The sequence below is a fragment of the Aeromonas fluvialis genome, assembly GCF_000819885.1.
GTDB lineage: Bacteria > Pseudomonadota > Gammaproteobacteria > Enterobacterales > Aeromonadaceae > Aeromonas > Aeromonas fluvialis.
Genome location: NZ_CDBO01000027.1, coordinates 1 through 57,671 on the forward strand (window position 1 = coordinate 1; position 57,671 = coordinate 57,671).

At 59.0% G+C, this 57,671-nt stretch carries 46 protein-coding genes and 4 pseudogenes (1 of these 50 running past the window's edge); 35 read left to right on the forward strand and 15 right to left on the reverse strand.

Annotation, left to right across the window (positions count from 1 at the left end; genetic code table 11):
- Positions 1-19: 19 nt before the first annotated feature.
- Positions 20-274: pseudogene (locus BN1125_RS18460) on the forward strand (IS4 family transposase); the annotation flags it as partial.
- A gap of 57 nt (positions 275-331) precedes the next feature.
- Here BN1125_RS18460 and BN1125_RS06010 read toward each other — a convergent pair.
- Together BN1125_RS06010 and ppnP are read right to left on the reverse strand one after the other, a co-directional pair.
- Complete coding sequence (locus BN1125_RS06010; protein WP_042011234.1) at positions 332-1,717, reverse strand: L-serine ammonia-lyase; 1,386 nt, start codon at positions 1,715-1,717, stop codon at positions 332-334.
- Between the two features lie 154 nt (positions 1,718-1,871).
- Positions 1,872-2,156 (reverse strand): pyrimidine/purine nucleoside phosphorylase, encoded by a 285-nt coding sequence (gene ppnP, locus BN1125_RS06015; protein WP_042011235.1) that lies wholly within the window; start codon positions 2,154-2,156, stop codon positions 1,872-1,874.
- Positions 2,157-2,425: 269 nt separating this feature from the next.
- Here ppnP and BN1125_RS06020 point away from each other — a divergent pair, with 269 nt between their 5' ends.
- A complete protein-coding gene (locus BN1125_RS06020; RefSeq protein WP_084202266.1) occupies positions 2,426-3,667 on the forward strand; it encodes a dicarboxylate/amino acid:cation symporter in 1,242 nt (413 codons plus the stop codon).
- Between the two features lie 1,592 nt (positions 3,668-5,259).
- Here BN1125_RS06020 and pfkA read toward each other — a convergent pair.
- From pfkA to elyC, 3 genes are all read right to left on the reverse strand, one after another.
- Positions 5,260-6,231, reverse strand: coding sequence for a 6-phosphofructokinase (pfkA, locus tag BN1125_RS06025; RefSeq protein WP_042011236.1), 972 nt, complete (start codon positions 6,229-6,231; stop codon positions 5,260-5,262).
- 150 nt (positions 6,232-6,381) lie between these two features.
- Entirely contained in the window at positions 6,382-7,137 is a 756-nt protein-coding gene (tpiA, locus tag BN1125_RS06030) for a triose-phosphate isomerase (RefSeq protein ID WP_042011237.1), read from the reverse strand.
- A 135-nt stretch (positions 7,138-7,272) separates the two neighbouring features.
- Entirely contained in the window at positions 7,273-8,043 is a 771-nt protein-coding gene (elyC, locus tag BN1125_RS06035; RefSeq protein WP_042011239.1) for an envelope biogenesis factor ElyC, read from the reverse strand.
- Positions 8,044-8,144: 101 nt separating this feature from the next.
- On the opposite strand from elyC, the gene cmoM reads away from it, so the two are divergent.
- The 11 genes from cmoM to BN1125_RS06085 all read left to right on the forward strand — a co-directional run bounded on the left by cmoM (position 8,145) and on the right by BN1125_RS06085 (position 19,417).
- Entirely contained in the window at positions 8,145-8,921 is a 777-nt protein-coding gene (gene cmoM / locus BN1125_RS06040) for a tRNA uridine 5-oxyacetic acid(34) methyltransferase CmoM (RefSeq protein ID WP_042011335.1), read from the forward strand.
- A 96-nt stretch (positions 8,922-9,017) separates the two neighbouring features.
- Complete coding sequence (mukF, locus tag BN1125_RS06045; protein WP_042011240.1) at positions 9,018-10,337, forward strand: chromosome partition protein MukF; 1,320 nt, start codon at positions 9,018-9,020, stop codon at positions 10,335-10,337.
- A complete protein-coding gene (gene mukE, locus BN1125_RS06050; protein WP_005345759.1) occupies positions 10,318-11,037 on the forward strand; it encodes a chromosome partition protein MukE in 720 nt (239 codons plus the stop codon). Before mukF ends, mukE begins: the two co-directional genes overlap by 20 nt.
- A 3-nt stretch (positions 11,038-11,040) precedes the next feature.
- Positions 11,041-15,468 carry a chromosome partition protein MukB gene (gene mukB, locus BN1125_RS06055; protein ID WP_042011241.1) on the forward strand — a complete coding sequence of 1,476 codons (4,428 nt, stop codon included), beginning with the start codon at positions 11,041-11,043 and terminating at the stop codon, positions 15,466-15,468.
- Positions 15,469-15,688: 220 nt separating this feature from the next.
- The gene (locus tag BN1125_RS06060; protein ID WP_042011242.1) at positions 15,689-16,075 is read left to right on the forward strand and encodes a septal ring lytic transglycosylase RlpA family protein; all 387 of its coding nucleotides are present in this window, start codon (positions 15,689-15,691) and stop codon (positions 16,073-16,075) included.
- Between the two features lie 96 nt (positions 16,076-16,171).
- Positions 16,172-16,669, forward strand: a complete 498-nt coding sequence (locus tag BN1125_RS06065; RefSeq protein WP_042011243.1) for a GNAT family N-acetyltransferase — start codon at positions 16,172-16,174, stop codon at positions 16,667-16,669.
- A gap of 127 nt (positions 16,670-16,796) precedes the next feature.
- A complete protein-coding gene (locus BN1125_RS19660; RefSeq protein WP_208854220.1) occupies positions 16,797-17,180 on the forward strand; it encodes a DJ-1/PfpI family protein in 384 nt (127 codons plus the stop codon).
- Positions 17,174-17,413 (forward strand): DJ-1/PfpI family protein, encoded by a 240-nt coding sequence (locus BN1125_RS19860; protein ID WP_208854221.1) that lies wholly within the window; start codon positions 17,174-17,176, stop codon positions 17,411-17,413. Before BN1125_RS19660 ends, BN1125_RS19860 begins: the two co-directional genes overlap by 7 nt.
- A gap of 138 nt (positions 17,414-17,551) precedes the next feature.
- Positions 17,552-18,034, forward strand: a complete 483-nt coding sequence (locus BN1125_RS06075) for a GNAT family N-acetyltransferase (RefSeq protein ID WP_042011244.1) — start codon at positions 17,552-17,554, stop codon at positions 18,032-18,034.
- Entirely contained in the window at positions 18,034-18,537 is a 504-nt protein-coding gene (gene def / locus BN1125_RS06080; protein ID WP_042011245.1) for a peptide deformylase, read from the forward strand. Before BN1125_RS06075 ends, def begins: the two co-directional genes overlap by 1 nt.
- Before the next feature lie 49 nt (positions 18,538-18,586).
- Positions 18,587-19,417 (forward strand): hypothetical protein, encoded by an 831-nt coding sequence (locus BN1125_RS06085; RefSeq protein ID WP_084202267.1) that lies wholly within the window; start codon positions 18,587-18,589, stop codon positions 19,415-19,417.
- 79 nt (positions 19,418-19,496) lie between these two features.
- Here the strand turns inward: BN1125_RS06085 and BN1125_RS06090 are convergent, their stop codons facing one another.
- Together BN1125_RS06090 and BN1125_RS06095 are read right to left on the reverse strand one after the other, a co-directional pair.
- Positions 19,497-19,700, reverse strand: coding sequence for a hypothetical protein (locus BN1125_RS06090; protein WP_042011247.1), 204 nt, complete (start codon positions 19,698-19,700; stop codon positions 19,497-19,499).
- A gap of 480 nt (positions 19,701-20,180) precedes the next feature.
- Positions 20,181-21,422 (reverse strand): lipase family alpha/beta hydrolase, encoded by a 1,242-nt coding sequence (locus tag BN1125_RS06095; protein WP_042011248.1) that lies wholly within the window; start codon positions 21,420-21,422, stop codon positions 20,181-20,183.
- A 212-nt stretch (positions 21,423-21,634) separates the two neighbouring features.
- Here BN1125_RS06095 and BN1125_RS06100 point away from each other — a divergent pair, with 212 nt between their 5' ends.
- Positions 21,635-22,639: a Wadjet anti-phage system protein JetD domain-containing protein gene (locus tag BN1125_RS06100; RefSeq protein ID WP_042011250.1), complete on the forward strand. Its 1,005-nt coding sequence runs from the start codon at positions 21,635-21,637 to the stop codon at positions 22,637-22,639.
- Positions 22,640-22,680: 41 nt separating this feature from the next.
- Here the strand turns inward: BN1125_RS06100 and BN1125_RS06105 are convergent, their stop codons facing one another.
- Entirely contained in the window at positions 22,681-23,274 is a 594-nt protein-coding gene (locus tag BN1125_RS06105; protein WP_042011251.1) for a hypothetical protein, read from the reverse strand.
- A 605-nt stretch (positions 23,275-23,879) separates the two neighbouring features.
- Here BN1125_RS06105 and ygeW point away from each other — a divergent pair.
- The 7 genes from ygeW to BN1125_RS06140 all read left to right on the forward strand — a co-directional run bounded on the left by ygeW (position 23,880) and on the right by BN1125_RS06140 (position 32,642).
- Positions 23,880-25,067, forward strand: a complete 1,188-nt coding sequence (ygeW, locus tag BN1125_RS06110; RefSeq protein ID WP_005345731.1) for a knotted carbamoyltransferase YgeW — start codon at positions 23,880-23,882, stop codon at positions 25,065-25,067.
- Positions 25,068-25,205: 138 nt separating this feature from the next.
- On the forward strand, positions 25,206-26,405 hold the full coding sequence (gene dpaL / locus BN1125_RS06115) for a diaminopropionate ammonia-lyase (protein WP_042011252.1): 1,200 nt from the start codon (positions 25,206-25,208) through the stop codon (positions 26,403-26,405).
- A 140-nt stretch (positions 26,406-26,545) separates the two neighbouring features.
- Complete coding sequence (locus tag BN1125_RS06120; protein ID WP_042011253.1) at positions 26,546-27,763, forward strand: YgeY family selenium metabolism-linked hydrolase; 1,218 nt, start codon at positions 26,546-26,548, stop codon at positions 27,761-27,763.
- A 105-nt stretch (positions 27,764-27,868) separates the two neighbouring features.
- A complete protein-coding gene (hydA, locus tag BN1125_RS06125; protein ID WP_042011336.1) occupies positions 27,869-29,287 on the forward strand; it encodes a dihydropyrimidinase in 1,419 nt (472 codons plus the stop codon).
- A gap of 59 nt (positions 29,288-29,346) precedes the next feature.
- The gene (gene arcC, locus BN1125_RS06130; RefSeq protein WP_042011254.1) at positions 29,347-30,279 is read left to right on the forward strand and encodes a carbamate kinase; all 933 of its coding nucleotides are present in this window, start codon (positions 29,347-29,349) and stop codon (positions 30,277-30,279) included.
- 194 nt (positions 30,280-30,473) lie between these two features.
- Positions 30,474-31,397, forward strand: coding sequence for a DMT family transporter (locus BN1125_RS06135; protein ID WP_042011256.1), 924 nt, complete (start codon positions 30,474-30,476; stop codon positions 31,395-31,397).
- Positions 31,398-31,556: 159 nt separating this feature from the next.
- Entirely contained in the window at positions 31,557-32,642 is a 1,086-nt protein-coding gene (locus tag BN1125_RS06140) for a calcium/sodium antiporter (protein ID WP_042011257.1), read from the forward strand.
- Between the two features lie 108 nt (positions 32,643-32,750).
- Here the strand turns inward: BN1125_RS06140 and yqeB are convergent, their stop codons facing one another.
- Both yqeB and yqeC read right to left on the reverse strand, forming a co-directional pair.
- Entirely contained in the window at positions 32,751-34,343 is a 1,593-nt protein-coding gene (yqeB, locus tag BN1125_RS06145) for a selenium-dependent molybdenum cofactor biosynthesis protein YqeB (RefSeq protein WP_042011258.1), read from the reverse strand.
- Between the two features lie 27 nt (positions 34,344-34,370).
- Complete coding sequence (gene yqeC, locus BN1125_RS06150; RefSeq protein ID WP_042011259.1) at positions 34,371-35,219, reverse strand: selenium cofactor biosynthesis protein YqeC; 849 nt, start codon at positions 35,217-35,219, stop codon at positions 34,371-34,373.
- 1 nt (position 35,220) lies between these two features.
- Here yqeC and mocA point away from each other — a divergent pair, with 1 nt between their 5' ends.
- Complete coding sequence (gene mocA, locus BN1125_RS06155) at positions 35,221-35,856, forward strand: molybdenum cofactor cytidylyltransferase (RefSeq protein ID WP_084202268.1); 636 nt, start codon at positions 35,221-35,223, stop codon at positions 35,854-35,856.
- Positions 35,857-35,875: 19 nt separating this feature from the next.
- On the opposite strand, the gene BN1125_RS19355 is transcribed toward mocA, so the two are convergent.
- Complete coding sequence (locus tag BN1125_RS19355) at positions 35,876-36,151, reverse strand: hypothetical protein (RefSeq protein ID WP_156993151.1); 276 nt, start codon at positions 36,149-36,151, stop codon at positions 35,876-35,878.
- Positions 36,152-36,187: 36 nt separating this feature from the next.
- Here BN1125_RS19355 and ygfK point away from each other — a divergent pair, with 36 nt between their 5' ends.
- The 10 genes from ygfK (at position 36,188) to xdhC (ending at position 53,149) form a co-directional block, all read left to right on the forward strand.
- Positions 36,188-39,298 carry a putative selenate reductase subunit YgfK gene (gene ygfK / locus BN1125_RS06160; RefSeq protein WP_042011261.1) on the forward strand — a complete coding sequence of 1,037 codons (3,111 nt, stop codon included), beginning with the start codon at positions 36,188-36,190 and terminating at the stop codon, positions 39,296-39,298.
- A 30-nt stretch (positions 39,299-39,328) separates the two neighbouring features.
- Complete coding sequence (ssnA, locus tag BN1125_RS06165; protein ID WP_042011263.1) at positions 39,329-40,657, forward strand: putative aminohydrolase SsnA; 1,329 nt, start codon at positions 39,329-39,331, stop codon at positions 40,655-40,657.
- An 80-nt stretch (positions 40,658-40,737) separates the two neighbouring features.
- Complete coding sequence (ygfM, locus tag BN1125_RS06170) at positions 40,738-41,514, forward strand: molybdopterin-dependent oxidoreductase FAD-binding subunit (RefSeq protein WP_042011264.1); 777 nt, start codon at positions 40,738-40,740, stop codon at positions 41,512-41,514.
- Complete coding sequence (locus BN1125_RS06175) at positions 41,511-44,390, forward strand: molybdopterin-dependent oxidoreductase Mo/Fe-S-binding subunit (protein ID WP_208854223.1); 2,880 nt, start codon at positions 41,511-41,513, stop codon at positions 44,388-44,390. The genes ygfM and BN1125_RS06175 overlap by 4 nt, the downstream gene beginning before the upstream one ends.
- 121 nt (positions 44,391-44,511) lie before the next feature.
- The gene (locus BN1125_RS06180; protein WP_042011265.1) at positions 44,512-46,035 is read left to right on the forward strand and encodes a nucleobase:cation symporter-2 family protein; all 1,524 of its coding nucleotides are present in this window, start codon (positions 44,512-44,514) and stop codon (positions 46,033-46,035) included.
- Positions 46,036-46,086: 51 nt separating this feature from the next.
- The gene (guaD, locus tag BN1125_RS06185; protein WP_042011266.1) at positions 46,087-47,403 is read left to right on the forward strand and encodes a guanine deaminase; all 1,317 of its coding nucleotides are present in this window, start codon (positions 46,087-46,089) and stop codon (positions 47,401-47,403) included.
- A gap of 395 nt (positions 47,404-47,798) precedes the next feature.
- A complete protein-coding gene (locus BN1125_RS06190) occupies positions 47,799-49,100 on the forward strand; it encodes an NCS2 family permease (protein WP_208854224.1) in 1,302 nt (433 codons plus the stop codon).
- Between the two features lie 377 nt (positions 49,101-49,477).
- A complete protein-coding gene (gene xdhA / locus BN1125_RS06195) occupies positions 49,478-51,796 on the forward strand; it encodes a xanthine dehydrogenase molybdenum-binding subunit XdhA (protein WP_042011267.1) in 2,319 nt (772 codons plus the stop codon).
- Positions 51,789-52,667, forward strand: a complete 879-nt coding sequence (gene xdhB, locus BN1125_RS06200) for a xanthine dehydrogenase FAD-binding subunit XdhB (protein WP_042011268.1) — start codon at positions 51,789-51,791, stop codon at positions 52,665-52,667. The genes xdhA and xdhB overlap by 8 nt, the downstream gene beginning before the upstream one ends.
- A complete protein-coding gene (xdhC, locus tag BN1125_RS06205; RefSeq protein ID WP_042011269.1) occupies positions 52,664-53,149 on the forward strand; it encodes a xanthine dehydrogenase iron sulfur-binding subunit XdhC in 486 nt (161 codons plus the stop codon). Before xdhB ends, xdhC begins: the two co-directional genes overlap by 4 nt.
- 115 nt (positions 53,150-53,264) lie before the next feature.
- Here the strand turns inward: xdhC and BN1125_RS06210 are convergent, their stop codons facing one another.
- Complete coding sequence (locus tag BN1125_RS06210; RefSeq protein WP_042011271.1) at positions 53,265-53,804, reverse strand: glycine zipper 2TM domain-containing protein; 540 nt, start codon at positions 53,802-53,804, stop codon at positions 53,265-53,267.
- A 503-nt stretch (positions 53,805-54,307) separates the two neighbouring features.
- Here BN1125_RS06210 and BN1125_RS06215 point away from each other — a divergent pair.
- Both BN1125_RS06215 and BN1125_RS06220 read left to right on the forward strand, forming a co-directional pair.
- Entirely contained in the window at positions 54,308-54,496 is a 189-nt protein-coding gene (locus BN1125_RS06215; RefSeq protein WP_042011272.1) for a hypothetical protein, read from the forward strand.
- Positions 54,497-54,830: 334 nt separating this feature from the next.
- Positions 54,831-55,465 (forward strand): annotated as a pseudogene (locus tag BN1125_RS06220) (AMP-binding enzyme); the annotation flags it as partial.
- Between the two features lie 60 nt (positions 55,466-55,525).
- On the opposite strand, the gene BN1125_RS06225 reads toward BN1125_RS06220, so the two are convergent.
- Positions 55,526-56,815, reverse strand: coding sequence for a sensor domain-containing diguanylate cyclase (locus BN1125_RS06225; RefSeq protein ID WP_042011273.1), 1,290 nt, complete (start codon positions 56,813-56,815; stop codon positions 55,526-55,528).
- Positions 56,816-57,058: 243 nt separating this feature from the next.
- Between BN1125_RS06225 and BN1125_RS18465 the strand changes: the two are divergent.
- Positions 57,059-57,289, forward strand: a pseudogene (locus tag BN1125_RS18465) (IS3 family transposase); the annotation flags it as partial.
- A 35-nt stretch (positions 57,290-57,324) separates the two neighbouring features.
- On the opposite strand, the pseudogene BN1125_RS18995 reads toward BN1125_RS18465, so the two are convergent.
- Positions 57,325-57,444: pseudogene (locus BN1125_RS18995) on the reverse strand (ISAs1 family transposase); the annotation flags it as partial.
- 111 nt (positions 57,445-57,555) lie between these two features.
- A protein-coding gene (gene hisIE / locus BN1125_RS06235; RefSeq protein WP_244268473.1) for a bifunctional phosphoribosyl-AMP cyclohydrolase/phosphoribosyl-ATP diphosphatase HisIE crosses the window boundary here: on the reverse strand, positions 57,556-57,671 show its end. 451 nt of this gene lie beyond the right edge of the window; the window shows 116 of its 567 coding nt (coding positions 452-567); its start codon lies off the right edge, out of view — the gene reads right to left on this strand; its stop codon occupies positions 57,556-57,558.

The window sequence follows — 57,671 nt, forward strand, 5'->3', positions numbered from 1 at the left end:
GACATGGTGTTATTAGCCAAGCCAAGCAGCCGTTACGCATCAGAGAGCCCCCAATGAGGTTAGTTTCAAATTTGCCTGTCAGTTCCTAGCGAACCAGATGGCAGCGATGGCGGGTGCGCTATCGCCAGCGCATACGGCAAGGAGATTGGTGGAGTTGCGGGGCAGCATAGGCGTCATGTTCATAAAAAAACGCCCCAGGCCATCAAGGCCCAGGGCGGTGAAGATATCAAAGACCCGTTTTCCTGTAGATCGCAATGCAGCTCCGCTTAAGTGAACAGCATTGCGGCAATGCCGGGTATTTTTGGTGCCAAGTAGAGCTTGATTAAGTTTTTTAACATTCGGTAATGTTAACGGCGAGGCCACCACGGGCGGTTTCCTTGTACTTGGTCTTCATGTCATTGCCGGTCTCCCACATGGTCTTGATCACCTTGTCTAGTGACACCTTGTGTTCACCAGTGCCCCGCAGGGCGAGGCGGGCGGCATTGATCGCCTTGACGGCTCCCATGGCGTTGCGCTCGATGCAGGGCACCTGCACCAGTCCGCCGATAGGGTCGCAGGTAAGCCCGAGATTGTGCTCCATGCCGATCTCGGCGGCGTTCTCCACCATGGCCGGGCTGCCACCCAAGAGTTCGGTCAGTGCGCCGGCCGCCATGGAGCAGGCGACACCCACTTCCCCCTGACAGCCCACTTCGGCCCCGGAGAGGGAAGCGTTCTTCTTATATAAGATGCCGATGGCGGCGGCGGTGAGAAAGTAGCGCACCAGGGTTTCGTCATCCACCTTATGAACGAAGCGATCGTAGTAGTGGAGCACGGCGGGGATGATGCCCGCAGCGCCATTGGTGGGGGCGGTGACCACCCGGCCACCGGCGGCGTTCTCTTCGTTGACTGCCAGCGCGAAGAGATCGACCCACTCCATCACCATCAAGGGATCCTTGTTGAAGTTGGTCTCGCAGCTGAGCTGGCGGAACAGTCCCGGGGCGCGGCGCCGTACCTTGAGGCCGCCCGGCAGCACCCCTTCACTCTTGCAGCCCCGCTCGACACAGCCCTGCATCGCCTGCCAGATCTTGCGCAATCCCGCTTTTATCTGCTCATCGCTGCGAAAAACTCGCTCGTTGGCGAGGAGCAGTCCCGAGATGGAGAGGCCGCTTTCCCGGCAGTGGGCTAGCAGTTGGGCACAATTGTCAAAGGGGTAGGGAACCGGGTGTTCGGCCTCTGCGTTGGCGGCCTCTTCTTTGGCGGTGGCGAAGTGGCTCTCTTCAATGATGAAGCCGCCCCCGATGGAGTAGTAGGTCTGGCTAAACAGCAGCGCGGTGTCGGCAGCAAAGGCTCGCAGGGTCATTCCGTTGGTATGGGCCGGCAGTGTCTTGCGGCGATTGAAGATGATGGCGCCGCTGCGGGGAAAGTGGCTTGGTTGCTCGCCAGCCAGCAATAGGCTTTGCGCCTTCTCTACTTGGGCCAGTAGATCCGGAATGGCATCGATGTCGACCGACTCGGGTTCAAAACCGGCCAGTCCCAGAATGATCGCCTTGCCGGTGCCGTGTCCTTTGCCGGTCTGTCCCAGCGAACCGTAACACTCCACTTCGACCCGCGTGACCTGCGGCAGATGGCCTTGCCGCTTGAGCTGCTGGACGAAAGCATAAGAGGCACGCATGGGGCCGACGGTATGGGAAGAGGAGGGGCCAATCCCGATGGAAAACAGGTCAAACACGCTGATCATGACATCAATCCGGTGATGGTTTATGTCTGTTTATTCTAGGATTTTTGCCGAGGATGGAAAGCGGGGATATGCCGTGCTGTGACATGGACACAGATAATGTCGCAGGGGGTAGCTTAAGCAGGTTGAAGGGGCAGATCCCCTTCAACCTGCCGGATCAGTCGAGAAATTCGCACAGATAAGCGGTGGGGGTTTTCACTTCCAGCTTGAAGGAGGAGTGACCGGCCACCAGGAAGGATTCGCCCTGGCTGTAGGTGTGCCACTCATCTTCATCGGCCAGCTGGATGGTGAGGGCGCCCTTGATCACCGTCATCCGCTCGGGGGCGGCGGTGTTGAACAGGTAGTCACCGATATTCATCACTCCGACGGTTGATTTCTCGCCTTTTTGCTCAAAACCGATGGATTTTACATTTCCATCGAAATACTCGTTAACTTTCAGCATCTTTACATCCCTGTGTGTACGTTTGTGCAGCCAAACTAGCACAATCTTTTGCCAGTTGTCATGGGGGGTGAGGTAAAAATCGCCGAGACCGCTTTGAATCTTTACTTTTTCGCAAACTTATTAATAGCCAAGGTTAATGATTTGCCGATTTAAAACAGCAATTAAATGTGAGATAACACGCGCAAACAGGGGGATTGGTAGATTCTTATTCTCATGTTTGGTTAATTGCACTGGGAAAGTGTGAATTTTGCTACATAAAGGAACATATTGTGTTAACTAAAGGACTCATTAAAAACATTGGCTTCCAGGTTGTGGTCGCCATGGTACTGGGCGCAGTGGTCGGCGCGTTCATGGGTGAACAAGCCACCGTGTTTGCACCGCTCGGTACCCTGTTTATCCAGCTGATCAAGATGCTGGTGATCCCGCTGGTGGCGGTTGCCATCCTCTCTGGCGCCGCCAATCTGGGGGCCAGTCCGGCTGCGGGCAAGATCGGCGCAGCGACGCTGGCCTTCTTCCTTGGTACATCAGCCCTGGCCGTGTTGCTGGCACTGGTGATGGGGCAGATCTTCAAACCGGGTGTCGGGGTCGATTTCGCTTCCGTCGCCTCCATGTTTGGCGGTGACTACGCCGATAAAGGGGCACTGCCGGATGCGGTTGCCACCCTGCTTGGCATGATCCCCACCAACGTCTTTAACTCCCTCAACGAGGCGAACATCCTGCAGATCTTGGTGTTTTGCATGTTCCTCGGCATTGCGCTGGCCAAGCAGCCGCGCGAGCGGGCCAAGCCGCTGGTCGATGGGCTCAATACCCTGGTAGATGCCTTCGTCTGGATGATCAACAAGGTGATGATCATCGCGCCGCTCGGGGTGTTCGGTCTGATGGCTGAAGCCATCGGCACTTATGGCTTCGATGTGCTGACGCTGGTGCTCAAGCTGTTCGTGGTCTACGTGGCTGCCATCCTCATTTTCGGCTTTGTGGTTTATCCGCTGCTGGTGGCGATCTTCTCCAACACCCCGGTGGTGAAGTACCTCTCCGCCATGAAGAAGCCGCAGATCGTGGCCTTCTCCACCGCCTCTTCCATGGCGACCCTGCCGGTCACTATGGAGACCTGTGAGCATGATCTGAAAGTGACCAACGCGACCGCCTCCTTCGTGCTGCCGCTGGGTGCCACCATCAACATGAGCGGCAACGCCATCTATTACGGTCTGGTCGCCATCTTCTTCGCTCAGGTTTACAACATCGATCTGAGTGCCGGTGCCTGGGTGGCCATCATTTTGACCTCCACCCTGGGGGCGATTGGTCAGGCCGGTGTGCCGGGCCCAAGCTTCCTGGTGGTTGCCGTACTGCTGGCAGCCGGGATCCCCATCGAAGGATTACCGTTGCTGTTTGCGCTGGATCGTCTGTTCGACATGATCCGCACCTCTCTCAATATCACAGGTGATGCCGCCTGTGCCGTCATTGTTGACCGCTTCAGCCCGGAATATGACCCGCAGCGTTGGAACAAGGCATAACAGCTTTGAGCTGAATAAAACAGCGCTGAGCTAAAACTGCATAACGCGAGCCCCTGCCATGATGGTGGGGGCTTTTTTATATCTGGCGGACAAGTATCAGAGAAAAGGTGTGCACAAAAGATTGCTGATGGATTTAGCTGTGTTGAATGGAGAGCACAGGAGGGGCAAACAACAACTGTCGTGGGCATAGGCCGTAAGGCGTCAACTGGCCTGTTATAGATGCCGAGGCAGAGTGATTGTCGAATGACGGGTAACAAAAAGGGGAGCTTGGCTCCCCCCAGATATGATCTGCTGTTGGTTTTACTCCATCAGGCCAAACAGAGTGTGGGAAAACCATCCTGGTTAAACCCTTGTGGCGAAAGAAACAGCGTCAACGTGATGAAATCATATCTTGGTTGACCATCTCGACATCGTCACTGAAAAACGCCAGTTGGTGGCGATTAAACAGACAAGGCAAAGAGGGTGGGTCCGGATTGATGCCTCTCTAATCCGGCTCAGAACTGTGACACTGAGGGCAGAGAGACAGCAACCAAGGTGAAAAACACCGTGAAAACGGCAGTAACGACAAACTCTTTCATTTTTTTCTCCCCAAGTTGTTGGTTGATGCAGTCAAGATACCATAACAGGGGGTTAAAACAAGGGTTAAGTTGATAAAATGGCTGCTTTGCGTGTGTCTATGATTGAAATGGTTGTTTTTGATATATTGCGCTGATTTTATCGTCTATTGCGACGCGCTACCCATCCAAGAACCAGTTTTATTTATTATGTCGTTTAAATTCAATTGCTTATGGATTTGCTTGTTGATTTTTTGGTGGGTTTTATATGGGACTCAAATAGGGGTTTATAAGTTATCCCTCTCGTAACTGTGTCATGGAGGCCATAAAAAGTGTATCTGGTTATGATTTGACGATACCTGACGCAGATAGCTCATCCAAAAAAATTTGGTGGAGGCAATTTGGTTGCCAACCCTTGTCGCACCATGACTTTATCAGGCCGGAGTCACCGCATTTTTACAGCAATACATTGGGTTCATCGGGAGGAGAGCCGTGCATCGGGGGATACAGGGTGGCGGCAGGCTGTTTTTTCACCGCCGATTTTCCCGTCGGCCACGGAATAGACAAGGTTTCATCAATAGTGCGGTGCGCACTAAGCCAGAGGTGTACTCTCGGGCTGGGCTGGTCTCGAACTGCGATTTGCGTGGGTGGTGCATCTGAGTGAGTAATGTGATTGCAATACGAGAGCAGAGCCTGAGCATGGGTGGGGAAGATATCTGAATACCGTCAACCAGATGAAGATACACAGTGATGTGTGTTTACGGGCATGCCAAACAAGCTTGCCTGAGCGTCAGCAGTGCGCAGCGACCGTAGGCCAATTCAACCGTGATAAAACATTTACGGCAATACCGGCACTGTGTCTTGGGCGGTGCCAGGAGAAGATTGTTAACTATCAGTGAGATGGCGCAAGAGGTGGGGAAAAGGCCAGGATGCAAGACGACGACTGCACAGAGTACCTATACGCCAGCTTGCATAAGATATGAAAAAACCCTCCGATGGAGGGTTTTTGTCATCTACCGCCTGTGCAAGCCAGCTGGCTTAGAACAGGGTAGTGGAGAGATCGTAGAGTTCCTGGTTGAACGGACGCTTCAGGTTCTCGATACAGTCGATGATGTCGTGATGCACCATCTCGTTGCCCTGAATACCGACACAGCGGCCACCCTGGCCTGCCAGCAGCTGCTCGACAGCGAAGGCACCCATACGGCTGGACATGATACGGTCGCGGGCTGTCGGGGCACCACCGCGCTGGATGTGACCCAGAATGGTTGCGCGGGTTTCACGGCCGGTCAGGGCTTCGATGTCCTTGGCCAGTGCATTGACGTCAGTGACGTGCTCGCAGATGGTGATGATGGCGTGACGCTTGCCCTTGGCTTCACCTTCCTTGATTTGCTGCAGCAGCTTCTCTTTGTCAAACGCCACTTCCGGCACGATCACGTACTCGGCACCGCCAGCAACGGCTGCAGACATGGCCAGATCGCCACAGTGGCGGCCCATGATCTCGACCACAGAGATGCGGTGGTGGGAGCTGCAGGTATCGCGCAGGCGGTCGATGGCATCGACCACTACGTTCAGGGCGGTATCAAAACCGATGGTGAAGTCGGTGCCGGCGATGTCGTTGTCGATGGTGCCCGGCAGGCCGATGCAGGGGAAACCCTCTTCGGTCAGCTTCTTGGCACCCATGTAGGAGCCGTCACCACCGATCACCACCAGGGCGTCGATGCCGTGTTTTTTCAGGTTTTCGATCGCTTCGGCACGTACGGCCGGATCTTTGAAGGCAGGGAAACGGGCAGAGCCCAGGAAAGTACCACCCCGGTTCACGACGTCTGAGACGCTGTGACGCTCCAGCTTGACGATGCGATCCTGGTGCAGGCCGAGGTAGCCATCATAAATACCGTACACTTCCAAGCCATGATGCAAACCGGCGCGAACAACGGCGCGAATGGCTGCGTTCATACCGGGTGCGTCGCCACCACTGGTCAAAACACCAATACGTTTGATTTGTTTGGTCATGAGTGCCTCTGGATCTGAGTTGTCAAATGCGGATGTTGTAATAGACAAGCCACTTTTACTATATCGGCTTTCGTATGGGATGCGGGGGCCACCATAGGAAAAGCGATACAAGAGAGGGGACATGCCCCTCTCTTTGCCAGTCATTGGCGCTTACTTGGCAGCACCAGCGATGATCTGGGAGAAGTCGTCCACTTTCAGGGACGCACCACCCACCAGGCCACCGTCGATGTCCGGCTGACCGAACAGGTCGGCAGCAGTGGCGCCAGTCACGGAACCGCCGTACAGGATCTGTACTTTGGCAGCAACGGCGGCATCAAAACCGGCCAGGTACTGACGGATGTGAGCGTGCACAGACTGAGCGATTTCCGGCGTGGCAGTCTTGCCAGTACCGATGGCCCATACCGGCTCGTAAGCAACTACGGCGTTGGTGAAAGAGGCGATACCGCAACGGTCGATAACGGCTTTCAGCTGGGTCTCAACCACGTTCTTGGTTACACCGGCTTCGAACTGCTCCAGTGTTTCACCGATACACAGAACCGGCACCAGGCCGCCTTTCTGGATCGCTTCGTACTTGGCAGCAACCACGTCGTCGGTCTCTGCGTGCAGGGTGCGACGCTCGCTGTGGCCGACCAGGGAGTAGGTGCAGCCGAAGGCTTTCAGCATGGAAGGGGCGTTCTCGCCGGTGAAGGCACCAGACTCGTGAACGTCAGCGTTCTGGGCACCGTAAGCAATCTTGCTGTCAGCGGTCAGCTGCTCAACCAGACCCAAAAAGATAACCGGCGGGCAAACGGCGACTTGCACAGAAGGATGAGCGGCAGCAGCCGGGGTCAGTCCTTTTATCAGAGCTTCAACAGAAGCTTTGGTGCCGTTCAGTTTCCAGTTACCCATTACCAGGTGCTGTCTCATCTTCTATATCTCCTAGGCATTTGATTGCGCGACATTATATGAATTGAACCGAGCCCAAGATAGCTGACCCGGGGGCAAATGACGTAATTTTTTTTCGCTTTCCTGATCCAAATCAGGAATGAAACGCTTGATCGCTCATTCGTTAACCTGCCCCCGCAAGCGGGTCCACCATACCCCAATCCATTCATGGAGGGCGGCTTCGGAATACATCAGATAACGCCCCCTGGGTAAATAACTGTAGAGCGGTTGGGCCACCTGGCTCTGCTTGGCGGTGTAGTCGGTGGGGGCTGGCACGGCATTGAGCCCCTGACCCTGATAGAGGGCGATGGCACGCGGCAAATGAGTAGCCGAACTGACCAGCGCCACCTCTTTTCCCTTGAGGTGGCGACTGATACTGACCGCTTCGTCATGAGTGTCTTTGTTGTTTTCAAACAACGTCATCCGCGAGCGGGGAACGCCGAGACTCTCGGCCATCCGGGCATTGACCTCGGCGTTGGAGAGGGGATCCCCCGACACATAGCCTGAGAAGATAAGCTCGGCTTGCGGATAGGCCAGGGCCAGCCGTACCCCCTCCAGGGTGCGGGCCAGGGCAATATTGTTTTGCCAGGAGCGCATCGGCACCGCCGGATCGCTGACATGGCCATTGCCGAGCACCACGATCGCTTCAATTTTAGGGTGCTGGCTCACCTCGAACGGCGGGTAGGTCTGCTCCAGCCCACGGGCCAGTTCATAGCTCACCGGCCGCATCCCCATCAGCGCCACGATGAGCAGGGCTAGGGTCGCCAGCAACTTGCCGGTTTTCTGAAAACGGGTGAACCAGAGCAGCAGCAGGGCGACAAGCAACAAGGAGAGGGAGAAGGGGAGCGGCATCAGCAGATGCCCCAGCCACTTTTTAAGCACAAACACGACAGACACTTCCTTGAGTTTTCAGTAAATTCGGGATGTGACAGAATAGCGCTCTTTTTTGGGATGGCCACCACCCAGTGGCGCTAATGTTGAGTTTCTCCTTGAAGCACGATCAGAGTTTTGACGGGCGCGCCGACAAGTTCGCCCGCAACATTTACGACTCCACCAAGGGGCGTATTCGCACCACCATCGTCTGGAGCGATATCGAAGCCTGTCTGGCGCGCCTTGGCAACCGACCGCTGCGCATCCTCGATGCCGGGGGCGGTTTTGGCTTTTTCGCCCAGAAGCTGGCGGCCTTGGGCCATCAGGTGGAACTGTGCGATCTGTCAGCAGAAATGTTGGCACTGGCCCGTGTCCAGATCGCCGAGAAGGGGCTGGAAGATAAAATTCGTCTCATCCATTGCCCCATTCAGGATCTTAAAGCACACGTGACAGGTACCTTTGATCTGGTGCTCTGCCATGCGGTGCTGGAGTGGCTTGCCGAGCCGCGCCAGACCTTGATGGGTCTGTTCCCTTTCGTCAATGCAGGGGGCATACTGTCGCTGCTTTTTTACAACCGTCATGGCTTGCTGTTCCAGAGCCTGGTGGTGGGCAATTTTGACTATGTGCGCCTGGGCCTGCGCAAGAAGCGCCAGACAGCGCTCACGCCCACCAATCCCCAGTTGCCAGAGCAGGTCTATGACTGGCTTGGTCGCGGGGGGCTGCGCATCATCGGCAAGACCGGGGTGCGGGTCATTCACGACTATATGCGTCACAAGCAGGATCAACTGGAGAAGTTCGATGATCTGCTGGCCATGGAGCAGCAATATTGCCGTCAGGAGCCTTTTGTCGCCCTTGGTCGCTATATCCATGTGATGGCCCAGAAGCCGGCCAGTTGATCGCTGTTCACTGACAAGTGAACCATGTTTTCGATGCTACTGGATGTAGCCGCGCGCAAGCTTTTGCGCCCAATACAACAACGAGATGACAACGTCATGATGAGTACATCCCGTACCCTGCCAGAGATGGTGGGATGGGTCAGGCAGGAGGGGTTGGCGCTGAGCCTGCCCACCGACCGGCTGGCCTTTCTGATTGCAATCAAGACCCTGTCCGAAGATGAGTCGGATCTGTCTGAGGCGGCGCTGCACGATGCCTTTGGCTACGTCAGCAGCGCCTTTGGCCAGATGGACGAGACCCTCACCGGTCGCGCCAACAACGCCATCAACGACCTGATCCGCCAGCAGTTGCTGTCGCGCTTCAACACCGACATGGTGGCGGGGGAGAGCCTCTATCGCCTGTCGCGCCTTGGGATCGGCATCGTCGACTTCTTTCTCGATCAGCGTCAGGTTGACTCCATCAAGCTCTCCATTCTGCTCGAACACCTGGCTGCCGAGCTCGACACCGCCCGCAAGGCGGCGCTCGAGACCAACACCCGCGAGCAGTGGGATGCCGAGGTGCTGCCGCGCCTCACCTTCTCGCTGGAAGAGACCCTGGGGCGGATCGATCTCACCCAGCGCGCCATGGATGAGCAGCAGAATCAGGTCAAGAGCGAGATTGCGGCCCTGCTGACCCAGAACTGGGTCGATGCCATTCACAGCTGCGAAAAGCTGCTGCACGAGACCGGCCAAACCCTGCGCGAGCTGCAAGATACCCTGGATGCTGCCGGCCACCGCCTGCAGGCGGGGCTGCTCAACATTCAGGAGGCAGCGCAGGGGCGCGACGATCTGTTCCACGTCGAGGAGCTGACCCATGCCCTACAGGGGCGGCTGGATGTGATCACCAGCTGGGGGCAGCAGTGCATCGAGCTCTGGTCCCGCTACGATCGCCACGTCCATAAATTTATCCGCAACGCCATCGACATGGACAAGAACCGCGCCTTCAGCCAGCGGCTGCGCGACTCCATCCGCAATTTCGAGCAGCACAACTGGCAACTGCGGGTGGCCGAAGAGCCCCGTCTGCTGGAGCTGCGCGACGAGACCATCGCCATCCACGACGAGGAGGTGACCGGTGAGGTGCCCCTCGAGATGGAGTACATGGAGATGGTGGACATCAACCAGGAACTGGCTGAGCGCATCGAGCGCCACCTGGCCCGCTACCCCGAGCAGGGGCAGCAGCTGGATCTAGCCGACGTGCTGCGGGAATACCTGCTGGATTACCCGGCTCATGCCCACTTCGATGTGGCGCGTCTTCTGATCGACCAGGCCGTGCGCCTGGGCCATGCCAGCGGTGAGCGCGAACTGCATCGCCAACCCGCATGGAAACCCATTAACCAAGCTGGATCCAAGGTTCAGGCCTATGTCATTGATCAATACTGAGTTTCCCTTGCCGCTGCGGCTCGCAGAGGCGATTGCCAACCCCTTGTTTCCGCGCATCGACACCGCCTTGCGCTCCGGTCGCCACATCAGTGCCGACGAGTTCGAGCAGCATTCGGCGCTGGTCGAATATCACAGCGAGCTGGAGATCTTCTACGGCCGCTATCAGGTGGAGCTGATCAAGGCGCCGGAAGGCTTCTTCTACCTGCGTCCGCGCCCGAGCTCTGACATCGGCACCACTGTGCTCTCAGAGCTCGATATGCTGGTGGGCAAGGTGCTCTGCTACCTCTACCTGAGCCCGGATCGTCTGGCTTCGGAAGGGGTATTCGCCATGGCCGAGCTGCAAGAAGAGGTGCTGAGCCTCGCCGACGAGAAGCAGCTGCTGCGGATGGTCAACAGCCGCTCCGGTGGGACCGATCTCGACAAGAAGAAGTTGCTCGAAAAGATCCGTACCTCCATGCGCCGTCTGCGCCGCCTTGGCATGATCACCGCCCTTGGCAACGGGGATAAATTCCGGGTCAACGAATCTGTGTTCCGTTTCGCCGCCGATGTGCGTTCCGATGAAGATCCGCGCGCCGTTCAGCTGCGGATGATCCAGGAGGGTGAAGCCATCTTCCACGACGACGAAATGCCGAGCAGCGACTCGCTCTTTGATGACATCGAGGCGGATCTCGATGAAGAACAACTGGATCTGGAGGTATAACCGGTGCGAGGCAAGTTCAAATCCCTGACCATGGTCAACTGGAACGGCTTCTTCGCCCGGACCTTCGATCTCGACCAGTTGGTCACCACTCTTTCCGGCGGCAACGGCGCGGGCAAGTCCACCACCATGGCGGCCTTTATCGCGGCACTCATCCCCGACCAGTCCCTGCTTCACTTCCGCAATACCACGGAAGCGGGCTCCAGCAGCGCCTCCCGTGACAAGGGGCTCTACGGCAAGCTGCAGCGTGGCCACTGCTACTCCCTGCTGGAAGTGATGAACAGCCGCGAACAGCGGATCTGGGTCGGCGTCCACCTCGAGCAGGTGGCCAACCGTGACAACAAGGTCAACATCACCCCGTTTGCGCTGGTAGATGTGCCGGAGAATCTGGCACCGACCGATCTGCTGCTGGAGAAGCTCGATGGCGGCAAGGGGCGGGTACGCGCCTTTACCGACCTGAAAGGGGCGGCCGCCGAGCTGGGGGCGCTGAAAGTCGCCAAATTCAATACGGTGACCGACTATCACAACTTCATGTTCGAATTCGGCATCACCCCGAAGAAGCTGCGTGATCAAAAAGATCGCGGCAAGTTCTATCGCCTGATCGAAGCCTCTCTCTACGGCGGTATCTCCTCGTCCATCAGCCGTTCCCTGCGCGAATACCTGCTGCCGGAGAACTCCGGGGTGCGCAAGGCGTTTGCAGACATGGAGGCGGCCATCTATGAAAACCGCCGCACGCTGGAAGCCATCAAGGAGACCCAGGGTCAGCGGGATCTGTTCAAGAACCTGATCACCGAGACCACCCACTATGTGGCGGCGGACTATGTGCGCAACGCCGCCGAGAAGAGCCGCCTCTCCGAGCTGGCCCTCAAGGCGCGTCAGGAGCTGGCCGACAAGCGCCGCATTCTGGCCGAAGAGAAGCAGCGCGCCATCTATCTGGCCGACGAGGTGGAGCAGCTCACCAACCGCGAGAAACTGCTGACCGACGAGCTGGAGTCTGCCTCCGAGCATCTGGCCAAGGTGATGGCGGCGGTCAGCTTGCAGAAGAAGATCGAGATGTACCGCGCCGATCTGGCGGATCTCTCTGACAAACTCGAACAGCAGCAGGCTGTGGTGGAGGAGATCCACGGCCAGCTGCTGGAAGTGGAAGAGCGCAAGGAGCTGGCGCAGGCAGAAGTCGACAGCCTCAAGACCCAGCTGGCCGACTACCAGCAGGCGCTCGATATCCAGCAGACCCGTGCCATCCAGTATCGTCAGGCGGTGCAGGCCCTCGATGCTGCCCGCGAGCAGTGCGAGCTGCCGGGGCTCACCGCCGAACAGGCGAGCGACACCCTGCACCAGTTCCGCGCAGCCGAGCAGAGCCTCACCAGCCGGGTGCTGGGGGCCGAGCAACAGCTGGCACTGGCCAAGGCGGCAGTGGCCGAGCACGAAGCGGCGCTAGCGCTGCTGCTCAGCATCGCTCCGGAAACAGTGCGCGAGGCCGCCTGGCCTACCGCGCAGGCGCTGCTCAAGCGTCATATCGAAGACAAGGCTCGCATTGCCCAGGGGCAGGGGCTGCGCGCCGCGCTGGCTCGCCTCGAGAAAGAGAGCGAGAGCCAGAAGAGTCTCTTCAAGCTGCGTGACGAGCTGCAGCAGGCCTCTGGCCAGCTGATTGCCAGCAGCGATGAGCTGGAGATTTTCCTTGAAGCCCAGCGCACCCGTCAGGAGGAGCTCTCCGAGCAGCAGGCAGAGGTGAACCAGCGCCGCGCCAGCCTCGAGCATCAGGGCACCCAGTTGGGCCGTGATATTGCGGAACTCACCAAGTTGGCTCCACGCTGGCTCAAATCCTTTGAAAAGCTCGAGCAGTTGCGCGAGCAGAGCGGTCTGCCGCTCGCCACCGCCGAAGAGCTTTCGGCCGGTATGCAGACAGTGCTCGATAAGGAGCGCGAGTTCGAGCAGGAGAGCAACCGCATCGCGGCGCAGAAACAGGCGCTGGAGCTGCAAATTCGCAACCTGCAGCTGGGGGCAGGCGAGGCGGATCCCCGTCTTGCCCGCATCGCCGAGCAGGTGGGGGGCGTGCTGCTCTCCGATGTCTATGACGACATCTCCATCGATGATGCCCCTTACTACTCGGCACTCTATGGCCCGGCTCGCAGCGCTTTGGTGGTGCTTGACCTTGAGGGCGCCATCGAGCGGCTGAAAAAGCTGGAAGATTGCCCGGAAGATATCTACCTAATTCAGGGCAACCCCGACTCCTTTGACGAGGATCTGGTGGAAGCGGACGAGCTGGGGGACGCCGTGCTGGTGCGCACCAGCAAGCGTCAGGTGCGCTTCTCCCGCTATCCCGAGCTGCCGCTGTTTGGTCGCGCCGCCCGTGAAAAGCGGATCGAGCAACTCGACCTTGAACGCGAAGGGCTCATCGAGAGTTACGCCAAGGCCGCTTTCGAGCAGCAGAAGTACCACCGCCTCTACGGTCACTTCCGCGACTTTATCGGTCAGCATCTGGATATCGCCTTCCGCCCCGACCCGGAAGCCGAAGTGCAGGCCAAGCAGGCCGAACTGCGCGCGCTGCAAGGAGCCATCGGCGAGTGCGACAAGCAGCTGAGTGATGCCAAAGCGGCGGCCGCCCAGCTGACCCGTCATATCCAGCTGGTGCAGGGAATGCTGCCCTTTGCCCACCTGTTTGCCGAGACAGAGCTGGCGGCTCGCCTCGAGGCGGCTCACGCCGATGTGGAAGCCCTGAAACAGGCCGAAGCCTTTATCGCCAAGCACGGCAAGTCGCTGGAAAAACTGGAAACCATGGTGCAGGTGTTGCGTCAGGATCCGCAGGATCTTGCGGCGCTGCAGGCTGCCTATGATGAGGTGAGCGACCTGCTGGCCGAGCAGAAACGCCGTTGCTACGCCCTCGATCAGCTGGTGGCGCGTCTACCGCACTTTGCCTATCAGGATGCACAAGATCTGCTGGGCAAAGCCTCCGAGATGAGCGAGCGGCTCAAAGAGAAGCTCAAGGCGGCCGAGCTGGCAGCCCGCACCGCTGGCGAGCAGCACAAGCAGATTGCCCTGCGTCACACCGAGGCGTTGCAGCTGCGTACCGCCCTCAACTCCAGCGTCGAGGCCAAGCGCCAGACCCTGACCGAGTTCGAGCAGGAGCTGGCGGCCATGGGGCTGACCCTCTCTGACGATATGGAAGAGAAGGCGCGCGCCCACAAGAAAGAGATTGAAGAGCTGCTGATCCGCACCCGTTCCCGTCGCACCAGCGCCGAGGCCCAGTTGCAGGTCACCAAGCGCGAGATCGAATCCCTTGGCGGCCGTCTCAAGCTGGAAGGCAAGGATTACTACAGCGCCCGTAAATCACTGGTGGGTCACAAGGCGAGCTGGTCACGGGTGGTGCGACTGGCGCGGGAGACCGATGTCGAGAAGCGCCTCAACAAGCGTGAGCTGGCGTATCTTGACAGCGACGAGCTGCGCTCTATGTCAGACAAGGCCCTTGGCGCCCTGCGGGTAGCGGTGGCCCACGACGAAGCTCTGCGCGATGCGCTGCGTCTTTCCGAGGGCAACCGCAGCACCGAGCAGAAGGTCGCCTTCTACGTGCAGGTTTACCGTTACCTCAAGGATCGCATCCGCAACGACATCATCCGCTCCGATGATCCGGTGGAAGCGATCGAGGAGATGGAGATCGAGCTGGCGCGTCTGGCTGACGAGCTCAAGCAGCGGGAAACCCATCTGTCGCTCTCCTCCCACGAGGTGGCGGCCAAGATCACCAACATCATCCGTCGCGAGCAGAACCGCATCCGGGTGCTCAACCAGGGTTTGCAGAACATCGCCTTCGGTCTGGTGCGCGGGGTGCGCCTCAACGTCAATATCCGCGAGGCCCATACCCGTCTGCTGACGGCGCTGGCCGACCAAACTGCCATGCACAACGATCTGTTCGCCGACAAGGAGCTCAGCTTCTCCGAGGCGATGGCCAAGCTGTTCCAGCGCCTGAATCCGCAGATCGAGCAGGGGGATCGCAGCTATCAGGTGATGGGCGACGTGCTGCTCGACTATCGCAACTACCTGGAGCTGGAGATCGAGGTGCAGCGCGGGGCTGACGGCTGGCTGCGGGCCGAGAGCGGCGCGCTCTCCACCGGCGAGGCGATCGGTACCGGTCAGGCCATCCTCTTGATGGTGCTGATCAGCTGGGAGGAGGAGTCCCGCCGGCTGCGCGGCAAGGACATCGCACCCTGCCGTCTGTTGTTCCTCGACGAAGCGGCCCGTCTGGATGGCAAATCCATCGCCACCCTGTTCGAGCTGTGCGAGCGGCAGGATATGCAGCTGCTTATCGCGGCGCCCGAGAACATCAGCCCGGAGAAGGGCACCACCTACAAGCTCATCCGCAAGGTGCAGGGCAAGCACGAGCACGTGCATGTGGTGGGCCTGCGTGGCTTCGGCTTTGCCGACGACAAGCTGATTGCCTGAGAAGTCTCTGGCCCATCCGACACGGGATGACCGGTAACTAGTTGAAAGGGAGGCATTTGCCTCCCTTTTTACATGGAAGATATGGCAAAGTAGCCGCACCATCGCTGCGGCCTGACAATAAGGCGAGAAGTTGCTTGCGAACATGCCGCCAGTGTCACCGGCCGCATCGAAGATGCAAAAATAGCGCAGAGTGGAAAGAAGAAGAGAGGAGAGGGGAAAGGTGCAACATATCCAGAAAGGGCTGCTGTTATCTCTTTGCCTGCTGCTGGCGGCCTGTAGCAGCCGTTATGACGAGAGCCACGGCGGCAGCTGGCGCGGCTATAGCGAAACCGGCTATGCCAGCTATTATGCCGACCGCTATCACGGCAAAAAGACCGCCAGCGGCGAGTTATATCGTAACAACCTCAATAGCGCCGCCCATATGGAATTGCCCTTTGGCGCCATGGTGCGGGTCACCAACCTCGCCAACGGCAAGAGTGTAGTGGTCAAGGTCAATGACCGCGGCGCCTTTAAAAGCGGGCGTATTATCGATCTCTCCAAATCCGCCTTCGGCTCCATCGCCAATATTCGTGATGGCATTATCAAGGTAAAGGTTGAGGTTCTTTAGTTTGATGACCAGAGCGTGAGATCGCCAGATGGTAGAAGCACTGCATTATATGCATGATTAGAATTGACAATTAATTATTGAATTTGAGGCCATCATATGGAAGTGAGAGAAGTCTGTGTATCTGATGCGCATAATATATTGGCGTTAATGAACCGACTCGACAGTGAAACAACCTTTATGCTCTATGAACCGGGAGAGCGAACTACGACAGAGGTTGAGCAAGCTCAAATATTGGCTTCGTTTGTCGATGCAAACAACAAAGTCATGCTGGTACTGGCAGAGCACGATGAGATTGCAGGCTTTATTGTCGGCATTGGTCAACCAGCAAATCGCAATAAACATGTCTTGTATTGTGTTATCGGTATTCAACAATCTACAACCGGACAGGGATTTGGTAAAAAGTTGTTTTCTGCGCTGGAAGAGTGGGCAACAGCGCGGGCTTTTACCCGTATGGAGTTAAATGTCATGTGTCATAATGTCCGAGCTTGTGCTCTTTATCACGCTTGTGGTTTTGAGGTCGAGGGAATAAAGCGAAACTCGATGAAAGTTGATGGTGAATATGTTGATGAATACTTAATGGCTAAGCTGATTTAAGTTATGTCACAATTTAGAGTTTTGATTACCTTTCTTCGTGAAAAATTAGCATGGTATATTACCATGCAATGGTTATTAAAGTGTTTTGTGGCAAATGTTAGTTCATGCTGATTACAGGATGGATAGAGTGAACTCAGAAAGGAAGCGAAATTCAAAAGTAATTCTATTTTTGTGTAATGGGGTTGAAGAGTATGAGGCATCAGTATTTACAGATGCCTTTGGTTGGACGACAACTTATGGCCTTGAGCCCATACAGTTAACTACAGTTGGTTTTCACCAACGAATTAAATGTGCATGGAATTTTACGATCGAACCGGAATGTCTGCTTGATGAAATAGATATCGAAGAGTTTGATGCCCTAGTAATACCGGGAGGTATGAGCCGTGCAGGCTTTTATGATGATGCGTATGACCCAAGGCTATTGGCATGGATTAAAGATTTTGATGCCAAGGGAAAAGTTGTTGCTTCGGTGTGCGTGGGGGCATTGCCTATTGCCAAAGTGGTGTGCTAAGTGGTCGCAATGGTACGACTTATCATCTGAGTCAGAAACGGCAACAACAGATGCAAGAGTATGGTGTACAGGTACTGAATCAACCTATCGTTATCGATGGAAATATTATCACTTCACGTAGCCCGTCCACTGCAATGAACGTTGCGTTTCTTGTCGTGGAGATGCTTACCTCAAAAGCCAATCTGGAGAGAATTAAAGAGGGGATGGGGTTTCTCGACGGTGGTATCTGCTAAATGTACGAGTTCTTGTTGAAGTAAAAATAGCTTGGTGCTTTATATTGAGTGCTCAGGGTAGATCTTTGTGGCTATCAGTATGTCTTAATAATTTATCAGTTTGTTTATTTTTTCAATATGGCTTGAGCAGGGAATGAGATGGATATTGAGCTGATTAATGTGCCGCAAAGTGAATTTGAGCTGGTCTTTACTGCCGTGAAACAGGGGATTTTTCCCTATGTTGAGTCGCTCTTTGGCTGGGATGACCAATTTCAACGCGAGCGACTAACCAGCTCATATCGGCCGCAATGGTTTTCGTGGATCCTGCATGGGGGAGAACGCATTGGTCTGTTATGTAGCAAGCCATATGAGGATGCCCAGCATGTTCATCTGCTGATTATTTTCCCTCAGTATCAAGGGCGGCAGCTTGGCGCTGCCGTGATGGAACGGCTTCATCAGGAGGCTGAGTGTGAGGGCAAATGCCGAGTCACCTTGTCCAGCTTCACAGAGAATCATAGGGCGATACGGTTTTATGAGCGCCTTGGTTACAACGTGGTCCAAGAGGATCAGGCGTTTGTCTCCATGTCCCGGCCGTTGGGCTGTGACCTCGGATTGAAAAAAGTGGTTAATGAAGAGTTGTGATGGCGATTTTGAATATTTTGACGGCTCCCGACCCAAGGTTGAGGCTCAAGGCCGAGCGAGTTGAGGATATCGCTGTCGTACAGGGGCTGATTGATGACATGCTGGAGACCCTGTATGCGACGGAGAACGGGATTGGTTTGGCCGCTACTCAAGTCGGGCGTAAAGAGGCCGTCGTTATTATCGACTTGTCCGAGAGCAGGGATCAGCCGCTGGTTTTGATTAATCCACAACTGATAAGCGGTACTGACAAGGTGCTTGGACAAGAGGGATGTCTCTCCGTGCCGGATTATTACGCGGATGTCGAGCGTTACAGCTCGGTGGTGGTATCTGCACTGGATCGAAAAGGCAATCCGATCACCATCGAGAGCAGCGATTTTTTGGCCATTGTCATGCAGCATGAAATTGATCATCTGGATGGCAACCTGTTCATTGATTACCTGTCACCGCTCAAGCGGCAGATGGCACTCAAACGAGTTAAAAAATCTCTGAAGTCCGCCAGCTAATGTCTGCGGATAGTGGCTGGCCGTTTTAGTTATGTGGGGAGCAGGCAGAATGAAAGTGGCAAGATGGAATGTCAGGGCACTGTTTGGCCGCAATAGCAAAGGAGCTCAGGGGCGTTATGGCTTATGTGCTGCGTTGCTGCTGGGAGCATTGTGGGTTGCACTTCCCGTATCAGCTGATGAGGAGCAGTTGCCGGCCGAATATCGCCCCTTTGTGCAGCAGTTGGTCGATGCGGCAGAAGCCCGGGATCATCAGGCCCTTGCCAATCAAATGAAATACCCCTTCAAGCAGGAGTATCCTATTCCCGCCATCAAAAACGCGTCGGAGATGCTGACCCGTTTCGACGAGGTATTTGATGACGCCATATTAAAAAGCATCGCTACCTCCCGGGTCGGGCAGGATTGGCAGGCCATGGGCTGGCGCGGCATCATGCTCGGCAGTGGAGAGGTCTGGATGGATTTCGATGGCAAGGTGATCGGTATCAATCATCAGACGGCGCAGGCCGCCAAATTGAAAGCCGAGCTTATCGCCAGGCAGAAGAGCGGTCTGCATCCCAGCGTGCGGGAGTACAAGAACCCCGCTCTGATGTGGCAGACCGAGAAATTTACCATCCGCATCGATGAGTTGGACGATGGCCACTATCGCTACGCCTCCTGGGCCAAGGGCAAGACGCTCGCCGACAAGCCGGATCTGGTGCTGAAAAATGGCACCGTCAGGGTGGAGGGGTCGGGGGGCAATCATACCTACCTCTTCACGAGCGGCCCCTATCGCTACGAGTGCGTCGTCACCGTGCTGGGTGAGCGAGGCGTGCCACCGGGTGAGCTGGTGGTCTATAAAAATGACGTCGAGATAGTGCACCAACCGGTGATCAAGGTGCTGTGACAGCAAATCCACATAAAGAGAGATCAAAGAGCGGCCGGGAGCCGCTCTTTTGCTTTCGAAAATAGAGAGATGAGCTGCGCTAGCATTGCGGCACCCTGACCCCTTTATCGAGATAGAGGCTGCTGTAGTGGGCGCGGTGGGTGACAAACATCACCTGATGGCGGCTGCCGTCGGAGAGGATAATAAAATCGCCCGCCTGGGCGGGGCTTTGCAAGGAGACCTCCTGCTCGGGGGCGGTCAGGCGATCGACATCTTCCTTGAAGGTGAGGGTGTAAGAGTACATATGGCGCTCCACTGCTGGCTCATATCAAACACTCCGTTGAAGGTAGTTGCTGGCAAGGGGGGGCGCGGCGCCCGATTGGCGCTGTTAGACCAAATAGCGGTGATGAGAACGTGCGTGGTTTCAGCTGGGTTGTTTGCTGAGGTGCGCTTGAGGCCTTTACATCAAGGCAATTGGTATCAAAAGCGATGGGAAAGGGGCGAAAAGGAGGATGAAAAAACCGCCAGTTGGCGGTTTCTCTTATGCGATGGGCCCTACTTCAGGGCCTTCTTCAGCTTCTTGATCTTGCCTTCATGCTTGGCAATTTTCTCAAGACGAGCGGCGATCTTCTTTTTGATCTCTTTCTTGCTTGCTTTGGCCATTGGTGGCGCTCCTTTGCAGTGGGGACACATGAGGTGTCAGTGTGGGTCTTCCCTTTGACGTCCCAGAGTGCCACAGGGCTCCTTTGTGAACCAGCACTCGGTTGCTTTAATAGCCAGCTCGCTATAACTGCAAGGGGTCGAGCCAACGCAGCAGTTGCTGGTCAACCTGCGGGCTGCTGAGCAGGGCCATATGACTGGTGTGATAGACAATCAGGGTATGGGCAGGAAGAAAAGCCAGCTGATGGCGCGCTTCGTTGTGCTGACCGAGGGCGCTGCGTAGCGGCACCAGTCCATCGCCAATCAGTCGGTCGGCCAGCAGGCTGCGCTTGGTGGCAGTGGTCGCGGCGATGGCATAACAGTTGACGCTGCAGGGCAAGGGGAGTGGAACGCGGGGATCGCGCAAGGGCACGGCGGGGTCGGGTTGGGCCACTTCGTCGATCACCTTGCCGTGGCGCAGATCCTTGATGCCAGCACTGCGCAGCCGCGCCAGCCTGACGAAGGGCTCGCTGTAGGCGGTGGTGGGCAGCAACTGCTCCAGCCAGTGACCGGCATGTTCGAGCGGCGCGCCGTGGTGTGGTGTGCCGAGAAATATCAGGTTGGCAAGGTGCGCAGGCCAGGTGAGCCCAGCCACGCTGGCATGTTGACAGGCGCTGCGGGCAACCAGTCCCCCCATGCTATAGCCCATTATCGTTATCTCTTTGAGTTCTCCCGGCCAGTGGGCGAGCAACTGCTCCAGCAGCAGGGCCAGCGTCTGTCCGTTTTGTGCAATGGGCAGGCCCGAGTTGTAGCGCAGATAAAGAGGCTGATAGCCAAGCGCGTTGGCAAGTTGTTCTCCGTGATTGACCGGCTTGCCTTGATGCTCGGTCTGCCACTGCAGATCGTTCATGCAGAGGCCATGGATCATCAGCAGCACCCGTCCCTCGCAGGGTAGATCCTCCGGCATCGCCTGCCAATCGAGGGGCTTGCCCTGATAGCGCAGGGTCATGGGGGTGGCGAGAGCATTGTGGTGCTCGACCAGCTTGTCCCCCAACACGCCGTTGAGCGTGGCGATCAGGGCCGCACGTTTCGGGGTTTCGGGGATCTGGTGGGGCGGCGGTGTGGCTGGCAGGCGGCTGAGCAGTTGGTTGATGCCGCTGCCCAGGGTGTTGGCGGCGCCATGTACCCCCTTGTAGACCAGCCCGGTGATCCCGGCTGTTTTTCCCTCATCCCGTCCCTTGAGCCCCATACCGCTCAGTACCGCCTGATGTACCGCTTCAGTGATCTCTACCGCGGCGGGCAGCGCCAGAGTCAGCAGGTGCGCCAGCTCGCGGATATCCGAAAGATGCCAGGAAGAGGATGGCGATGGGTCTGTGGCGTCGGTCATGGCAAGCCCTTGTGAAAGCGGGTGTCGCGTTGTCGTGCCGCGAAGAGCGCCGCGTATCTCTATATCAAACCAGCTTGCGCCCTTTGTGGCGGGTTTACCAGTAACGGGCCATGCATGGCGGGGCTGATAAGAACCGCTTGCGAAGCCGGTCACGGTAATGACAGGGAAAATCACCTCTACTTCGTCATATGAAGCCACATGGAGAGGTGAGGATGTCGCTGTTTAATGAGGTGCGGGTACAGGATTTGTGTGCACGGTTGCTCGATAGCCAGAACGAGAAGGGCTGCTCCCTTGAGAGCCGGCATGGTAGGGAGTTGAAGGATCTGTTGCAGGCGGTGGGCGGGATCAAGCCGGTTGGCCGTGGTGCTCCTTATGTGTTGACCGAGGCGGGACGGACTTATTTGCTCGGGCAGCTGGCGCAGGTCGTTCCCCCCGAACTGGACAAGCGTAAGCAGTTGCAACGAATGGGAGTGAGTTTGCCTGCACGGCTTAATCAGGCCTGCTTTTATGCCCTCTGGCATGGGGACAGCAAGCATTCGCGGTCAGCATCCCTTGCCGCGCCACAGCTTGCGGAATTGTCGCTCACGCAGGATGAGGTGATCCGCATCCGTACCCTCGAACCGCTCTCACTGGTCGATCAGCAGGGTCAGCAGCACGATATGACGGCAATGATGGCGCTGCTGGGGGAGTTGGCGTTGCCGGAGCGGACTCTGGGCACGCTGGCTGCCATCGGCTGGCAAGGGGATCGGGTCATTACGTTGGAGAACAAGGGGGCCTTTGTCGACTACCCGCTGCAATCCGGGCAACTGCTGCTTTTTGCCCCCGGTCGCAATACCACCCTGGCCAAACAGCTGATCCCGCTGCTGCCTGCGGGCGTGCAGTGGGCCCATTTTGGCGATCTCGATCAACGGGGTATCGATATTGCCATCGAGCTGGCGCGCGAGCTAAATCGACCGGCCATGCTCTGGCTTCCCTGTGAGTTGCAACCTTATCTGGATCACTATGTCCGTCCGGTACGCACCTTTGCGACGGACAGTGGCAAGGTGCCCTGGCGTGTGACGATGCAGGCTGATCAGGTCGATGGTCATGGCGCGTCGGCAGGCATTCCCTGGCTCGATAGACTGATCACAGACGGGACTTGGCTGGAACAGGAGGTATTAATTCTGGCCCCTCACTGGCGGAGCTGGTCATTGGAAGAGATAGGCAATCAGGTGTGAAACGGGGAGCCCGCGCTCCCCGTCATTTCGTGGTCAGCTGTTTACTTGGCGTTGATAGGGCCCTTGGTGCCGGCATCATTATCGACCCAGCCATCTTCACCCTTGATGCGGCGATCCCCCTGAATGGTGTAGATGACCATGCCATCCTTGAACACCAGCGCGCCATCGGATTTCTTGGCATTGACCTTCTTGTCGTTGACCCACACCTGATCCTTGCCATCGATGCGGATATTGGCCACGGTGGCGCCGGTTTGGGGGAAGGTGGCGATCCAGTTGCCTGCATAGGGGCTGCCGCTGGTTGCCGCGGCCGGAGCATTGCCAACACCGGTAGCCGCGTTCTCAGCCTTGGTCTTGTTGATATCGCAGCCATTGAGTTCGCTCACCTGAGTGCAGCCCGAGCGCTCCAGCTTCTGCTCATAGCTCAGATTCAGACCGCCCTCCGCTGCAGGGGCGGCCGCGCCAAATCCCGCTTTGGCATTTTCCGCTTTGGTTTTGTGAATGTCACAGCCCTGCGCCTCGGTAACCTGGGTACAACCGGATCGCTCCAGCTGCTCGGCATATTTGGCGCTGATGGCGTGGGCAGGGGCGATCCCGAGCAGGGTCAGGGTGATGAGCAGAGCGGCATTCCTGGACATAGATAACTCCTCAAAGATGTAAGTCATGCAGGTTCATCCGCGCAGTTGCGGTCGTGAACATCGGCCTCTCCTGAGCATCCGAGACAAATGCGCAACTGGCGTATTCACGTTAGCACCTTGGGCCAACCGCGCCCAGCGATGTGGCCGGAAGATAAGGCGAGAGGTGATACGGGAGTGCAGGGGAGGCGAGATAGCAGCAGTGTCAACGCTGGAGAGATCATTCCAAGAGAAAAGGTGTTGCGGGCATTATCATAATGATAACGACAGCCCCGCTGATATCATTTCAGCCCCTGAAACTGACCTTTGATGATAATTCTCACCGATGCCGAGATATCGCCTCTGATTATTATCACCCGGCTATTTTATCGCTTGGCCACCCTATCCATCCTTTTATGGAATAAACCGCTGAAATAGCCACTGATTTTGTGGGTGGCATCACACACTCTAGCCATTTATTAATATCTGCCTGCATTTTATTGGTTTGGCACGGTTATTGATTGCCTCATATCGACGCTAACCGACGCGCTCACCCACAACCGGGATGCTGGTGACATCGTGAGTGAAAGGGGAGCTATCCATATCTCATCCAATGATTGGGGCGAACGATGAAAGCAGTTAACGAATTAATCAAAGAGATCAGAGCACTCAAATCCAACCTGCATGAAAAAGATTTTCTGCTGACCTGGGAGCAAACACCTCAGGAGCTGGAGCTGGTATTGAAACTGGCCGAATCCCTCAAGACCCTGCGCGCCGAAAATATCTGCACCAAATTGTTTAACAGCGGGCTCGGTATCTCGGTTTTCCGCGATAACTCCACCCGAACCCGCTTCTCTTATGCCTCTGCGCTGAACCTGCTCGGTCTGGCCCAACAGGATCTGGATGAGGGAAAATCCCAGATCGCTCACGGTGAAACCGTCCGTGAAACAGCCAATATGATCTCGTTTTGCGCCGATGCCATCGGCATCCGTGACGACATGTTCCTCGGTGCCGGTAACGCCTATATGCGCGAAGTGGGCGCCGCACTGGATGAAGGGTTCGAGAAGGGAGTGCTGCCCCAGCGTCCGGCGCTGGTCAACCTGCAGTGCGATATTGATCACCCGACCCAGTCCATGGCTGATCTGGCCTGGTTGCAGGAGCACTTCGGCAGCCTGGAAAACCTCAAGGGCAAGAAGATTGCGATGACCTGGGCTTACTCCCCGAGCTACGGCAAGCCGCTCTCCGTGCCGCAGGGCATCATCGGCCTGATGACCCGCTTTGGTATGGATGTGACCCTGGCCCACCCGGAAGGGTATGACCTGATCCCGGACGTGATCGAAGTGGCCAAGGAGAATGCCAAGGCCTCCGGCGGCAGCTTCCGTCAGGTCACCTCCATGGAAGAGGCGTTCAAGGATGCCGATATCGTCTATCCGAAGTCCTGGGCCCCCTACAAGGTGATGGAGCAGCGCACCGAGTTGCTGCGCGCCAATGACCACGCTGGCCTCAAAGAGCTGGAGAAACACTGCCTTGAGCAGAATGCCAAGCACAAGGATTGGCACTGCACCGAGGAGATGATGAAGCTCACCAAGGGGGGCGAAGCGCTCTATATGCACTGCCTGCCGGCCGATATTTCCGGCGTTTCCTGCAAAGAGGGCGAAGTAACCGAAGGGGTATTCGAGAAATACCGTATCGCCACTTACAAAGAGGCGAGCTGGAAGCCCTATATTATCGCCGCCATGATCATGGCCCGTAAATTCTCCGCCCCGGCAGAAACCCTGGAGAATCTGATTAAAGAGGCGCAAAAGCGGGTGAAATAAATAACAGCAGGAGCAGGGTGAATATTCATCCTGCCCACGCTGTCGAATCCATTATTTCGAGTTTTCTCCCCGTGGTATCTGAATAACGGATCTCCCGGCGAGGCAGCTCTTTGTCAGGTAACGCCTAGTGAGGTAAGCATGTCCCAATTTTCGCTGAAGATGGATATTGCCGATAACCGCTTTTTTACCGCCGAGCCATCACCGCTGTTTTCTCGCGCCGAAGCACAAAAGGCTCGCGCTTTTCATAAAAAACTGGCCGGTTATGAGCCGACCCCATTGTGCGACCTGAAAGATCTGGCCGCCTATATCGGGGTAAAAAATATATTGGTCAAGGATGAGTCAAAGCGTTTTGGCCTCAATGCATTCAAAATGCTGGGTGGCGTTTATGCCATCGCCAACCTGCTCTGTGAAAAATACGGGGTGGCCATCGAGGATTTCTCATTCGATCTCATCAAACGCACCATCAAGGAGCCGATGACCTTCGCCACCACCACAGATGGCAACCACGGTCGCGGCGTTGCCTGGGCTGCCAAGCAGGTGGGTCAGCATGCGGTGGTCTACATGCCCAAGGGCTCCGCCCAGGAGCGGGTGGATCACATCCTCAACCTCGGTGCTGAGTGCATCGTCACCGACATGAATTACGACGACACCGTGCGCCTGACCATGAAGATGGCCGAAGAGCGCGGTTGGCACATAGTGCAGGACACAGCCTGGGAGGGGTACACCAAGATCCCGACCTGGATCATGCAGGGTTACTCCACCCTGGCCGACGAAGCGGTCGAGCAGATGCAGGCCATGGGCATCAAGCAGCCCACTCACGTGCTGCTGCAGGCCGGGGTCGGGGCGCTGGCGGGCGGGGTGCTCGGTTATCTGGTGGACTGCTTCGGCGCGAAAAACCTGCACAGCATCGTGGTCGAGCCGGATCAGGCCGACTGCATCTACCGCTCCGGCGTGGCAGGGGAGATGGTCAACGTGGGTGGCGATATGCGCACCATCATGGCCGGTCTCGCCTGCGGCGAACCCAATCCCCTCGGTTGGCCATTGCTCAGAAGCTGCACCACCCAGTTCATCTCCTGCCATGACAAGGTGTCGGCGCTGGGCATGCGGGTGCTGGGCAACCCCCTTGGCAATGATCCGCGCATCATCTCCGGCGAATCCGGCTCGGTCGGTACCGGCGTGTTGGCGGCGGTGCGTCACCACCCGGATCGCGCGGCGCTGATGGCGCGCCTCGGGCTGGATAGCAACTCGGTCGTGCTGATCATCAACACCGAAGGGGACACCGATGTGACCCACTACCGGGAAGTGGTGTGGGAAGGCAAGCACCCTGCCTGCGAGTAATTTTGGCTGCGAGTCACTCCCTGCAAGAGCAGAGACACGAATTGAAGAACAGATCGCGCCTCGCCAACGGGGCGCGGTAACGGGCACAGGGCGCTGCCGACGAACAGGCCGCGCACTCTCAGTTGTTATGGAGAATCACAATGAGCAAGCAAATTCCGTTTGAAATGGTGTTGGAGAAGGCCTACCAGTACAAGGCCGAGATGAGTCAGTTCCTGCGCGACATGATCGCCATCCCAAGCGAGAGCTGCGATGAAGAGCGCGTCGTGCTGCGCATCAAGCAGGAGATGGAGAAGGTTGGTTTCGACAAGGTCGAGATCGATCCCATGGGCAACGTGCTGGGTTATATCGGCCACGGCCCGCACCTGATCGCCATGGATGCCCACATCGATACCGTCGGTGTCGGCAACCGCGCCAACTGGACGTTCGACCCCTATGAGGGGATGGAAGATCACGAGATCATCGGCGGTCGTGGCGCATCTGACCAAGAAGGCGGCATGGCCTCCATGGTTTATGCGGGCAAGATCATCAAGGATCTGGGGTTGGAAGATCAGTACACCCTGCTGGTGACCGGTACCGTGCAGGAAGAGGACTGCGACGGTCTGTGCTGGCAGTACATCATCGAGCAGAGCAAGATCCGCCCCGAGTTCGTGGTCAGTACCGAGCCGACCGATTGCCAGATCTACCGTGGCCAGCGCGGCCGCATGGAGATCCGTGTGGAAGTGCAGGGGGTGAGCTGCCACGGATCTGCGCCTGAGCGCGGTGACAACGCCATCTTCAAGATGGGCCCGATCCTCGGCGAATTGCAGGAGCTCAGCCACAACCTCGGCAACGACGACTTCCTTGGCAAGGGCACCCTGACCGTCTCCGAGATCTTCTTCACTTCGCCAAGCCGCTGCGCCGTGGCGGACAGCTGCGCCGTCTCCATCGACCGTCGTCTGACCTGGGGAGAGACCTGGCAAGGTGCGCTCGACGAGATCCGGGCCCTGCCTGCGGTGCAAGCCGCCGGTGCCGAGGTCTCCATGTACCAGTACGACCGTCCGGCCTACACCGGTCTGGTCTACCCGACCGAGTGCTACTTCCCGACCTGGAAGGTGGAAGAGGATCACATCACCGTCAAAACCCTCTCCAAGGCTTATCGCGAGCTGTTCAACAAGGAGCCGGTGGTGGACAAGTGGACCTTCTCGACCAACGGTGTCTCCATCATGGGTCGCCACGGCATTCCGGTCATCGGTTTTGGCCCGGGTAAAGAGCCGGAAGCCCACGCGCCGAACGAGAAGACCTGGAAAGAGCATCTGGTCAAGTGCGCCGCCATGTACGCCGTGATCCCCATGCTCTATCTGGCCGAGCTGGACAAGTAAGGGGTCTGCCGGGTGGTGACTGCCATCGCCGCCCAGCTGTTGAAAGTGCCCCGTCTCCATTGAGGCGGGGCCTTGCTGTTTGAAGTGATGTTCGAGGTGGTGGGGATGAAACGGCTGATCAAAAACGGTGTGCTGGTCGATGCGCAGGGTGAATATCGTCAGGATCTGCTGATCGAGCACGGGGTGATCCGCGCCCGTGCCGCCGATATCCAGCCCGATGGCGAAACCGAGCTGATCGATGCCAGCGGCTACTATGTAATGCCGGGCGGTATCGACGTCCATACCCACTTCAACATCGATGTGGGGATTGCCCGCAGTTGCGATGATTTTTTCATCGGTACCCGTGCCGCCGCCTGTGGTGGCACCACCACCATCGTCGATCACATGGGATTTGGCCCGGCGGGGTGCAACCTGCATCACCAGCTGGCCCGCTATCACGACTACGCCGCCGATCAGGCGGTGATCGACTACAGCTTTCACGGCGTGATCCAGCATGTGGATGACGCCATCCTTAATGAGATGGCCGCCATGGTGCAGGAGGAGGGGATCAGCAGCTTCAAGCTCTATCTCACCTACCAGTACAAGCTGGGGGACCATGACGTGCTGCGCGCGCTGGCCCGCCTCAAGGAGGTGGGGGCGCTCGCCACCGTCCATCCCGAGAACGATGCCGCCATCGCGGCGCGCCGTGCGGCATTGCTCGCCGCGGGTCATCATGAGCCCTGGTATCACCCGCAAAGCCGCCCGCTGGAGTGCGAGGCGGAGGCCATCGCCCGGATGATCAATCTGGCGGGGCTCGCGGGCAATGCCCCGCTCTATATCGTCCACCTCTCCAACGGACTGGGGCTGGAGTATCTGAAATTGGCGCGCCGTCAGGGCCAGCCAGTCTGGGTGGAGACCTGCCCGCAATATCTGCTTTTGGATGATTCCTGCTACTACCGGGAGAACGGAGTCGACTATCTGCTGAGCCCGCCGCTGCGCTCACGCCGCGAGCAGGACAAGCTGTGGGTCGGCATCGCTGCGGGCGACATCGACACGGTGGCGACCGATCACTGCAACTTCTCCCACGCCCAGCGCATGACCCTCTCGGGCGGTGATTTCAGCCGCTGCCCCAACGGCTTGCCGGGCGTCGAGAACCGGATGCTGCTGCTGTTTGCCCACGGGGTATTGGGCGGGCGCATCTCGCCGTCCCGCTTTGTGGCGCTCACCAGCGCCAACCCGGCGCGCCTGTTTGGCCTCTGGCCGCGCAAGGGCAACTTGCAACCGGGGGCCGACGCCGATCTGGTGATCATGGATCCCCGTGGCGAGACCCTGATCCGCCATGCCGCGCTGCATGACAACGGTGACTACAGCCCCTACGAGGGGATGCGCTGCCCCGGACAGATCAGAATGACTCTCAGTCGCGGCGAGATAGTCGCTCGCGATGGCGAGTTTCTGGGGCGGCGTGGTCATGGCCGCTTTCTGGCCAGGGCACCCGTTGATCCGCTGCTGGGCGAAGCGGCCCGAGAACAGCAATTAGCACAGTGATAGACAGAACAACCGAGCCGGTATGACGCCGGCCCACCCTTATCATCGGAGAGCACAAGATGAAACAGCGTATCGTACTGGCCCTGGGGGGCAATGCTCTGGGCAATAACCTGCCCGAGCAGATGAAGGCGGTGCAGAGCACGGCGCACACCATCGCCGACCTGATCGCCCAGGGGCACGAGGTAGTGGTCACCCACGGCAACGGGCCGCAGGTGGGGATGATCCAGCAGGCGTTCGAAGTGGCGGCCCGCCACGAGCCCAAGTCCCCCCATCTGCCCATGTCGGTCTGCGTGGCCCTGAGTCAGGGTTATATCGGTTATGACCTGCAAAATGCCCTGCGTGAAGCCCTGCTGGAACGCGGCATCCACAAGCCGGTCGCCACTCTGGTGACGCAAGTAGAGGTGGATAAAAACGATCCCGCCTTCCTCGACCCGAGCAAGCCCATCGGCGGCTTCTTCAGCAAGGAGGAGGCCGAGGCGCTGATGGCCAAGGGCGAGCGGCTCAAAGAGGATGCCGGTCGTGGCTATCGCCGGGTAGTGGCCTCCCCCAAACCCGTCGACATCATCGAGAAAGAGACCGTCTCTGCCATGCTGGCCGCCGGTCAGGTGGTGATCACCGTCGGTGGCGGCGGCATTCCGGTGCTGCGGGAGGGCAATCACCTGCGCGGCGCCAGCGCGGTGATCGACAAGGATTGGGCCAGTGCCAAGCTGGCGGAGCTCATCGACGCCGACATGTTGATCATCCTCACCGCGGTAGAGAAAGTGGCCATCAACTTCGGCAAGCCCGATGTGCAGTGGCTCGATCAGCTGAGCGTGGCCGATGCCAACAGCTTTATCGCCCAGGGGCAGTTTGCCAAGGGATCCATGTTGCCCAAGGTGGAAGCGGCGCTCTCGTTTGCCACATCCCTGCCGGGGCGCAAGTCTCTGATCACCTTGCTGGAGAAGGCAGCCGAGGGGATTGCCGGCAAGACCGGGACCGGGATCAGCCTGTAGCGTGCAACGCGATGACGGGGTGATAGACAGGGGGCCTTGGCCCCCTGCTGTTTTTGGCTCGGGCGCTACTGTGGCTGAGGTCGATTTCCCATAGATCGTGGGCAGCCCGCCAGCACAGGGGTAAGATAGCCACCCCGGTAAGGGGTTGGTCCATCGGAACAAGAGGCGAGAGGCAGAGCAATGCGTGGTGAGAGATGAGCGGAAAGATCAATATGGCGGCGCTGGGGGGGCTTGTTCTGCTCACCGCCATCTGGAGTTACAGCTGGATCGTGATGAAGCAGGTAATGCTCTACGCGGGGGCGTTCGAGTTCACCGCCCTGCGCTGCCTGTGCGGTTCATTGGTGTTGTTGTTGGTGCTGGCCCTGCGCGGCCGCCGTTATCTCAAACCCACCCCGTTTCGCTATACATTAGCCATCGCCCTGTTCCAGACCTGCGGCATGGTGGGGTTGGCCCAGTGGGCGTTGATCAGCGGCGGGGCGGGCAAGGTGGCCATTTTGAGTTACACCATGCCGTTTTGGGTGGTGATCTTCGCGGCGCTCTTTCTCGGCGAGCGGATGCGCAAGCTGCACTATCTGGCGGTCGGAGTGGCGGCCTGCGGGCTGCTGCTGGTGATCCAGCCCTGGTTGCTGCATCTTGAATCCCTCAAGAGTGCCCTCTTGGCGATCCTCTCCGGCATCTGCTGGGGGATCAGCGCCATCATCGCCAAGCGGATGTATGCCCGCCATCCCGGGGTGGATCTGATGTCCCTCACCACCTGGCAGATGATCTACGCAACCATAGTGATGGCGCTAGTGGCGGCGCTGGTGCCGGAGCGCCCCATCGACTGGCAGCCCTACGTGATGGGGGCGCTGGCTTATAGCGCCATCTTCGCCACGGCGCTGGCTTGGAGCCTCTGGCTGTTCGTGCTGAAAAAGCTGCCGGCGGGTATTGCCAGCCTCAGCACCCTGGCGGTGCCGGTGACTGGTGTGCTGCTCTCCTGGTGGCTGCTGGGGGAAAACCCGGGGCCGGTGGAGGGGTGCGGCATCGCCCTTATCGTACTGGCGCTTCTCGTCATCAGCCGCAAGGGCAAGCGCTCCGTGGTGTCGGTGGCGGGGGAAACCCGTATCAAGCACGGTTGAGTGGTGACTGGGCTGCCAGTGCACGATAAACGGCACTCAAAAGAGCCCGCGACAGGGGACCAGCCCCTAGTTACAATGGCGTGGTCTGACTGTGCTGGAGCGCAGGTATCTGATTTATTGTGATTATTTCAACGAACCTAACGGCAAGGATGAGACCGTATGATGACGCTGGTGTGGTTGGCTGTAGGCCTGGTGTGTCTGGTGGTGGGGGCCGAATCTCTGGTGCGGGGCGCATCTCGCCTCGCCACCATGATGGGGATATCGCCACTGGTGGTGGGATTGACCATAGTGGCCTTTGGGACCAGTGCTCCCGAGCTGGCTGTGAGTATCCAGTCTGGCCTCGAGGGGCAGGCAGGGATAGCGGTGGGGAACGTGGTCGGCAGCAATATTTTCAACGTGCTGTTTATTTTAGGTATTTCGGCACTGATCGTACCGTTGACCGTCTCCCAGCAACTGGTACGTCTCGATGTGCCCTTGATGATAGTGGTCTCTTTTCTGGTGTTGTTGCTGGGCTACGATGGCCGTATTGCACCACTGGAAGGGGCGCTGCTGTTTGCCGGCATCATCGCCTACACCGCGTTTCTCTTTGTCCAGAGTCGACGGGAAAACAAAGCGGTGCAGGCGGAGTACGAGCAGGAGTTTGGTACCCGTGAAGCGAGTACGGCGGGCAACTGGTTGCGCAATCTGCTCTTTATTGCCGCAGGTCTGGGTCTGCTGATCCTCGGCTCCCGCCTGCTGGTTGGCAGTGCGGTTGAGATTGCCCACTACTTCGGGGTGAGCGATCTGATCATCGGCTTGACCATAGTGGCGGCCGGTACCTCCTTGCCCGAAGTGGTGACCTCCATCGTTGCAGCCCTGCGCGGGGAGCGGGATATCGCTGTGGGTAACGTGGTGGGCAGCAATATCTTCAATATCCTCTGCGTGCTGGGGCTTACCTCCATCGTCACTCCCGGTGGGCTTGAAGTGTCGGCCACCGCCCTTCAGTTCGATATTCCGGTAATGATTGCGGTGGCGCTTGCCTGCCTGCCCATCTTCTTTACCGGTTACACCATCGCCCGCTGGGAAGGGGCCCTGTTTCTGGCCTACTACATCGGCTACACCTGCTGGCTGATCCTCCACGCCACGTCCAGTCCGCTGCAAGGTCAGTTCAGCGCAGCGCTAACCGGTTTTGTGCTGCCGCTCACCGCCATCACTCTGGTTGTGCTGGCGGTGCGAGCCTGGCGATTGCAACGAACCCGGTCGTGATGCAGATTTCCCAGAGGTAAAGGGAGTGGCATAACCCGACAGATCGACAAAAGCCCCACCATCTTGGTGGGGCTTTTGCTTGGCGCTGAGAGTGTACGCGCATTGATCTTATCTGCGCTTGGCCAGATGCATCATGGCTTCCAGCACGGCGCCGCCGATGGCGCGGGCCTTGTCAGAGACGGTGGTGGCATCGGCGCGCTCGCCACGCGGGTCGATATCGCCAATCTTGAAGCCGATAGGCACTTCGATGCCATCGCTGAGCAGCCCCCGCACCATGCCGGAGAGCGGCGCGATAATAGGGGCATCCCCCACATGGGCAATCACATCTCCCTCCTGCACCAGATCGCCGAGCTTGATCAGGCTCTTCATCACCCCGGGGGCGGGGGCGCGCACCACCCGGCGGGCAGAGTGTCCCTCGATCACCCCGGGAATGCCGGTGTTGGGCTGGGCAGGGCCCTGATAGATGACCCGCCCCAGATGGTGGCCGCGGTTGGTCTCGATCACCGCATTGCAGTCGCGCCCCGCCTCAAACCCCGGGCCAAGGGCTACCGTAATGGGGGCCATCTCCTTGTGGGTGCCGAGATTCTGCTTGGCGAGGATGGCATCCACCAGATAGCGGGGCTTGAGCTCGGCGAGGGTGGCACAGTCGGGGTCAACCAGTAGCGGAATGACGCCCCGATCCAGCTGCTCGAACGCCTGCTCGACGCACTCGACCCGCTTGGCTCGTACTCCTTCGACGCTTGTTTCACCGTCGAACATCCCCTGGGCGAAGGCGACAGTGCGGCGGATCACCGTGGGCTTGTCGAGATCCAGCATCACCACCTTGAAACCGGCATTGTGCAAGCGCAGTGCCACCCCGGTGGCGATATCGCCGGAGCCACGCATCACCACCAGCTGATCCCGCTTGAGGCGCACATCATCCTGCATCAGACCGCCTGCCTTGCCGTTTTTCACCTGCAACAACTCGGCGAGAATGCTGATGGCGATCTCCTCGGGGGTCTCGGCGCCGATGTTGTAGCCGATGGGGGCGTGCAGCTGCTGCAGTTGCTCCTGGCTCACCCCTTGCTGGCGCAGCGCCTGGGTGAAGGTCTGCACCTTGCGCTTGCTGGCGAGCAGCCCCAGATAGGCGAGGGGACGGCTGATGAGCCGATCCAGCGCCTCCTTGTCCTGATGGTTGGTGGCGATGATGACGAAGTTGGCGGGCTCGATGGCCAGTTTATCGATCACCGCGCTGATGGTATCGGCCTGTTTGAGGTGAGTGCCGGCGGGGAAGAGGTCAGGGTTGAGGCTCCCCTCGAAGCAATCCCCTACATGGACATCAAAGCCGAGCGGCGCCGCAGCATGGGCCACAGCCCGGTTGACGTGGCCGGCACCAATGAGCACCAGCCGTGGTCGCAGACCATAGACATCGATATAGACCGACATGGCACCACCGCAATCCGACCCGACCGCATGTTCGCCGTTGCGCGCCATCCGGCCGTGGAAGATGCGCGGCTTGCGCTCGGCAATGGCGGCCATCGCTTCCTCGATCACCAGCCGCTCGATCATGCCGCCGCCGATGGTGCCGATGATCTGGCCATCGGCCATCACCAGCATCTGGGCCTGATGGCGCGGGGTGGAGCCTCGGCTCTCGATGATCTGGGCCATGGCAAACGGCGTGTTCTCCTGTTCCAGTCGGGCTGCGTGTGCAAACAGATTCATAAGGTACCTCTTCTTATCCTTAAACCATCATGGGCGAGGCGGCTGTGCCTCATCCTGAGCGAAGTAACCGAGTGCGAGGCGAATGGGCTGTGGCTCGCGAACCGCCCCCTGCCAGATGGCATGGATCTCGGGGTGGCGGCTATGCAGCTTTATCAATTCATCGAGCCACGACGCCTCATTTTGATAATCCCCATTGATAAACCAGATCTGGCGCGCCCTGGCCGGGGTGCCTTTGAACAGCCCCTCGGGGTGGGAGAGCAGCTGGTGAAACAGGGCCCAGTCGAGGGGGTCACCGGCCTCTATCCCGCACAGGGCCTGAAGCTCTGCCCAGCGGTGGATCTGCTGCGGGTCGGCCTTGGCCCCCACCATGGCGCCGCCCGTCAGGGCGATCACCCAATCACTGTGCTGAGGAATGCAAGGTTCGTGCAAAGCGGGCACTTTCAATAACTTGTGATGGGCGCCATCCGCTTCGACCAGGATCAGATCGAAGCGCTGCTGCCCCTTGATGAGATCAATCTGCTGGGGCGTGGGGCCCGCCACCTTTCCGGTGCGCTCGTCGAGATGGCTGAACAGGGCAACCAGCGCCGGGCCATCCGGTAGCGTCTGACAGCGGGTAAGTTGACGAACGGGATCCGTCTCGATAATCAATTCCCGATAGTGTGACGGGGCAGGCAGAAACATCCGGGTGGTGGTGGTAATTAGCACCCTTTTACCCTGTTGATAAAAATATTCCGCCAGCCAGAACAGGGTGCTGGTTTTTCCACCGGCGCCGCAGAGGCTAATTAAGGTGGTATGGCTATCAATATTTTTGGTGAGCGAGTTTAATAGTGGATCTATATCTGGAAATGCGACAGCAACAACGTGTGGGTGCGACATAATGACGACCAAAATAAATATCGAAGGGAGTGGAAAACAACGTTGCCAGGAACAAGTGCAGTGTGACTGTATAATAACAGCGGCGGGTTTATCTTCCCGAATGGGTACTTGGAAAATGATGCTACCTTATTGCCAGGGGACAATGCTTGATGCAAGTCTCAAAAATGCCCTGGCCTTTTGTCAGCGGGTTATTCTGGTGGTGGGCCATCGTGGCGAGGAGCTTCAAGCCCGCTACGGATCACGGCCGGATATTGTTGTCGTCCACAACCCCGACTATCGGCAGGGCCTGGGCAGCTCCATCCGCTGCGCCCTGGCGGCCAGTGACGCTGACTACCTCTTTATCAGCCACGGGGATCTCCCCTGTATCCCGCGCGAGGTCTATCAACAGCTCTGGCTGGCACGGGGCTGTGAGACACTCTTTCCCACCTGGCTGGGGGAGGCGGGCCATCCGGTGTTGCTGCCAAAATCCCTTGCCCGCGAGCTGGCAGCGGCCCCGATGCAGCCATCGGTGCGGCGCTGGTTGCACGGGCATCAGCACCGTATGGTGCCAGTTGACAGCCCCGCCATCCTGTTTGATGTGGATACCCCGGAGCGCTATCAGGCGCTGCTGGGTGGCATTCTTGAAAATGAGAGTTAGCCCACGAAATCACCCTGTTTTAAAAAGATAACGGGGAGATAAATGGCGTATCAAAGTGATATTTCTCGCACTTGATCTGATAGGGCGAGTTCTTTTTGAACTGCTCATTAAGTAAATTCCAGAGTGATTGATAACTACTCGCAATACCCATAATGGTGGCATCGTAAATTCTCTCCATTAATTGGAGCTGTCTCACGCTTTTACCGTAAAAAATAGTTTTGTAACTGTAGTGGCCTGATTGTTGCTCTTCTCCTTGCCAAGGGGGAACACCCGTGCGGATACCCCATTTATTCATGCTGCCAATGGGCAGAACAGCTGCAAGGAGATAGCCATGGGCGATATTATGCGACCCGTTCCGTTCAAGAACCTGTTGACTCGTATTTTTGCGGAATATAAAGAGAGTCAGAGCATTTTCGGTATTCCCGCCGCGCAATTCTATCGCAAGCAGGACGAGCGCAAGATCAAGGTGTTCGGTGAAACCTGCGAGACCCCCATTGGTCCGGCAGCCGGCCCCCATACCCAGTTGGCCCAAAACATCGTCACTTCCTGGTTGACCGGCGGGCGCTTTATCGAGCTCAAGACGGTGCAGATCCTGGATTGTCTCGAACTGGAAAAGCCCTGCATCGATGCTGAAGACGAGTGCTTCAACACCGAGTGGTCTACCGAGTTCACCCTGCCCAAGGCATTTGACGAGTATCTTAAAGCCTGGTTTGCCCTCTACCTGTTAGAAGAGGTGTTCGACCCGCGGCTCGACGGAGAGGCCAAGTCCTTCATCTTCAACATGAGCGTGGGTTACAACCTCGATGGCATCAAACAGCCACCGATGCAGCAGTTCATCCACAGTCTGATGGATGCAAGCCAAAGTCCGAAGTTTGCCGAGTACCAGCAGGTGCTGCGCGAGCTGGTGGTCGACGAGCAGTTTATCGCCGAGCTGGGACTGGGGGCGCGGCGTGATCGTCTGCAACAGCTGGTGGATCGCATCCCGGCCAATCTAGTGCACGGTGTCACCCTCTCCACCATGCACGGCTGCCCGCCGAACGAGATCGAGGCCATCTGCCGCTACATGCTGGAAGAGAAGGGGCTCAACACCTTCGTCAAACTGAACCCGACCCTGCTGGGCTACCCGCGGGTGCGCGAGATCCTCGATACCTGCGGCTTTGATTACATTGGTCTGAGCGAAGAGTCGTTCGATCACGACCTCAAGCTGGATCAGGCCAAGGCGATGCTGACCCGCTTGATGGCGCTGGGGGCCGAGAAGGGGCTCACCTTCGGGGTCAAGCTGACCAACACCCTCGGCACCATCAACCGCAAAGGGGCGCTGCCGGGGGATGAGATGTATATGTCCGGCCGTGCGCTGTTCCCGCTCTCCATCAACGTGGCGGCTGTGTTGTCTCGCGCCTTTGATGGCAAGCTGCCCATCTCCTACTCGGGTGGCGCCAGCAAGTTCAATATCGCGGAGATCTTCGAGACCGGTATTCGTCCCATCACCATGGCCACCGACCTGCTCAAACCGGGCGGCTACCTGCGCCAGATCGAGTGCCTCAAAGAGATAGATGCGTCGGACTGCTGGGGCATGAGTCAGGTGGATGTGGCCAAGCTGGAGGCGCTGGCCGCCAAGGCGCTCACCATGGATTACACCCAGAAGGAGTGGAAGTCCGAGGATCGTATCGAAGTGGGGGGCGGCCTGCCGCTGACTGACTGCTACGTGGCGCCCTGCGTCACCGCCTGCGCTGTGCATCAGGATATCCCCGAGTACATTCGCCTGATGGGCGAGGGGGAGTATGTGGCAGCCCTTGAGCTGATTTATCAGCGCAACGCCTTGCCCGCCATCACCAGCCACATCTGCGATCACCAGTGCCAGTACAACTGTACCCGTCTCGACTACGACAGCGCGCTCAATATCCGCGAGCTGAAAAAAGTGGCGCTGGAGCGGGGCTGGGAAGGGTACAAGGCCCGCTGGCACAAACCGGCAGGCAGTGGTGACAAGCACCCGGTTGCGGTCATTGGTGCAGGCCCTGCCGGTCTCTCCGCCGGTTACTTCCTGGCCCGCGCCGGCCATCCGGTCACCGTGTTCGAGCGCGAAGCGGATGCCGGTGGCGTGGTCAAGCACATCATCCCCGAGTTCCGCATTCCGGCCGAGCTTATCCAGCACGATATCGACTTTGTTGCCGCTCACGGGGTCAAGTTCGAGTTTGGTTGCGATCCGGCGCTCACCGTCGACAAGCTGCACGCCCAGGGCTTTACCTATGTCTTCGTCGGCATCGGTGCCGACAAGAATGGCGGCATGCGCCTCGAAGGGGGACATGATCGGGTCTACAAGTCCTTCAACTTCCTGCGCAGCTTCAATCAGGGCAAACCGCTGCCGCTCGGCCGCCATGTGGCGGTGATCGGCGCCGGTAACACCTCCATGGACTGCGCCCGCGCCGCCCTCAAGGTGCCGGGTGTCAGCGATGTGACCGTGATCTACCGTCGCAGCGAGAAAGAGATGCCCGCCTATCGCGAAGAGTATCTGGAAGCGGTGGAAGATGGGGTGCGTTTCTGCTTCCTCACCAATCCGGAGCGTTTTGAGAAAGATGGCAAGCTCACCGTGCGGATGATGGCGCTGGGGGATCCTGACGAGCAGGGCCGCCGCCGTCCGGTGCCCACCGAGCAGACCGAAGTGATGCAGATGGATGCCTTGATCACCGCCATCGGCGAACAGCCTGATTGCGAAGTGCTCAAAGCGATGGGCATTCCTCTTGGCAGCGATGGCTGGCCGGACGTGGATAGCCAGAGCGGCGAAACCAGCCGTCGCAACGTCTTCCTCATCGGTGACGTGCAGAGCGGCCCGTCCTCCATCGTCGGTGCCATCGGTGGTGCCCGCCGCGCCGCGGATCTGGTGCTCTCTCGCGAGCATATCGCCAGCCAGCAGAGTGAAGTGACCATCCAGCCATCGGGCAAGGATGAGATCTACCGCCGCAAGGGGAGCATCGCCGTCACCCTGGTTGACAAAACCGAGCGCGATGCCTTCGTGGCGCAAGAGGCGCACCGCTGTCTCGAGTGCAACTACCTCTGCAGCAAGTGCGTGGATGTCTGCCCCAACCGGGCCAACGTCGCCATCGCGGTGCCGGGCTTCAAGGATCAGTTCCAGACCCTGCACCTGGATGCCTACTGCAACGAGTGCGGCAACTGCGCCCAGTTCTGCCCGTGGCAGGGCAAGCCCTATCAGGACAAGGTGACCATATTCAGCCTGCCGGAGGATTTCGACAACAGCCGCAACCCCGGTTTCTATCTGGCGGATGGCGGTGAGCTGCGGGTGCGTCAGGATGGCGAGACCTATCGCCTGACCATAGACGCCCAGAGCCAGATCAAGGATGCGCCAGCGGCCCTTTGCGACATGTGCCGGATCATCAGCCATGTCCATGCTCATCACCACTACCTGCTGGGGGCCGTCGAGGCCTGAGCGAACCACGAATAAGCGAAGGAGCAAACCATGTTTATTCTGAAGAACGTCACCGCTGTCCAGCTGGAGCCGACCCGGGTGCTGGAAGGGGTGGATATCGCCATCGAAGGATCGTTTATCAAAGCGGTGGGGCCCAATCTGCGGGCCCTCTACCCGGAGGCCAACTATCGGGAGATGGGCGGCAAGCTGGTGATGCCGGGCATCGTCTGTGCCCACAACCACTTCTACTCCGGCCTGTCGCGGGGGATCATGGCCAATATCGCCCCTTGCCCGGACTTTATCTCCACCCTGAAAAACCTCTGGTGGCGGCTCGATCGGGCGCTCGATGAGGAGTCCCTCTACTACAGCGGTCTCATCTGCTCGCTGGAAGCGATCAAGAGCGGCTGCAGCGCGGTGATCGACCACCACGCGTCGCCCAACTTCATCAAGGGCTCCCTGAATGTGCTGCGCAAAGGGTTTGTGGAAGCGGGTCTGCGCGGCATGACCTGCTTCGAGACCACGGATCGCAACGGCGGTCTCGCCGAGCTGCAGGCCGGGGTGGAGGAGAACATCCTGTTCGCGCAACAGATCGATGCGGCCAAGGCCAAGGGGAATGAACCCTATCTGGTGGAGGCCCATATCGGTGCCCACGCCCCCTTCACCGTCCCCTACGAGGGGCTGGCCATGCTGCGCGAAGCGGTGCAGGTCACCGGTCGCGGCCTGCATATCCATGTGGCGGAAGACCGCTACGACATGGCCCACGGCCACCACCACTATGGCAAGGAGCCCATTGCCCGGCTGGACGAGTTTGGCCTGATCGACAGCAAGACTCTGATCGCTCACGGCATCTACCTGAGCCCGGCCGACATCGAGCGGCTCAACAGCCGCGATGCCTTCCTGGTGCACAACGCCCGCTCCAACATGAACAACCACGTGGGCTACAACATGCACCTGCCACAGTTTCGCAATCTGGCGCTCGGCACCGATGGCATCGGCTCCGACATGCTCGAAGAGCTCAAGTTTGCCTACTTCAAGCACAAGGATGCCGGTGGCGCGCTGTGGCCCGACAGCTTTGCCCGCTTCCTGTGGAACGGCAACACCTTGCTGGAGCGCAACTTCGGCGCCAAATTTGGCCGCCTGGAGCCGGGCTACAAGGCCGACCTCACCATCTGCGACTACGACGCACCGACCCCGCTGGCGCCGCGCAACCTCGGTGGCCATCTCGCCTTCGGCATGGGATCTGCCAGCGTCAACAGCGTGATGGTGGAGGGGCGCATGGTCTATCAGGACCGCGAGTTCCCGTTCGATGTCGCGCCCCTTTATGAGCAGGCCAGCAAGGTGGCGAGCCGCCTGTGGCAACGGATGGATCAGCTGGCCTAAGGCCATCTTCCACAGTTTTGGACCGGATTGCCCGCCCTGTGGATCACCCCGGCGGCGGGCAGCAAGAGTAAGGACGACACATGATTGAGCAATTCTTCCGACCCGAGCAACTGGGTCAGGCTTTGGAACTCAAGGCCCGCTTTGGCAACGACGCCGTCTACATGGGGGGCGGCAGCAAGCTTAACGCCGCCCCGACCCGCATCGACAAGAAGGTCGCCATCTCGCTGGAGAGGCTGGGGCTTGACCAGATCGAACAGCAGCATGGCCAGCTCCATATCGGCGCTACCGTCACCCTGCAGACCCTCAAAGACGATCCCCGCACCCCGGCCGCCCTGTGCGAGGCGCTGGGGTTTGTCTACTCCCGCCATCTGCGCAATCAGGCCACCATTGGCGGCGAAATTGCCTGCCAGCAGCAGGACTCCCCGCTGCTGCCGGTACTGCTGGTACTCGAAGCCGTGGTAGTGCTGGAGAACAACCTGCTGCAACCCATCGACGCCTATCTGGCGGGTCAGCGCAATGCCTTGGTACTGGGGGTTGTGCTGCCGGAGCCTGAACTGCGCTGCGCCACTCGCCGCATCAGCCGCAACGCCGACGGCCTGGCGGTGATGACCGCCGCGGTAGCCCTCGACAGCATTGGCGAGATGCGGGTGGCCGTCGCTGGCGTTACGCCGCAGCCGATGCGTTTGCGGGATCTGGAGCGCCGCGATCTGCACGATGCCGCGCTGGAAGCCGCCGTGAGCGAGCTGATCTCGCCCCGTGAGGATCTGGCGGGCAGCATAAGTTACAAGCGGTATATCACCGGTGTAGTGGTGGCGGATCTGCTGGTGGATTGCCAGCAGCAGGAGGTGCAAGCATGATGGAACTCAACTTTACCCTGAACGGTGCCCTGCGTACCGTCATCTGCAAGGCCGGTTACAATGCCCAGCGGGTGCTGTTCAACCAGTGCCGGATGCACTCGGTGCGCAACAGCGACGACGGCTTTGGTTTCGCCGGTTCCGACGCCATTCTCTTCAACGGCAAGGTGATCAACGCCTCCCTGCTGATCGCCGCCCAGTTGGAAGGGGCGCAGGTGCGCACCGCCGAGTCGCTGGGCAGCTGGAACCAGCTCAGTCTGGTGCAGCAGGCGATGGTGGATGTGGGTGTGGTGCAGTCCGGCTACAACGATCCGGCTGCGGCGCTCATCGTCACCGACCTGCTTGATCGCCACCCCGAGCCGACCCGTGATCAAATCGACGACGCCCTCTCGGGCCTGTTTCACCGCGATGGCGGTTATCAGCAGTTCTATCAGGCCATCGAGCTTGCCTGCTCACGGATGAAGGATCCCGATTACCTGTGCCAGATTGCCCCCGAGTTTCGCGACGATCTGCGCCATATCGGCAAGAGCTGCCCCAAGGTTGACGCCGCCAAGATGGTGCAGGCCAAGCCCTGCTATGTAGAAGACAGGGTTACCGAGGATGCGCTGATCATCAAGATGCTGCGCAGCCCCCATCCCCATGCGGTGATCACCAAACTCGATGTGAGCCGCGCCGAAGCGCTGCCGGGCGTCGTGCACGTCATTACCTATCTCAACTGCCCGGATGTGTTTTACACCCCGGGTGGCCAGAGTGCCCCCGAGCCGTCACCGCTCGATCGCCGCATGTTCAGCCGCAAGGTACGTCACGTCGGTGACCGGGTCGCCGCCGTGGTGGCCGAGAGCGAAGCCATCGCATTGGCGGCGCTGAAACTCATTGAGGTCGAGTATCAGGTGCTGCCTGCGGTCATGAACATCGATGAAGCGATGGCCCCCAATGCACCGCTGGTGCACGACGAACCCATTATCTATATGGCTGGTGCCCCTGCGGATCTCGAGCAGCAGAACGCCTGCTCGGTGCGTCGCGGCGACGAGCACATGATCATCAATTTCCCCATCGGCTCCCGCCCGCACGAGAACCTGGCCGCCAGCGTCCATGGTGAGATCGGTGACGTGGCCAAGGGCTTTGCTGAGGCGGACGAGATTGTCGAGCGCACCTACGAATCGACCCAGGCCCAGCAGTGCCCGACCGAGCCGCATATCTGCTTCACCTACATGGATGGCGATCGTCTGGTGATCCACGCCTCCACCCAGGTGCCGTGGCACGTGCGCCGTCAGGTAGCGCGTATCGTCGGCATGAAGCAACATCAGGTGCACGTGATCAAGGAGCGGGTAGGGGGCGGTTTTGGCTCCAAGCAGGACATCCTGCTGGAAGAGGTGTGCGCCTGGGCGACCAGAGTCACCGGCCGTCCGGTCACCTTCCGCTATACCCGTGAAGAGGAGTTCATCAGCAACACCTCCCGCCATGTGGCCAAGGTGAAGGTGAAAGTGGGGGCCAAAAAAGATGGCACCATCACTGCCATCGAGATGGATTTTCGTGCCAACACCGGCCCTTACGGCAACCACTCATTGACGGTGCCGAGCAACGGCCCGGCGCTCTCCCTGCCGCTCTATCCGTGCGACAACGTGCGCTTTACCGTCAACACCTACTACAGCAACATCTGCCCGACCGGGGCCTATCAGGGTTATGGCGCGCCCAAGGGCAACTTCGCCCTGACCATGGCCATTGCCGAACTGGCCGAGAAACTGGGCATCGATCAGCTCGACATGGTGGAGCACAACCGGGTGCACGAAGGGGATATCCTCAAGGTGCTGGGTGCCATCGGTGAGGGCAAGATGCCGACCTCTGTGCCCCACGCCGCCAGTTGCGCTCTCGAGCCCATCCTCAAGCAGGGTCGTGAGCTGATTGCCTGGGACAGCCCCAAACCCGCCGACGGGGATTGGCGCATCGGTCGTGGCGTCGCCATCATCATGCAAAAATCGGGGATCCCGGATATCGATCAGGCCAACTGCATGGTCAAGCTGGAATCTGACGGCACCTTTATCGTCCACTCCGGTGGCGCCGATATCGGCACCGGCCTCGATACCGTGGTGGCCAAACTGACCGCCGAAGTGCTCGGTTGCCCGCTCAGCGATGTGCATGTGATCTCCGGTGACACCGACCACGCCCTGTTCGACAAGGGGGCCTACGCCTCGTCGGGTACCTGCTTCTCCGGCAACGCGGCCAAGATGGCGGCCGAGAACCTCAAGGCGAAGATCCTGTTCCACGGCGCCGCCATGCTGGGCGAGCCGGTCGAAGACGTAGAGCTGGTTCACCCGGGCATAGTACGCGGCAAGCAGGGGGAGGTGAGCCTCGCCAAGCTGGCCCACAAGGCGGAGACCGGTACCGGCTTCGGCATTCTGGTGGGCACCGCCAGCTACATCACCTCTGAGCTCGCCTTCCCGTATGGGGCCAACTTTGCCGAGGTGGCGGTCAACGTCAGAACAGGCGAGATCCGGCTCGACAAGTTCTACGCCCTGCTCGACTGTGGTACCCCCATCAACCCGGAGCTGGCCCTCGGCCAGATCTACGGGGCGACCATGCGGGCCATCGGCCACACCATGACCGAAGAGATCTGCTACGACAGCAAGGGCATCCCGCTCACCCGGGATCTCAAGAGCTATGGCGCGCCCAAGATTGGCGACATTCCGCGTGACTTCCGGGCCTTCCTGGTACCGAGTGACGACAAGGTTGGCCCTTACGGCGCCAAGTCCATCTCGGAGATCGGGGTGAACGGTGCCGCGCCCGCCATCGCTACCGCCATCCACGACGCCTGCGGTGTCTGGCTGCGCAAGTGGCATTTCACGCCGGAGCAGATCCTGCGCGAACTGGGCAAGCTGTAGTCATAAAACGGCAGAGACCGGCAGGAGGAGCAGACTCCGCCTGCCGGATAAACCCGGGTCACTGTGGGGTGTGATGCGCCGGGGTTATTGGATCGTGTTCGATACACCGGAGTAATGAAGGATGTCTGAGAAATCGCGCAAGGACTCTGACCTGATCTACGCCTTGGAAGATCAGCCCCCCTTTGGCCAATCCCTGGTCGGGGCGGTGACTCATCTGCTGGCCATTCTGGTTCCCATGGTCGCACCTGCCCTTATCGTGGGGGCGGCCCTTAATCTCTCGCAAGAGATCACCACTTATCTGGTCTCGATGTCGATGATTGCATCGGGCATCGGGACCTGGTTGCAAGTCAACCGTTATGGCCCCATCGGTTCGGGCCTCCTCTCCATTCAGTCGGTCAACTTCTCGTTCGTCACTGTGATGATCTCGATCGGGACCGCCATGGGCAAAGATGGGATCGACGAGGCTCAAATCATCTCTTCCCTGATGGGGATCTCCTTTGTCGGGGCGTTTCTGGTGATGGGGGCATCGTTCGTGTTGCCCTATTTGACCCGGGTGATCACACCGACCGTGAGCGGCATTGTGGTGCTGATGATTGGCCTGTGCCTCATCAAGGTCGGGATTATCGACTTTGCCGGTGGCATGGCGGCCAAGAGCAGCGGCACCTTCGGCAACTATGAAAACATCGGCGTCGGCCTGCTGGTGCTGGCGGTGGTGATTGGTTTCAACTGCTGCAAGAGCCCTCTGCTGCGAATGGGGGGAATTGCCATCGGCCTGCTGGTGGGGTATCTCGCCTCCATCATGCTCGGGATGGTGGACTTCTCCGTGTTGCAGGGGTTGCCGGTGGTGACCGTCCCCATGCTGTTCAAATATGGCTTCTCCTTTGATTTCGGCGCCTTTCTGGTGGCTGGCACCATCTATCTGCTGAGCGTGCTGGAGGCGGTCGGGGCCCTGACTGCCACCGCCATCGTCTCCCATCGTCCGGTGGAGGGGGAGGAGTATACCCGCCGCCTCTCCGGTGGCGTGTTGGCAGATGGGCTGGTATCGGTGATCGCCTCGGCGCTGGGCTCACTGCCCTTGACCACCTTCTCCCAGAATAACGGGGTGATCCAGATGACCGGGGTGGCGTCGCGCCATGTCGGCAAGTTCATCGCCATGATCCTGGTGATCATGGGGCTCTTCCCGGTGGTTGGCCGTTTCTTTACCACCATCCCGTCCCCGGTATTGGGCGGGGCCATGACCCTGATGTTCTCCATGATCGCCATCGCCGGTTGCCGGATCATCCTGACCCACGGCATGGATCGACGGGAGACCCTGATCGTCGCCACCTCCCTAGGCCTTGGGCTCGGTGTCTCCTACGACCCGAGCGTGTTCAGCGTCTTGCCAGATGCCCTCTATGTGCTGGTGGAGAACCCCATCTGCGCCGGTGGCATCACCGCCATCATCATGAATTTGGTATTGCCCCAGAGCCGCACACGCAAGGCGGCCGTCAAGGATGCCGAGGCGGTGGAGGTGATCCAGCTGAGCGACAAGCCCGATGTGATCTTTACCGCCCGCAGTGCGGGCCAGCCATTGGCCAGCAAGGGTGAGGGTTCACCAGAGCCAGTGCCCGGGCAAGCAGTGGCGCCACAAGTGGAACGGATCTGACGGTTAAACCGGCAAAAACGTCAACAGAACAAGAGAAACAGGGAAACGGTTATGAAAAACGACAACTCTGTCAAAGCGGTGCGCGGCAGTTTCTTCGATATCACCCGGGTGGTGGATCAGCCTGAGGAGATTGAGGCCAACGCCCGTCTCATCGAGGATGGCCTGCTCATCATTCGCAACGGCTGCATCGACTGGTTCGGTCAGTGGGAGGAGGGCAAGGATCGCATTCCGGCCGAAGTGCGGGTGCGCGATTACCGCGGCAAGATGATAGTGCCGGGCTTTGTCGATACCCACATTCACTATCCCCAAAGCGAGATGGTGGGGGCCTATGGCGAGCAGCTGCTGGAGTGGCTCAACCGCCACACCTTCCCGGCCGAGCGGCGCTACAACGATCTCGAGTATGCCCGCGAGATGTCCACCTTCTTTATCAAGCAGTTGCTGCGCAACGGCACCACCACGGCGCTGGTGTTCGGCACTGTTCACCCCGAGTCGGTAGACGCCCTGTTCGAGGCGGCGAGCCGCATCAATATGCGGATGATCGCCGGCAAGGTGATGATGGATCGCAATGCGCCCGACTATCTGCTCGATACCGCGCAGAGCAGTTATGTGCAGAGCAAGCAGCTTATCGAGCGCTGGCACGGTAACGGTCGGCTTCTATATGCCATCACACCACGATTTGCACCCACCTCGACACCCGAGCAGCTGGCGATGGCGCGGCGATTGCGCGAAGAGTTTCCCACTACCTATCTGCACACCCATCTGTGCGAGAACAAGGACGAGATCGCCTGGGTCAAATCCCTCTTCCCGGCGCATAAGGGGTATCTCGATGTCTATCACCAGCACGGGCTCACCGGCCACAACTGCGTCTTTGCCCACTGCATCCATCTGGAGGAGCAGGAGTGGGATTGCCTGAAGGAGACCGGCTCCACCATCGCGTTTTGTCCCACCTCCAACCTCTATCTCGGCAGTGGGCTTTTCAAGCTGCACAAGGCGTGGCGCAAGCAGGTGAAGGTGGGGATGGGCACCGACATCGGCGCCGGTACCACCTTCAACATGCTGCAGACCCTCAATGAAGCCTACAAGGTGATGCAACTGCAGGGTGAGCGTCTCTCGGCCTATCAGGCCTTCTATCTGGCGACGCTGGGCGGCGCTCATTCGCTGGGGCTGGACGAGAAGATCGGCAGCTTTGCGGTGGGCAAGGAAGCGGACTTTGTGGTGCTCGACCCGGTCGCCACCCCGCTGCAGCAGCTGCGTTATGACAACTCTACCACCCTGCGGGACAAGCTCTTTGTGTTGCTGACCTTGGGTGATGACAGATCCATCTACCGCACCTATGTGGATGGCCAACTGGTGCATGAACGGGGGTAGGGGCTGGAGTGGGCTGCCGCGGCGCAGCCCCAACGAATACGGCGGCTGGCGTGCCCCACAGGGCGCCAGTCTTGCCGCACGACAGGGGATCTCCCCGCATAGAACGTGAAATGGCCCGGTTTTTTGACCAGCAAGGCAAACGTTTGAGTCAAGGCTGCCTGCCCTGGTCTGTCTGTCGCATCCTCTGCCACCATCGCCTGTTTCTCATCAGACTGGCGCTCGGCAGACCCGCAGATCCTGTCGCCATTTCGTCATGGAACATTCAGGCGCGTGTGAAGGAGTTGGGTATGACCCAAGCAAACAGCAGGACAAACAGCGTGGAAAAGCTGGTCAATGATGACGTCAGCCAGAGCGCACCAAAGAAACAGCCGCTCACGGCTCTTGATCGCTACTTTATGATCAGCGAGCGGGGCAGCAATGTCAGACAGGAGGTACTGGCGGGCCTCACCACCTTCCTTGCCATGGTCTACTCGGTGATCGTGGTGCCGAGCATGCTCGGCAAGGCAGGCTTCCCCCCCGGTGCCGTGTTTGTCGCCACCTGTCTGGTGGCGGGTTTAGGTTCGCTCTTGATGGGGCTTTGGGCCAAGTTGCCGATGGCCATCGGCTGCGCTATTTCCCTCACGGCGTTTACCGCCTTCAGCCTGGTGCTGGGGCAGCAGATCCCCATTCCGGTGGCGCTGGGTGCCGTCTTCCTGATGGGGGTACTCTTTACCGCCATCTCGGTGACCGGGGTGCGTAGCTGGATCCTCGACAACCTGCCGATGGGGATTGCCCACGGCACCGGCATCGGGATCGGGCTCTTCTTGCTGCTGATCGCCGCCAACGGGGTAGGGCTGGTGATCAAGAACCCGCTGGAGGGGCTGCCGGTGGCGCTGGGGGCGTTTACCTCCATGCCGGTCATCATGTCCCTGATAGGCCTTGCGGTGATCTTCGGGCTGGAGAAGCTGAGAGTACCAGGGGGGATCCTGCTGGTGATCATCGCCATTTCGATTTTCGGCCTTATCTTCGATCCTGCGGTGAAGTATCAGGGACTGTTCGCCCTGCCGAGCCTCTCGGACGAGCAGGGGCAGTCCCTTATCTTCAGTCTGGATATCATGGGGGCCCTCTCGCCGCTGGTGCTGCCCAGCGTGCTGGCACTGGTGATGACGGCGGTGTTCGATGCTACCGGCACCATCCGGGCGGTAGCCGGGCAGGCCAACCTGCTCGATAAAGATGGTCACATCATCAACAGCGGCAAGGCGCTCAGCGCCGACTCGGTCAGCAGCATCTTCTCCGGTCTGGTGGGGGCAGCACCGGCTGCCGTCTATATCGAATCGGCGGCGGGGACGGCGGCGGGGGGCAAAACCGGCCTCACCGCGACCGTGGTCGGCGGCCTGTTCCTGTTGATGCTGTTCCTCTCGCCGCTCTCCTATCTGGTGCCGGCCTATGCCACGGCACCGGCCCTGATGTATGTGGGGCTCTTGATGCTGAGCAACGTCACCAAACTCGATTTCAATGATTCGGTCGGGGCCATGTCAGGGCTGGTGTGTGCCGTCTTTATCGTGCTCACCTGCAATATCGTCACCGGCATCATGTTGGGCTTCAGTGCCCTGGTGATCGGTCGCATCTGCTCGAAGGAGTGGCACAAACTCAACGTCGGCACCGTGATCATCGCCCTGGCACTGGTGCTCTTTTATGCTGGTGGGTGGGCTATTTAGGGATAACCCGCCCGTTTGGGGTCGCATTGGCGGCCCCATTTTTATTCCTGTTGCGTGCTGTCCGTCTATGCGGAGCATCACGCCTCTGCCGCCTGCAGTGAGTGGTGTCATTGCGATACCATTTTGATAAATCCCCCTACCAGATTGATAGGCTCCCGCCCTTGGTGTCCCCGTCCTGCCGATTTTTTCACCGTCTTATGCCCGTTTGTTCAAAAGCGGATCCCGGCTTGTCGCTGTGGGTTGGCCAAGGGGGGGGGGCGAGATGGGATCCCTTTCACACTTCTCCCCATTCTCCTGACGATGGCGGGAAACAGGCGCATATCTTGCTGTTTTTTATGCCGGTTCCAGATTTTTCCCTTCGAAAAAAGGACTTGCATATGTCCATAGGATTACCGCTCAAGCGGGTGGATGCCGAGGCCAAGGTGACCGGCAGCGCCCGCTATACCGATGACAACATCATGCTCGGGATGCGCCACGCCAAGTACGTGCGCAGCAATATTGCCCACGGCAAGGTGCTTGCCATCGATGCGACCGAGGCGCTGGCGTTGCACGGGGTCGAAGCCGTGTTTACCCATGAAGATGTGCCCACCACCTGTTTTCGCACCGCCGGTCACGCCTGGTCCCTCGATGAGGCCAAACGGGATGTGAAAGACCGCCGTCTGCTCACCGACCATGTACGCCACTTTGGCGATGGGGTCGCCATAGTCGTGGCCCGCGATCCGCTGGTCGCCGAGAAGGCTGCCGCCCTGGTCAAGGTGACTTACGAGCCGCTACCGGTGATGACGGATGCCGAAAGTGCGCTGGCCGACGATGCCTATCCCATCCACCCGAGCGGCAATCTGCTGCGCCAAAGCCAGCTTCGTGCCAATGACCCGGAGCAGGCCATCGCTGCGGCCGATCTGCAGTTTCAGGGGCACTACCGGACGCCGGTGGTGCAGCATTGCCATCTGGAGACGGTGACCTGCTACGCCTACATGGATCAGCCGGACCACATCATCGTCGTCAGCAGCACCCAGATCCCCCAGATAGTGCGCAGCCGGGTGGCCAAGTCCCTCGGCCTGCCCTGGTCGAGCGTGCGGGTGATCAAGCCCTATATGGGCGGCGGTTTTGGCAACAAGCAGGACGTACTGGAAGAGCCGATGGCGGCGTTTTTGAGCTACAAACTCGGCGGTGTGCCGGTCAAGGTGACCTTGAGCCGGGAGGAGTGCTTCTTTGCCTCCCGCACCCGCCACGGTTTTGCCATCGATGGCAAGATGGGCCTCAACCGCGATGGCACCCTCAAGGGGTATCAGCTGGACGTGCTCTCCAACACCGGCGGCTATGCCTCTCACGGCCACTCCATCGCCAGCGCCGGGGGCAACAAGATCAGCTACCTCTATCCGCGCAGCGCCTTTGGCTATGACGCCAAAACCTTCTACAGCAACCTGCCCACTGCCGGTGCCATGCGCGGTTACGGCGCGCCGCAGGCGATTTTTGCCCTCGAGTGCATGCTGGATGACGCTTGCGCCGAACTCGGGTTAGACCCGCTCGATGTGCGGATCGCCAACGTGGCGCGGGAAGGGGATGTCAATCAGGTCAACCAGAAGACCATCTACAGCGCCGGGTTGCCGGACTGCCTGCTGCGTGGTCGCGAGATGTTCGAGTGGGATCGGCTCAAGGCCGAGTGTCTGGGGCAGGATCCGGCGAGTCGGGTACGGCGCGGCATCGGGGTTGCGTGCTTTAGCTACGGCTCCAATACCTATCCGGTGGGGGTCGAAATTGCCGGCGCCCGCATGCTGCTCAATCAGGATGGCACCGTCAATCTGCAGATCGGCGCCACCGAGATAGGGCAGGGGTCGGACACCGTCTTTGCCCAGATGGCGGCCCAGACGTTAGGCATTCCGTTTGAGCAGATCCGGGTCATCTCGACTCAGGATACCGACATCACCGCCTATGATCCGGGCTCGTTCGCCTCGCGCCAGAGTTATGTGGCGGCCCCTGCCATCCATCAGGCGGCGCTGCAGTTGCGGGCCCGCATCCTCTCGCTGGCGGCCCAGCTCTGCCATCAGGATGTAGGGTCGCTGACCCTGATCGACGGCTACGTGGTGCTGGCCGGTGCGCCGGAGAAGGTGCTGATCAGCGTCGCCGAGGTGTCGGTCAACGCCTATTACCATCTCACTATCGGCGGCCAGATCACCTCCGAGGTCTCCCACAAGACCACCACCAATCCGCCGAGCTTTGGTTGCACCTTTGTCGATCTCTGCGTCGATATCGATCTCTGCAAGGTAACCATCAATCGCATCATCAACCTGCACGATGCAGGCAAGATCCTCAATCCGCAGCTGGCAGAGGGACAGGTGCACGGCGGCATGGGGATGGGGATCGGCTGGTCCCTGTTCGAGGAGATGATCATCGACGCCAAGACTGGCGTGGTGCGCAACCCCAACCTGCTCGACTACAAGTTCCCCACCATGCTGGATTTGCCGGAGCTTGAATGCGACTTCGTGCAGACCTACGAGCCCCAGTCGGTCTATGGCCACAAATCCCTGGGGGAACCGCCCATCATCTCGCCGGGCCCCGCCATCCGTAACGCCATTCGCATGGCGACCGGGGTGGCCATCAACGAGCTGCCCATCACCCCCAAGACCCTGTTTCGTGAGTTTGTCGCAGCGGGTTTGATTGGCGAGGGATCAGGGGAGGAGCAACACCATGTTTGATATTGCCCGTTACTACAAGGCGCACAGCGTGGCCGAGGCGGTCGCCCTGCGTCAGGCCGACCCTGAGGCGCGTCTCCTGGCTGGCGGCACTGATGTGATGATCCAGCTGCATCACCTCAACGCCGCCTATCGACATATCGTCGATATTCACGACTTGCCCGAACTCAAAGGGGTGTGCGAGTTGCCTGATGGGTCGATCCGCATCGGCTCCGGCACCACCTTTACCGAGATCATCGAGAACGAACTGGTGCAGCGTCGCCTGCCGATGCTGGCCGAGGCGGCCGCTACCATCGCCGGCCCGCAGATCCGCAACGTCGCCACCTATGGCGGCAATATCTGCAATGGCGCCACCAGTGCAGACTCGGCGGCGCCGACTGTCGCGCTGGAAGCAGAGCTGGAAATCGCCGGCCCCGATGGTACGCGCCGCATACCCATCGCCGGTTTTCACACCGGTCCCGGCAAGGTGGCGCTACAACCGGCGGAAATTCTGGTGGCATTCCACTTTGCGCCGGATTCTCACCCCCATGTGGGCTCCCACTACTTCAAATACGCCATGCGTGGGGCCATGGATATCGCCACCATCGGCTGCGCCGCCTACTGCCAGATTGAGGATGGTCACTTCAAGCGCCTGCGGCTGGCCTATGGCGTGGCGGCCCCGACCCCGGTGCGCACGCCTCACGCGGAAGCGGCGGCCGAAGGGCAACCCCTGACTCGCGCCACACTGGCCGCCATTGCCGAGGCGGTGGTGGCCGATGTGGCGCCGCGATCCTCCTGGCGGGCAGAGAAGGCGTTTCGCCTGCACCTTATCAAAATCCTGGCGCAGCGGGTGGTCGCCTGTGCAGTCGAACGTGCCGGAGGCAAGATCCTATGATGCAACCGCAAAGCTGTCCCGCAGTGGAGATCCAGTGCGAGATCAACGGCAAGCCTTACTCCTATGCAGTGCCGCCCACCATGTCGCTGCTCCACTTTCTGCGCGGGCAGGGGCTTATCAGCGTGAAAGAGGGGTGCAGTGTCGGTGAGTGCGGCGCCTGTACCGTGCGGGTGGATGGCACCGCTATCGACAGCTGCCTCTATCTGGCGGTGTGGGCCGATGGCAAATCCATTCGTACCGTGGAGGGGGAACGCAAAGGTAACGAGCTTTCCGATGTGCAGCAGGCCTTTATCGACGAGGGGGCGGTGCAGTGCGGTTTTTGCACCCCGGGCCTCGTGATGGCGAGTGCGGCCCTGCTCGACAAGACCGAACGCCGTCCGCTGACCGATGCGGAGATCCGCCGCGGGCTGTCGGGCAACCTCTGCCGCTGCACCGGGTATCAGAACGTGGTGCAGGCGGTGAAGAAGTGCTGCAAGGGGTGATAGTTCGGGTGCCGTGAGTGGTGCGTGCTGTTGTGTGAGAAAGGAAACAAGCCGCCCAAAAACACAGGCCCGCCTCGAAAGAGGCGGGCCTGCTGCTGAGTGGGGCCAGGAGACCTCACACTTTTGGCTGTTCGATCACCAATTTGCCATCCTTGACCGGAATGGTGGCACCGGGGGCTTGCTTCATGCGGATCACCCCCTCCTGACCTGCGAGGCGATAGGTCACGTCATAACCAATGGTGTTGACGCTCGTATCCTGTACGGTTTTGCAACGCTGCTCGGTGGTGGTGTAGGTATCGCCCGCCTGCATATTGCCCTGCACCTGATTACCGGCATAACCCCCCGCGACGGCCCCTGCTGCAGTGGCCACCTTCTTGCCGCTGCCGCCGCCAAACTGGTGGCCAACCACGCCCCCCAGCGCTGCGCCCACCACTGTGCCGAGGATCTTGTGCTCATCCTGTACCGGCTTGCGGTGGGTCACGGTGACGTTGCGACACTCCTGTCGGGGAGTCTTGATGGTCTCGGTGATCGGCTTGCTGGCGATCACCTCGGCAAAGGTGGGCTCCTGTGTCGAGAAGGCGCCGCTGGCGGCGGCCGAGAGTGCCAGGGCCGAAGCGATGCCAATACCGATACCTGCCATCATGGATCTGTTCATCTTGTTGTTCTCCTGCCGTTAATAGGGTGCTCATCGAGCGTGGTGCCATCTTGTCACAACCCCTTGGCAGGACAAGGCGAGGGAGGCGGGTCTGCGACAGGCGCTGGCAAGGTCAAAAAACAGCCACCCCGAAAAAGTGTCTGACTTTGGCGACAATGAGCTGAAAGTGACCAGTTTCCGGCGCATGGTGGACTGTGTCACTGTGATCAGGAACAATTCGAGTCGCAATTTGCAAGGCGGGTGGCGAACAGCAAGCCAGAGTGGCAAGGCGTTGGCGTTGGCAGGTCAAGGGAGAGGTCTTGAACGGGCGTTCTGTTCTGTGAGATGGCCACGCAAGTGGTTGATTAATGGCTCCAGACCCATCGAATATTGGCCGATAAGAGATCACGGCAAGCATTTTGCTTTGATTGGGTGAAGCCGAGGGTGAACTGGTCGGCAGACAACTGCGTAAGACCTGATATGAAGATGTTCACCCGAGGTCACCGGATCAACGAGGGGGAGATATGTCAATGTTACCCAGCTGGATCACCCCGGCCATCCAGGCCAACGTCATCACCGCGCAGCAGGCAGAGCGCCTGCTCGCTTCCCTTTACCAGCCACTTGCCGCGCAGGGGGAGGAGCTCCCCGCCGATATCGCCGACATCAGCCTCAAACTCTACTGTTTCCGCCAGCAGGGGCGGGTACGCCACTAAGGCTGATTGAGGGACGGCCTCCGCCATTGGCGGGGACTGCTCTCTTGCTGGCGCTTCCCTGCACACTCCTTCCGCTGCCCCTCTAAGACGTTTTGCTAATACCTGCCGACAGGCTCACAGTTAGGCTGTCATCCCCATAAGAGACCTGCGATGAGCAGGATGCTCATGTTGCTCGTTGATCCCGTAACTGCCCGTTTTGTGCCACCTGTGAGGAAGGAACCCGATGACAGTGCAGAGCATCTATGGGCGTGACATTGCCAAAACCGCCGCCAACTTCGAGGCTCTGACCCCCATCAGCTTTTTGGGGCGAGCTGAGTGGGTCTATCCCGACTATCCGGCGCTCAAGCAGGGACTGGATCACCCCATTAAGGTGATGACCGCTGGCGCTGCGCCGCCCGCTACCGTGATTCCGGGATGGAGGCGATAGGGATTGCCGTGACCCATGTCTATGGCCTGACCGAAATATGGCCCCTGCGTATTGTGCGAACCACAGCAGAGCTGCCTGGGACAGGATGCCACCGCGCTCTCCCGCCTCAAGGCCCGTCAGGGCGTCGCGTCCCCCCTACAGGGGGAGATGCGGGTGGTTCATCCGGTCAGCGGTGAGCCGGTGGCCAAGGATGGCAAGTCCATGGGGGAGATAGTGCTGAGCGGTAACGTGGTGATGAAGGGCTATCTGAAAAATCCTGCGGCGAAAACATCTCCAGTCTGGAGGTGGAGGACGTGATCTATCGTCATCCCGATGTGGACGAAGCGGCGGTGATCGCCATGCCCGATGAGAAGTGGGGGGAGGTACCCTGCGCCTTCGTGAAACTGAAAGAGGGGCGAGAGATCAGCTAGGCGGAGCTGAACGCCTTTTGCCGGGAGCAGATGGCCCACTTCAAGGCCCCCAAGCGCATCATCTTCACCCCCTTGCCCAAGACCTCCACCGCCAAGGTGCAAAAATTTGTGCTGCGCAAGCAACTGGGATAGCAGATCAAGCCGGGGGAGGTTGCACAGAGGGCAGAGGGGAGCCGCTGCGAAGGCCTTGTATCACTCCTCTTTGCCAATGACGCAGTTGCGGCCGCTCCGCTTGGCCCGATAGAGCATCTGGTCGGCGCGGGCGTAGAGGCTCTCCATCCGCTCCCCTTCGCCATTTTCCACCAGTCCGGCGCTGATGGTGATGACCAGCTTATCCCCATTGGGCAGGGGCAGCGGGCTCTGCATCACCTGCAGGCGCAGCCGCTCGGCCAGCGAAGCTGCCGCCGAGAGGGTGGTATTGGGCTGTAAAATGGCAAACTCGTCGCCGCCGATGCGGGCCAGCACATCTTCGCTGCGCAGCACCGACTGCATCACCTTGCCCAGATGGATCAGCGCCTTGTCCCCTTGCGGATGACCATAGCGATCGTTGATGCATTTGAACTGATCCACATCCAGCACCATCAGCACCGAGGTGAGCTGGTGGCGCATGTTCATACTCAGGTTCTTCTCGCATGCCTCGAAGAAAAAACGGCGGTTGTAGAGACCGGTCAGGCCATCGCGCACCGACTGCTGGTGCAACTGCTCCTTGAGCTGGTGCAGTTCGGTGATATCGGAAGAGATGCCAATCAGGGTCGGGGTGCCATTGGCCAGCATAAAGGGCACCTTGACCGACCAGTAGTTGTGCAGATTGCCCTCGGGATCTGTCAGCGTCTCTTCCCCGGCTTGCAGCTCGCCGGTTTCGAATACCCGGTTGTCAAGCCGCCACAGCACGCTCGCGCTGGCCAGCGGGATCACCTCATCATCGCGCCGGTTGATGATCAGCTCGGCAGGAAGGCCAAGCAGATCGGCGACCTTTTGATTGACGTAGAGAAAGCGGTGCTGGCTGTCTTTCATATAGATATGGGCATCGACGTTGGCGAGGATGATCTCCAGCAGCTGATGCTGCTCCGCCAGTCGCGCCTCGATCAGCTTGTGTTCGGTGATATCGGTGGAGATGCCGCACAGGCCGACCAGCGTGCCATCCCGGTCGTACATCGGCTTCTTTACGCTCCAGTAGATCCGTTTTTCACCTGTGGTTCTGAGGTAGTTGACCTCTTCCCGGGTGATCGCTATCTGCTGATCCAATACTTGGCGATCATTTCGCTTCAGATCCTCCGAATGGGCGAGATCAAAGAAGGTGCCATCGTCCTGCCCCTGCAACTCGGCGAGAGTACAGCCAAAGAGATCCAGCACCGCCTGGTTGGCATAGGTGTAGCGGCCCGCCAGATCCTTGGTAAACAGGTAGGCGTCCGTCTCGTTGAAGATGGATCTGAGTTGATCCAGCTCATGCTGCAATCGGGTGGGTAAGGGTTCATCCTTCATGGGGTTAACCATCCTTGGGTCACCATGGCTAAATTATGAGTGTTTTTTAAGCCATTCGAGGATACAAAACAACCAAATGGTGTTCATTAAATGATCGAATCAGTCCAGCCAAGGCGGAATGGCTCATTTATCGAGTGATTCGCTTTGTTTTTGTTCGTTCATGCTCCCGCCCTGGCTCCCGCCCAGAGTCGCTGTGATGGGTTGGCTGAACACGAGGCCAATGTGCATCAACTGTTTTAAATTATGGCCTGGTATAACGACGAACACCGACATAGCCGTATCCGCTTCGTCACGCCGAGCGAACGACATCGAGGCGAAGATAAGGCCCTGCTAGAGAAACGACATGCAGTGTATCAGGCCGCACAAGCGCAATACCCTGCGAGGTGGAGTGGCAAGACGCGAGACTGGACACCGATCGGTGCAGTGATGCTGAATCCGGAGCGGTCCGAACCAGAGCAAAAACAGGTGGCTTAAAACAGGTTTACGCGACAACCATCTTGAAAAACGCCGCCCTCGGCGCCACTAATGATGGCGCTGATGACAAGAAACATGACATCTACAAGATCATGTTTACGATGGATATCAGAGCGGGTTTCTTCAACGAGGGTAAGGTGTTCAATTAAGGTCATAGAGCACGCCTCCTGCATGGAGGCGTGATTAGATCACAGATGATCAGTCTGTTCAAATTTCATTAACAAAGTGCGATCCCGCCCTGGGGATAACCCGGCTTTATTATCAGCTTATTTATTGTGCCGCTCATAAAGCCGCTGCACCACATCCTGTAATCCCAGCCCTTCGTTTTGCAGCAGCACGGTGAGGTGGTAGAGCAGATCGGCGGATTCGTTGATGAGCTCCT

Excerpts from the sequence above, each read along its gene's own strand:
- BN1125_RS06190 (WP_208854224.1), top strand. The coding sequence starts at position 47,799 with ATGATCAGCGAGCGGGGCAGCAATGTCAGACAGGAGGTACTGGCGGGC.
- BN1125_RS06210 (WP_042011271.1), bottom strand. The coding sequence starts at position 53,804 with ATGAACAGATCCATGATGGCAGGTATCGGTATTGGCATCGCTTCGGCC.
- BN1125_RS06095 (WP_042011248.1), bottom strand. The coding sequence starts at position 21,422 with ATGACCGACGCCACAGACCCATCGCCATCCTCTTCCTGGCATCTTTCG.
- BN1125_RS06075 (WP_042011244.1), top strand. The coding sequence starts at position 17,552 with ATGGATATTGAGCTGATTAATGTGCCGCAAAGTGAATTTGAGCTGGTC.
- mukE (WP_005345759.1), top strand. The coding sequence starts at position 10,318 with ATGTCATTGATCAATACTGAGTTTCCCTTGCCGCTGCGGCTCGCAGAG.
- def (WP_042011245.1), top strand. The coding sequence starts at position 18,034 with ATGGCGATTTTGAATATTTTGACGGCTCCCGACCCAAGGTTGAGGCTC.
- pfkA (WP_042011236.1), bottom strand. The coding sequence starts at position 6,231 with ATGACCAAACAAATCAAACGTATTGGTGTTTTGACCAGTGGTGGCGAC.
- BN1125_RS06085 (WP_084202267.1), top strand. The coding sequence starts at position 18,587 with ATGAAAGTGGCAAGATGGAATGTCAGGGCACTGTTTGGCCGCAATAGC.
- BN1125_RS06135 (WP_042011256.1), top strand. The coding sequence starts at position 30,474 with ATGAGCGGAAAGATCAATATGGCGGCGCTGGGGGGGCTTGTTCTGCTC.
- yqeC (WP_042011259.1), bottom strand. The coding sequence starts at position 35,219 with ATGTCGCACCCACACGTTGTTGCTGTCGCATTTCCAGATATAGATCCA.
- BN1125_RS06180 (WP_042011265.1), top strand. The coding sequence starts at position 44,512 with ATGTCTGAGAAATCGCGCAAGGACTCTGACCTGATCTACGCCTTGGAA.
- ppnP (WP_042011235.1), bottom strand. The coding sequence starts at position 2,156 with ATGCTGAAAGTTAACGAGTATTTCGATGGAAATGTAAAATCCATCGGT.
- BN1125_RS06105 (WP_042011251.1), bottom strand. The coding sequence starts at position 23,274 with ATGTCCAGGAATGCCGCTCTGCTCATCACCCTGACCCTGCTCGGGATC.
- xdhC (WP_042011269.1), top strand. The coding sequence starts at position 52,664 with ATGATGCAACCGCAAAGCTGTCCCGCAGTGGAGATCCAGTGCGAGATC.
- BN1125_RS19355 (WP_156993151.1), bottom strand. The coding sequence starts at position 36,151 with ATGAATAAATGGGGTATCCGCACGGGTGTTCCCCCTTGGCAAGGAGAA.
- BN1125_RS06065 (WP_042011243.1), top strand. The coding sequence starts at position 16,172 with ATGGAAGTGAGAGAAGTCTGTGTATCTGATGCGCATAATATATTGGCG.
- BN1125_RS06090 (WP_042011247.1), bottom strand. The coding sequence starts at position 19,700 with ATGTACTCTTACACCCTCACCTTCAAGGAAGATGTCGATCGCCTGACC.
- BN1125_RS06175 (WP_208854223.1), top strand. The coding sequence starts at position 41,511 with ATGATGGAACTCAACTTTACCCTGAACGGTGCCCTGCGTACCGTCATC.
- ssnA (WP_042011263.1), top strand. The coding sequence starts at position 39,329 with ATGTTTATTCTGAAGAACGTCACCGCTGTCCAGCTGGAGCCGACCCGG.
- BN1125_RS06215 (WP_042011272.1), top strand. The coding sequence starts at position 54,308 with ATGTCAATGTTACCCAGCTGGATCACCCCGGCCATCCAGGCCAACGTC.
- yqeB (WP_042011258.1), bottom strand. The coding sequence starts at position 34,343 with ATGAATCTGTTTGCACACGCAGCCCGACTGGAACAGGAGAACACGCCG.
- ygfK (WP_042011261.1), top strand. The coding sequence starts at position 36,188 with ATGGGCGATATTATGCGACCCGTTCCGTTCAAGAACCTGTTGACTCGT.
- BN1125_RS06225 (WP_042011273.1), bottom strand. The coding sequence starts at position 56,815 with ATGAAGGATGAACCCTTACCCACCCGATTGCAGCATGAGCTGGATCAA.
- xdhA (WP_042011267.1), top strand. The coding sequence starts at position 49,478 with ATGTCCATAGGATTACCGCTCAAGCGGGTGGATGCCGAGGCCAAGGTG.
- mukF (WP_042011240.1), top strand. The coding sequence starts at position 9,018 with ATGATGAGTACATCCCGTACCCTGCCAGAGATGGTGGGATGGGTCAGG.
- guaD (WP_042011266.1), top strand. The coding sequence starts at position 46,087 with ATGAAAAACGACAACTCTGTCAAAGCGGTGCGCGGCAGTTTCTTCGAT.
- BN1125_RS06120 (WP_042011253.1), top strand. The coding sequence starts at position 26,546 with ATGAGCAAGCAAATTCCGTTTGAAATGGTGTTGGAGAAGGCCTACCAG.
- BN1125_RS06140 (WP_042011257.1), top strand. The coding sequence starts at position 31,557 with ATGATGACGCTGGTGTGGTTGGCTGTAGGCCTGGTGTGTCTGGTGGTG.
- dpaL (WP_042011252.1), top strand. The coding sequence starts at position 25,206 with ATGTCCCAATTTTCGCTGAAGATGGATATTGCCGATAACCGCTTTTTT.
- BN1125_RS06010 (WP_042011234.1), bottom strand. The coding sequence starts at position 1,717 with ATGATCAGCGTGTTTGACCTGTTTTCCATCGGGATTGGCCCCTCCTCT.
- ygfM (WP_042011264.1), top strand. The coding sequence starts at position 40,738 with ATGATTGAGCAATTCTTCCGACCCGAGCAACTGGGTCAGGCTTTGGAA.
- xdhB (WP_042011268.1), top strand. The coding sequence starts at position 51,789 with ATGTTTGATATTGCCCGTTACTACAAGGCGCACAGCGTGGCCGAGGCG.
- BN1125_RS06100 (WP_042011250.1), top strand. The coding sequence starts at position 21,635 with ATGTCGCTGTTTAATGAGGTGCGGGTACAGGATTTGTGTGCACGGTTG.
- ygeW (WP_005345731.1), top strand. The coding sequence starts at position 23,880 with ATGAAAGCAGTTAACGAATTAATCAAAGAGATCAGAGCACTCAAATCC.
- mocA (WP_084202268.1), top strand. The coding sequence starts at position 35,221 with ATGACGACCAAAATAAATATCGAAGGGAGTGGAAAACAACGTTGCCAG.
- arcC (WP_042011254.1), top strand. The coding sequence starts at position 29,347 with ATGAAACAGCGTATCGTACTGGCCCTGGGGGGCAATGCTCTGGGCAAT.
- hydA (WP_042011336.1), top strand. The coding sequence starts at position 27,869 with ATGAAACGGCTGATCAAAAACGGTGTGCTGGTCGATGCGCAGGGTGAA.
- tpiA (WP_042011237.1), bottom strand. The coding sequence starts at position 7,137 with ATGAGACAGCACCTGGTAATGGGTAACTGGAAACTGAACGGCACCAAA.